Raw genomic sequence first — 56,755 nt, 5'->3', positions numbered from 1 at the left:
AAATGATCGGCACACTGACGTAGCGGTCGTTGTGGCGAATCACCTTGGCCAGTTCGGTGCCGGTACAGGCAGGCATGTACATGTCGAGGATGATCAGGTCGGGCTGGAAATCCGCCAGCTCGGCCATGGCCTGGATCGGTTCGGTCAATGTGCGGGTGACAATGCCGGCACTGTTGAGCAGGCGTTCGGTGTGCAGCGCCTGGGCCCGCGAGTCGTCGATGATCAGCACTTTGTACGGTTCGTACTGGGCCGCGCAGGTTAGCACTTCGATCTTTTCCAGCAGGCTTGAGGCCTCCAGGGTGCCGGTCAGGAACTCTTCGCCGCCGGCGCGTACGGCGGCCAGGCGTGTCGGGGTGTCGGTTTCGTGCAGGCTGAAAAACAACAGCGGCAGCTTTTGCTCCAGGCCCTCCTGGGCCTCTGCCGCGAGCTTCAGGCCCAGGCCGGTGCCGCAGAAGTCCACGTCCATCACGATCGCCGACGGCAAACGCTCGGCCATGGACGCGCGAAAGGCGGCCACGCTGTCCAGGGCGTGGGCGCCCATGCCGAAGAACTCCAACTGCTTGGCCAGGCGTTCGGCGCGGTCATGGTCGGCCAGCATCACATAGATCGGCTTGCGCATCGGCGGCAGGAAGGTTTGCTCAAGCTGATCGCCCTGGCGCAGGCCGGTGCGGGACAGGCGTTGCATCAAGCGGTTGAGCTCGGTGATCAGTTGGCTGCTCAGACGGCCACGGTTCTCGTCCACAGCCTGCAAGGATTGACTGATATGCCGTGCCAGTTGTGTGTGTTCGGGCTGTTCGAAGCGTTCGGCGAAGCGTTGCAGGCGCAGGTTGGCTTCGCTGAGTTCGGAAAAGTCGGCGTTCGACCACTCGCTGCGTTGCAGGCGCTGCCAGATCTCAAGAATTTGACGTGCCTGATGAATTACCCGCTGGGCAAAGTGCTGCTTGAGACGCTCGCGGCTGGGGTCTTCTGACTCGGTCATATCCTGACTACTGTGAGGGTGCATGCTGAGGTCGACTGATGGCTCTATGCTAGCACCTCTTTTCTGATAGATGAGTGTCATACGTCAATTAAGTCTGCGTGCCTGCCATTCAGTTATTGACCAATGGGTCGCGCAGCGTAAATCGCGTGCATCCTTTATAGTCCAAGCGCGCTGGTGCGCCAGTTTCGTGTAAAAGCCCCGCACCGATGGGCACGATGGGGTAGGGTTGTGGTCGGAATGTCTGAACGCACCCGGACAATTGACGTGCATGAACTCAAGTGATTGAAAGGATATCGCCATGCTGGACTGGAAAAACCGCGAAGGCAGTGCCAAAGGCCCCGCCGCTGAGCCCAAGTCGGCCAACCGCAGCTATTTTCGCAACCTGCTGATGAGCCGGGCGTTGCTCAGCATCATCGGCTTGTACCTGCTGGTCACCGGTGGCCTGGGTTGGTACTGGAGCCAAGAGCCGGCGCTGTTTCCGGTGCAGCAAAATGCCCAGCTTGCCGCCGAGAAGGAAGGCAAGCAGATGGTGGTGGGTTACACCACCGTCGAAACCCTCAAGACCGTGGTCGGCACCTTGCTGAACAAGCCAGGCGGCTACATCTCCAACGACCGTTTCCCGCCAGGCTTGTGGATGGACAACATGCCGAGCTGGGAATACGGCGTGCTGGTGCAGGTGCGTGACCTTACCCGCGCCCTGCGTAAAGACTTCGCCCGCTCCCAGTCGCAGTCGGCTGAAGACGCTGACTTGGCCAAGGCCGAGCCGCGCTTCAACTTCGACAACAAGAGTTGGGTGCTGCCATCCAGTGAGTCGGAATACCAGGAAGGCATCAATTCCTTGAGCCGCTACGAAGCGCGCCTGTCTGACCCGAACCAGCGCGGCGCGCTTTTTTATGCGCGTGCCGACAACCTCAACAACTGGCTGGGCGATGTGGCCACACGTTTGGGCTCGCTGTCCCAGCGTCTGTCCGCCAGCGTGGGCCGGGTCAAGTTGAACACTGCGCTGAAAACCGAGACGCTGGCGCCGGGTGAAGTGCCGCAGGTCGATGAAGAAGTGGTGGAAACCCCATGGATGCAGATCGACAACGTGTTCTACGAAGCGCGCGGCCAGGCATGGGCGCTGTCCCATCTGCTGCGTGCCATCGAAGTCGATTTTGCCGACGTACTGGCCAAGAAAAATGCCACCGTCAGCGTGCGCCAGATCATTCGGGAGCTAGAGGCCTCGCAAGAACCGGTATGGAGTCCTATGATTCTTAACGGCAGTGGCTTCGGCGTACTGGCGAACCATTCGCTGGTGATGGCCAACTATATTTCCCGGGCAAACGCTGCAGTGATCGACTTGCGTCAGCTCCTCAACCAGGGTTGATGATGGACGCTACTCAAAAGGAGGCCGCACACCGAGCAGCCTCCGACGCTGAACTGATCTGCTGGGTCGACGAGCAGGACCACCTGCTCGGTCACTTGGTCAGGTCCGACCTGCGCCAGCGCGGCTTGATCGGCCGTTGCACGTTTATCTTCCTGTTCAATTCCAAAGGCGAGCTGTGTGTGCATCGGCGCACGCTGAGCAAAGCCCTGTACCCGGGGTTCTGGGATACGGCGGCGGGCGGGATGGTGGCGGCGGGAGAAAGCTATGCCCTGTCGGCACAGCGGGAATTGGCGGAAGAGCTGGGCGTGAGTGGCGTGGAGTTGGTCGAGCACGATCATTTTTACTTTGAAGATGGCGACAGCCGCCTGTGGTGTACGTCCTACTCTGCTGTATGGGACGGCCCGCTGTGTTTGCAGCCTGAAGAGGTCATGGAAGCGCGTTTTCTATCCATTGAAACGGTGCTTGCAGAGGCCGAGCAAAAGTCTTATTGCCCGGACGCCCAAGAGGGCTTGCGGCGCTATCTCGCCTCACGTCGCTAAAGTTGTATAAATTGGCGCCATTTGGCTCTTAGCAACTTGGCTTTTTGCCGTTACACTGCGCGCCTTTTCACCCGAACCGCTATTGTTTCACCCTGTAGGAGCGAGCTTGCTCGCGAAAAACGCCAAGACACCGCGTGCTGGCTGAATGCCCGCGTTATCGTTGACGATCTTCGCGAGCAAGCTCGCTCCTACAGTGGTGGTGGCCTTGACGGTTCGGTAGCGCTGCCCCTGCCTGAGTGGGGCTTCGCGGTCGGTCACCGCCTTGTGCGGCGCCGATCAGTCTTCATCCTCCCAAGAGGATTGCCGGTGGCCAAAAAAGCCGCATCCTTCGCCGCCCTTGGTGGCCTGGTATTTTCCACCGACGCAGGTCGACACTGCCCGGACTGTCGTCAGCCCGTGGATTCGTGCACCTGCAAACAGACCCTGATCCCCGAAGGCGACGGTATTGCCCGCGTGCGTCGCGAGAGCAAAGGCCGTGGCGGCAAGACGGTGACCACTATCACCGGCGTGCCCCTGGCTGAAGACGCCCTGAAGGAATTGGCCACCTCGCTGAAAAAGCGCTGTGGCACCGGTGGCGCGTTGAAAGACGGGGTTATCGAGATTCAGGGCGATCACGTCGAGTTGCTGTTGGCCGAGCTGATCAAGCTCGGGTACAAGGCCAAGAAGTCCGGCGGCTGAAAGCCTCTTCCCAACCTGTGGCTAAACTCTGTCCTGCCAGTGGGGTCTACTTCCCTTGCAGGCAAATCGTCATTTTCATTCTTTAGACTGCGCCAGCCTCCGCGAGAGGTGGCGCCTTCGCCTTCATTTATAGGGGACTTCGATGTCCGTACGACGCACACGCAAAGACGATGGCAGCCAATGGACAGTTGCGGACAGCCGCAGTGTTTACGGGATTCGCCATTGGGGGGCCGGGTATTTCGCGATCAATGAAGCCGGTCGCGTAGAAGTCCGTCCGAACGGCCCGAACAGCTCGCCCATCGATCTGTACGAGCAAGTCGACGACCTGCGCAAAAGTGGCTTGTCCTTGCCATTGCTGGTGCGTTTTCCAGACATTCTGCAAGACCGTGTACGCCAGTTGACCGGTGCTTTCGATGCCAACATCGAGCGCCTGGAATACCAGAGCCAATACACCGCGCTGTACCCGATCAAGGTGAACCAGCAAGAAGCGGTGATCGAGAACATCATCGCTACCCAGGACGTGTCGATTGGCCTTGAAGCCGGTTCCAAGCCCGAGCTGCTGGCCGTGCTGGCGCTGGCCCCGAAGGGCGGCACCATCGTGTGCAACGGCTACAAGGACCGTGAGTTCATCCGCCTGGCGCTGATGGGCCAGAAGCTGGGCCATAACGTGTTTATCGTCATCGAGAAAGAGTCCGAAGTGGACCTGGTGATCGAAGAGGCCGCCTCGCTCAAGGTCAAGCCACAGGTGGGCTTGCGCGTGCGCCTGTCCTCGCTGGCCTCCAGTAAATGGGCCGACACCGGCGGCGAAAAGTCCAAGTTCGGTTTGTCGGCCGCGCAACTGCTGTCGGTGGTTGAGCGCTTCCGCGACGCCGGCCTGGATCAAGGCATTCGCCTGCTGCACTTTCACATGGGCTCGCAGATCGCCAACCTGGCCGATTACCAGCACGGCTTCAAGGAAGCGATTCGTTACTACGGCGAACTGCGCAACCTTGGCCTGCCAGTCGACCATATCGACGTGGGCGGCGGTCTGGGCGTGGACTACGACGGTACGCACTCGCGCAACGCCAGCTCGATCAACTACGACATGGACGACTACGCCGGTGTCGTGGTGGGCATGCTCAAAGAGTTCTGCGACGCGCAAAGCTTGCCGCACCCGCACATCTTCTCTGAAAGCGGCCGTTCGTTGACCGCCCACCACGCCATGCTGGTGGTGCAAGTCACCGATGTTGAGAAGCACAACGACGACGTGCCCGTGATCGAAAACAAGGAAAGCCTGCCGGAAACCGTGCAGTGGCTGATCGACTTGCTGGGCCCGACCGACATTGAAATGGTCACCGAAACTTACTGGCGTGCCACGCACTACATGAGCGACGTGGCGACCCAGTACGCCGACGGCAAACTCACCCTGGCGGAAAAAGCCTTGGCCGAGCAGTGCTACTTCGCGGTGTGCCGCCGCCTGCACAACTCGTTGAAAGCGCGTCAGCGTTCGCACCGTCAGGTGCTGGACGAACTCAACGACAAGCTGGCCGACAAGTACATCTGCAACTTCTCGGTATTCCAGAGCCTGCCGGACACCTGGGCGATTGGCCAGGTACTGCCGATTCTGCCGTTGCACCGCCTCGACGAAGAGCCGCTGCGTCGTGCCGTGCTGCAAGACCTGACCTGCGACTCCGACGGCAAGATCAAGCAATACGTCGACGAGCAGAGCATCGAGACCAGCCTGCCGGTTCACAGCCTGAACGAAGGCGAAGACTACTTGCTGGGCATCTTCCTGGTGGGTGCGTACCAGGAAATCCTGGGTGACATGCACAACCTGTTCGGTGACACCGACTCGGTGAACATCTACCAGAACCCGGATGGCAGCGTGTACCACGCCGGTATCGAGACCCACGACACCATCGAAGACATGCTGCGTTACGTGCACTTGTCGCCGGAGGAGTTGATGACTCACTACCGCGACAAAGTGGCCAGCGCCAACATCAGCGCCAAAGAACGCACCCAGTATCTGGACGCTTTGCGCCTTGGCCTGACGCGTTCGTCTTACCTGTCGTCGTAAACGGGCCCCCTGTAGGCGCGAGCAATATCGCGCCTACAGGGTTACGGGGTAAACCACTGAATGCGCACTGCAGACAGCCCCAGAACCCCACTGCGCAGCACCATAAACAGTAAAAAACTGATCCACAGCCCATGGTTGCCATAGCCATGTAGGGCCCAGGCCACCGGCAGGGCAATGACCACGCTGATGATCATCGCATTGCGCATCTCCCGGGCGCGGGTGGCTCCGATAAACAGCCCGTCCAACACGTAACTCCACACCGCAATCAATGGCAATACGGCCAAGTACGGCAAGTACTGGAAGGCGGTTTCGCGCACGCTGGGAATGTCGGTTTGCAGGGCGATAAACCCGCGCCCGCCGAACAGAAACAGCAGCGCAAACATCGCACTGGCCAGTAACGACCAACCGCACGCGACCACCATCGAGCGACGCAATGCGGTGCGATCACGGGCACCGATGGCGTGGCCGCACAACGCTTCAACGGCGTGGGCCAGGCCGTCCAGCGCATGAGCGGTCAGCAGCAAGCCGTTCAGCAACAAGGCATTGGCTGCCACGGTGGCATCCCCCAAGCGAGCGCCTTGCAAGGTGATTAAAAAGAACACCGATTGCAGCAGCAGGCTGCGGATAAAAATATCCCGGTTTACCCCCAGCAACGGCTGCCAGTTGTGCCACACCTGCAGCGCGGCCCAGCGCATTTTGCCGGGGTACGCCCGCAGCGCCCCCCGGGTCAGCCACAGCCCCAGCAGGGCACCGCTCCACTCGGCAATCACCGATGCCCGCGCCGAACCCGCGACGCCCCAGTCCAGGCCAAGTACAAACCACAGGTTGAGTACGATATTGACGACGTTGGTGGTCAGCAGTATCGCCAGCGGTGCTCGGGCGTTTTGCGCGCCCAAAAACCAGCCTACCAAGGCGTACGTGGCGAGGGCACCGGGTAACCCGAAGAGCCGGGTATGGAAGAACTCCAGCGTCAGGGCCTGCATGTCGGGAGAAGGCTGCATCACGCTCAAGGCCAAGCCGCTGAACGGGAGCGCAATGGCCCCCAGGCACATCGACAGCAGCAGGCCGAGCAGCAGGCCTTGCAACAGTATTTGACGCAATGCACTGCCGTCGCCGCGCCCGGCAGCCTGGGCCGCAAACCCGGTGGTGCCCATGCGCAAAAAGCCCATTGCCCAGGCCAGGAAGGTGTACAGGCTGCCACCCACCGCCACCGCGCCCAATTGATGGGCGTGGGGCAAATGGCCGATGACGGCGCTGTCCACCAGCGTCACCAGGGGCACCGAAATGTTCGAGAGGATCATGGGGGCCGCCAGCGCCCATACCCGGCGATGGGTCGGGCGGTCGCGCCAGTCGGCTAGCAGAAAAGACATGCAGGCTCCTTTGAAGGGGCGCGATTGTAACCGCACAGGCCGGGTGACGAACCTATCCCTCAATTGTGGGTCAGTCTGACCGGCGAGTCTGTGGTTCTCGCCGTGCTGTTATATAGTCGACCCCTTCAACGCCCTGTTAACGAGCCCATCATGCTTAAAAAAGGATTGTTCCTGGCCTGCACGCTGGCGCTGCTCAGCGCGTGTGACTCCTCAAGCGTCGACGCCCCGGCGGCACCAGCCGTTGCGGCCAGCCAGCCGGCCAAACCGGTTCAGGACGTCAAGGCGCTGGCCGAGCGCTATGCCGGGCGTGAACTCAGCGTGGTGGACGTCTCGGAGGTGCAACTGGACGGGGCCAGCACCTTGTCGGTGAGCTTCTCGGTGCCGCTGGACCCGGAGCAGTCCTTTGCCGATAAAGTGCATGTGGTGGATACCAAAACCGGCAAGGTCGACGGTGCCTGGGAATTGTCCGATAACCTGATGGAACTGCGTCTGCGCCACCTTGAGCCGCAGCGCCAGTTGGTACTGACCGTCGACCCCGGCGTGCGGGCGGTCAATGACGCTCGGCTGGCCGAAGAGTTTGTCAGCCGCCTCGAAACCCGCGACCTGCAACCCACGGTCGGGTTTGCCAGCCGTGGCACGTTGCTGCCCACGCGGTTGGCTCAAGGCCTGCCGGTGATTGCGCTGAACGTCGACAAGGTGGATGTGGAGTTTTTCCGGGTCAAACCCGAGTCGCTGCCCGCCTTTCTCAGCCAATGGGGCCGCAACAGCAGCCTGCAAAGTTATGAAGCCCGCGACCTGCTGGGCATGGCCGACCTGGTGTACGGCGCCCGGTTTGACCTGAACCCGGCGCGCAACACGCGCGAAACCGTGATCCTGCCGACGTCGGGCATCAAGCCTCTGCAAGCGCCGGGCGTATACCTGGCCGTGATGACCGCATCAGGCAGTTACAACTACGCCACGCCGGCCACCCTGTTCACCCTCAGTGACGTGGGTCTATCTGTGCACCGCTATCAGAAACGCCTGGATGTGTTCACCCAAGCGCTGGAAGGTGGCAGCGCGTTGGCCGGTGTGGAGCTGCAAGTGCTTGATGGCAAAGGCCAGGTGCTGACCACTGGCAAGACGGGCAAAGACGGCCACGCTGAGCTGGCGTTGGCACCCAAGGCTGAAGTGCTGGTTGCCCGTGAAGGCGACCAGACCAGCCTGCTGCGTCTGAACACGGCGGCCCTCGACCTGGCTGAGTTTGATGTCGGTGGCCCGCAGGCTCACCCGTTGCAATTCTTTGTGTTTGGCCCTCGCGATTTGTACCGCCCCGGCGAAACGGTGCTGCTCAATGCCTTGCTGCGCGACCGCGATGGCCAGCCGGTCAAAACCCAGCCGGTGAGCGTAGAAGTGCGTCGCCCGGACGAGCAGGTCAGTCGCAAGTTTGTCTGGTCCCCGGACGCTTCCGGCTTCTATCAATACGCGCTGGACCTGGCGGGCGAAGCGCCGACCGGGCGCTGGCAACTGGTGTTCGACCTGGGTGACGGCAAACCGCAGCTCTATGAGTTTCTGGTCGAAGACTTTCTGCCCGAGCGAATGGCGCTGGAACTCAAGGGCAGCGACACACCGCTGAGCCCCGATCAAACCGCCCATATCCAGGTCACGGGCCGCTACTTGTACGGTGCGCCTGCCGTGGGTAACCGCCTCAGTGGCCAAGTGTATGTGCGGCCGCTGCGCGAAGCCGTCAGTACCTTGCCGGGGTATCAGTTCGGTTCGATCACCGAAAGCGACCTGACCCAGGACCTGGAGCTGGATGAAAGCGTGCTCAACGCCCAGGGCACCGAGACGCTGAGCATTGAAAGCCGCTGGAGTGAGGCCCGCTCGCCGTTGCAACTGATCGTTCAGGCCAGCCTGCAAGAGTCGGGCGGGCGCCCGATTACCCGGCGTCTGGTGCAGCCGGTGTGGCCGGCGGAGCGCCTGCCGGGTGTGCGCGGGGTGTTTGACGGCACTGAAACCGAGGGTGACGGCCCGGTCGAGTTCGAGCTGCTGGTGGCCGACAGCCAGGGCAACAAACTGGCCGCCGACGACCTTAAGGTGCGGCTGGTGCGTGAGCGCCGTGACTATTACTGGAACTACTCCGAAAGCGATGGCTGGAGCTATCACTACAACGAGAAGTTTTTAAACCTCAACGAAGAGACCGTCAGCCTCAAGGCCGGTGCCACTGCCAAGGTCAGTTTCCCGGTGGAGTGGGGCCCGTACCGGGTTGAAGTGCAAGACCCGCAAACCGGGCTGGTCAGCAGCCTGCAATTCTGGGCGGGCTACCGCGCGCAGGACAACGCTGAAGGCGGTGCCGTGCGCCCCGATCAGGTCAAGCTGGCGCTGGACAAGGCGGCGTATGCCAATGGCGACACCGCCAGGGTCACCGTCACACCACCGGCGGCGGGTAAGGGCTACTTGCTGGTTGAAGGCAGCGACGGCCCGTTGTGGTGGCAAGAGATCGACGTGCCGGCCGAAGGCAAGGCGTTCGACATCAAGATCGATCCGACGTGGGCTCGCCACGATTTATACATCAGCGCCCTGGTGATTCGCCCCGGTGAGCGCAAAACCGCGATCACCCCCAAGCGCGCGGTGGGGGTGCTGCACTTGCCGCTCGATCGCACCCAGCGCAAGCTGGCGCTGACCCTCGACGCCCCGCAGACCATGCGCCCCAAACAACCGCTAACGGTGAAGCTTCACGTCAAAAACGCCGATGGCAGCGTTCCCGCGCAAGCCCATGTGGTGTTGGCCGCCGTGGACGTCGGCGTGCTGAACATTACCGATTACGTCACCCCGGACCCTTACGCCAGCCTGTTCGGGCGCAAGGCGTATGGCGCGGACCAACTGGATATTTACGGGCAATTGATCGAAGCCGGGCAGGGCCGTCTGGCCAGCCTCGCGTTTGGTGGCGATGCCGCGCTGGCCAAGGGCGGCAAGCGCCCGGCCACCAGTGTGACCATTGTTGCCCTGCAAAGCGCTCCCGTAAGCCTGAACGCACAGGGCGAGGGCGAAGTCAGCGTCAACATTCCGGACTTCAATGGTGAATTGCGCCTGATGGCACAAGCCTGGACCGACGACCGCTACGGCATGGCCGAGGCCAAGACCGTGGTCGCGGCCCCGCTGGTGGCCGAACTGGCTGCCCCGCGCTTTATGGCCGGTGGCGACCAGACTCGGCTGGCGCTGGACCTGTCCAACCTGACCGCTACCGCGCAAACCCTGGATGTGCAGGTGAGCACCGAAGGCCAACTGGAGGTGCTGGGTGCGCCGTCTTCTAACGTCACCCTCAGCCCCGGCCAGCGCAGCACCTTGCAAATCCCGGTCAAGGCGCTGGGCGGGTATGGCACCGGCCAGGTCAAGGTCACCGTCAACGGCCTTGAAGTGCCGGGCGAGACCCTGGCACCGTTCACCCGCGAATGGACATTGGGCGTGCGCCCCGCGTACCCGGCGTTGCTCAAGCATTACCGCGCGGTGCTCAACGAGCAGCCGTGGAGCCTGCCTGAGGGCGAGTTGCAAGCCTTCGAGCCGGCGGGGCGTGAAGCCTTGCTCAGCCTGTCGAGCCGGCCGCCGCTGAACCTCGGCGAGCAAATTCGCGCGCTCAAGGCGTACCCCTATGGCTGTTCCGAACAAACCACCAGCGGCCTGTACCCGGCGCTGTACGCCGACGCGGCTTTGCTCAAGCGTCTGGGCCTTGAAGGTGAACCGGACGTCGACCGCCAGCGCAAGATCGAACTGGGCATCGAGCGCCTGCTGGGCATGCAGCGCTACAACGGCAGCTTTGGCCTGTGGGGCGCAGACGGTCAGGAAGAGTATTGGTTGACGGCCTACGTCACGGACTTCCTGCTGCGCGCTCGCGACCAGGGCTTTGCGGTGCCGCCTGAGGCGCTGAAAAAGGCCAGCGAGCGCCTGTTGCGTTACGTGCAAGAGCGCAACCTGATCGAAGCCGATGCCAGCGACAACCTCGAACACACCCGTTTTGCCGTGCAAGCCTATGCGGGGTTGGTGCTGGCGCGCAGTCAGCAGGCACCCCTGGGGTCGCTGCGCAGCCTTTTTGAACGCCGCAGTGAGGCGCGCTCCGGTTTACCGTTGGTGCAACTGGCTATCGCGCTGCAATTGATGGGCGACGCGCCGCGTGCCGATCAGGCCCTGGTGGCCGGCCTGGCCGTCACGCGCCCTGCCGATGAGTGGCTGGGCGACTATGGCAGCCCGCTGCGCGATCAGGCGTTGATACTGGCCTTGCTTGAAGAAAACAACCTGATGAACGGCCAGCGCGAACAACGTGTGTTTGCGTTGTCGGATCAACTGGCGGCTAGCCAGTGGTTGTCGACCCAGGAACGCAACTCGCTGTTCCTGGCCGGTCGCGGTTTGCTGAGCCAGCCGGCGCAACCCTGGGCGGCGCAACTGGTGAGTGGCGGGCAGACGCGCACGCTGAATAACAGCCAGTCGGGCATCAAACTGCAAGGGCCGTTGCTGGAGTCCCCGTTGACTGTGCACAACGAAGGCAGCGCGCCGGTGTATCAGCAACTGACCATCTCGGGTTACCCGCAGCAGGCCCCCGTGGCCGGTGGCGTAAACATGAGCATTCGCCGTGATTACCTGGGGATGAATGGAGAACCGCTGGACCTGCGGGCACTGAAAAGCGGCGACCTGGTGCTGGTGCATTTGGCTGTGACGGCCAAGCAGCGGGTGCCGGATGCCTTGGTGGTGGACTTGCTACCGGCGGGGCTTGAACTGGAAAACCAGAACCTGGGCCAGAGCGCAGCCAGCCTTGAAAACGCCAGCAGCCAGGTCAAGCAATGGCGCGAGTCGATGCAGAACGCGGCCGTGCAGCATCAGGAATACCGGGATGACCGCTACGTCGCCGCGCTGGACCTCGACGGCTACGGCACCACGCACCTGTTATACCTGGCCCGTGCCGTCACCCCCGGCACATACCGCGTGCCGCCGCCGCAAGTGGAATCGATGTACCGGCCCAACTGGCACGCCGTGGGCGAAACCCCGGGGCAAATGGTGATCAAAGGCCGATAACGCGGCACTGGAATTGGCACCCGTAGGCGCGAGCTTGCTCGCGATCTTTTAAAGATCAAAAGATCGCGAGCAAGCTCGCGCCTACGGCATCGGCATCAGGTACACAGGCGGGTCAGTTGATGAGCCCGCTGATCACCCACAGCCCTAGCAGCAACCAGACCACGCCGCCGATGATGGAGGTGCGCATGAAGGCCCGCACGGCGTTGTACAAACACAACAGGCCGAGCACCAGCAGGGCGATGCTGATGATCGACGCTTGCATGCCCAGGGTCTGGCTCAATCCCTCGATGAAATTGCCGCCCGCGTTGCTCAGGCCACTGAAAATGCCGCTCAACCCTTCAACGATAAAGCGAATGATGGCCCCGAACATTTGCCCCAGGCTCTCGAAAAATCCTTCAACGTGCATGTGTGTGTCCCAATGAATGAGGGCGCCACTGTGCCAGAGAATCGCCGCAGACCGCTACGGTTAGCGGCCGGGCTGCTGACCGGCGTGGGGTGTGTGCTGGCGGTGTTATGGCTGGCGGACCGGATCTGGCCGCTGCCGCTGCCCCAGGATGACTTGGCGCGGGTGGTGTTGGCCGAAGACGGCACGCCACTGTGGCGCTTTGCCGATGCGCAGGGCGTGTGGCGCTACCCGGTGGCCGTCGATGAGGTCTCGCCTTACTACCTTGAGGCGCTGCTGACTTATGAAGACCGCTGGTTTTACCGCCACCCCGGGGTCAACCCGCTGGCGCTGGGCCGCGCCGCCTGGCAAAACCTGAGCGGCGGGCGGGTGCTGTCGGGTGGCAGTACGTTGTCGATGCAGGTGGCACGGCTGCTGGACCCGCATGAGCGCACCTTGCCGGGCAAGCTGCGCCAGTTGTGGCGCACGGCGCAACTGGAATGGCATTTGTCCAAGGACCAGATCCTGGCGCTGTACCTCAATCGCGCGCCGTTTGGCGGCACCTTGCAAGGCGTGGCGGCGGCCAGTTGGGCGTACTTGGGCAAGTCACCACAGCAACTCACGCGTTCCGAAGCCGCCTTGCTGGCGGTATTGCCACAGGCCCCGAGTCGCCTGCGCCCCGACCGTCATCCGCAGAGGGCGCAGGTCGCCCGCGATAAAGTGCTGCGCCGGTTGGCTGAATACGGGGTCTGGCCACTGTCGGCAGTCGATGAAGCACTGGAGGAACCGTTGTTGTTGGCCCCGCGTCAGGAACCCAGCCTCGCTCCGTTGCTGGCCCGGCGCCTGAACCGCCCGCACAGCCCGCCGTTGATTCGCACCACGCTCGATGCCAGCCTGCAACGTCGTCTTGAAGACCTGCTGCTGGGCTGGCGTGCGCGTTTACCCGATTACACCTCGGCCGCGATCATCGTCGTCGAAACGGACACCATGGCCGTGCGCGCCTACCTGGGGTCGGTAGACATCAACGATGCGCGGCGCTTTGGCCATGTGGACATGATCAGCGCCCTGCGCTCGCCGGGCTCCACGCTCAAACCGTTCCTGTACGGCATGGCACTGGACGCGGGGCTGATTCACTCCGAATCGCTGTTGCAGGATGTGCCCCGGCGCTACGGGGATTACCGGCCGGGCAACTTCTCGATGGGCTTCAGCGGGCCGGTGGCGGCCAGCGCGGCCTTGGCCCTGTCGCTCAACTTGCCGGCCGTGCAATTGCTGGAAGCCTACGGGCCCAAGCGCTTTGCCGCCGACTTGCGCAATGGCGGCGTGCCGCTGAGCCTGCCGTCACTGGCCGAGCCCAACTTGGCGTTGATTCTGGGCGGTGCGGGCAGCCGTCTTGAGGATCTGGTCAGCGGTTACAGCGCTCTGGCGCGCGGCGGTAAAAGCGCCAGGCTGCGCCTGCAACCCGAGGATGAACTGCGCGAGCGGCGGCTGTTGTCACCCGGCTCGGCGTGGATCGTGCGGCGTATCCTCAGTGGGCAGGCACGCCCGGACCGTGACCCTACGGCCGAGTTGGTGCAGCGCCCGTTGCTGGCCTGGAAGACCGGCACCAGTTATGGTTTTCGCGATGCGTTGGCGATTGGCGTGGGGCCGCGCTATGTGATTGGCGTGTGGATTGGCCGCCCCGACGGAACCCCGGTGCCGGGGCAATTTGGCCTGGCTTCAGCCGCGCCGCTGATGCTGCAAGTTCACGATGTGTTGAGCAATCGCGACAGCCAACGTGGGCGTGTTGCGCCGCAACAGCCGGTGCCGGACACGGTTGGCGTGGCTGCCATTTGCTGGCCGCTGGGCCAGCCCATTGACAAGAACGACCCCGATTGCCGTCGCCAGCGTTTTGCCTGGACGCTGGATCACACCACGCCGCCCACCTTGCTGGCCGCCGATCAACCCTTGGGGGCGGGCCTGCGTGAAACCGTATGGGTGGATGCGCAGGGCCTGCGTGTCAGCGCCCATTGCCCCGGCGCACACGCACGTCAAATCGCGCTCTGGCCGGCCCCGCTCGCGCCGTGGCTGCCACGGGCTGAACGACGCGAAGCGCGCTTGCCGGCGGCGTCGACCACCTGCCCGCCTGCGGCGCTCAACGCGGTAGCGGGCCTGTCGATTGTTGGCGTGCGCGAGGGCGACCGCTTGCAGCGTCCGGCATCGAGCCAGGGCGCATTGCCACTGGCGCTCTCGGCGCTGGGCGGCGACGGGCGGCGTTGGTGGTTCCTGAACGGAGAACCGCTGGGCGACAGCGGGTTTGAAGACACGCTCAATGTCGCCCTTGACCGTGCCGGGCGCTATGAATTGAGCGTACTCGACGAAAGTGGTGCCACCGCCCGTGTCGAGTTCAGCGTGGTGCAGTGATATTCCCATTGCGCTAATGGGTGATCGGTTGCGTAGCGATCGTAAACCCTGAGTCCCGGATCTATCTGGAACACCGCGCAACCCGGTTTTGCGACGGCTGCGTCGCCGGACGTAGCCTCGCAAGGCTCGTCAATGACTACAAAATAGGACTATCACTTCTTGATAGGGGGTGTTTTTGGGCTGTTGCTCAGGCGGGGTAAATGCCGTTGATTAACAAGGGTTTTACCTTCGTGGGTTCTGCTTGAAAGTACATCGCCAGGTCGGCGCAAAGCCCCGTTATAGAAGGGACTAATACCAAGTTGTGAATTGTTCAGTGGGCCCTGCGGGGTTGTTATGTCTGTAACGGATGAATGTATCGCTGACGCCAGAGCAGTGAACATTCGAACTCAGGCGTAACAGGTGCAAGGAATTTCTCACATGAACACTCAACTGTGGTTAAAAACCAGTACAGCCTTGTTTTTGGTCATGAGCGTCAGCCTGACGGCGGGCTGCCATAGCGGTGGCGGTGGTTCCAAAAATTATATTTCAACCAGTTCATCCGGTGGCAGCACCGACGGTGGAGGCCCCGGCGGGCCTGGTAACCCCGGCAACCCCGGCAACCCCGGCAACCCTGGTAATCCCGGCAACGGCAACGACACTCCGCTGGTGACCGGCCAGGTCGTCGGGCAAGTCGGTACGGCCCTGGGTGGCGTTGGCGGTGTCGTCAGTGGTGTGGGCACCACGCTCAGCACGGTGCCGGTGGTGGGTACGCTGGGCGGCGGCTTGGTGGTCAGCACAGGCAATGCGGTGACATCAGTGACCGATGGCATTGGCCATGGGCTGGGCTCGTTGGGCACCGATAAAGACTCGCTGGGCCTCACGGTCGCCGGTGCGACCAATGCGGTCAGCCATGTTGGCAAGGGCGTATCGTCGGTCGGCACTGGCCTGGCCACGGTGCTGGACAACACGCCGATCAGCCACATTCCGCTGGCGGGCGGCTTGGTCAATAACGTTGCCGATACCGCCGGTGGGCTGGTCAATAAGGTGGGCATCACCGTGACCATGATCGGTAACACCCTCACCACCAACGTCACCAGCGGCCAATTGGGCCAAGTCACGGGTGCCGTGAATGGCAAAGTGCTGGTGCCGGTGATTTCGCTGGTGGAAAACGTCACAGGCAAAGTGGGCACCGCAACCGGTTTGGGCGCGCCGGTGGACGGCTTGCTGAATCAGGTGGGCGGCGTGGTCACCGGGCTTGGCAATAAAGTGACCACCACGGGCGACAAAAACCCGGTCACGGGCCTGGTCGGTGGGTTGCTGATCGGTGTCGGCGGTGTGGCTGACAAGGCCGGTGGTTACCTGAACCCAGCCGCCGGAACAAACACCGGCGCGGGCCTGGGGTTGGGCGGCTTGCTCGGTGGCGGGGCGACCTCAGGCGGCACGCCGGCCAATGGTCTGGGCGGCTTGGGCAGTTTGGGCGGCTTGTTGGGCGGGGGCGCAGCAGGCGGCTCGGCGGGCGGCGGCCTGGGTCTGGGCGGCTTGTTGGGTGGCGGTGCCAGCGGTGGCAGCGCAGGTGCAGGCCAGGGTGGCTTGTTAGGTTTGGGCGGTGGCGGTTTGTTGGGCCTTAATGTCAATGCGGGCGGCACCGGTTCGGTCGGTACGACAGTAGGCGCGGCTGGAAGTGGTAACCAGGGTGGCTTGGGTGGCGTTCTTGGCGGAGTGCTCGGTGGGCTGGGCAACGTGGGCAAGAAAAACTAACGAGAAATGCACCTGGCCGGTTCGACGGCCGTACCTACAGCGCCTACGCTTGGTTGGGACGAGGGGTTCGGATGAACCTCTCGTCTTTTTTCATGTGTCAGTTGTAGGAGTGCTGCTGGGGTAGCGTGGTTTTTGCGTATTGCCCCTGCCTCGTGATGCCGCTGTTGTTGACCATGGAGTGTCCTATGCGCAATTACGTCCCGCTTTTATTCGTGGCGTTGGTGCCCTATGCCAGTGCCGACCCCCTGCCGCGTTTTCTGAACAGTAACGATGCCCTGCAAAGCCTGCCCACCCCTAACCTGCCGGTAGACGCCTATCGGCCGCAACCGCCGGCACTGCAATTGCCCCAGCCCGGCGCTGCCGAGACACAGCCGCTGGAAATGGGCATGAAGTTTACCATTCGTAAATTGCAGATCGAAGGCGGCACGGTGTACCCGCTTGAAGAACTGGGGGCGGCCTACAAACCATTGCTGGGGCATGAGATCACGCTCGGTGAGTTGATCGAGGCCACCCGCACGCTTACGGCACGTTATCAAACTGACGGCTACCTGTTGTCCTACGCATTTTTACCCCCACAAACCTTTGATCAGGGCTTGGTGCGCGTGGTGCTGGTTGAAGGCTACGTCAGCGGCTATCAGGTCGAGGGCGACGTGGGCCGGGTCAGGGGTTTTATTGATGAGCTGGTGGATAAAATCAAAGGCGAGCGGCCGTTGACCCGCAAAACCTTTGACCGTTATGCCACGCTGATGGGCCGCTTGCCGGGGGTGACCCTGGAGGCGCACGTGCCGCCGCCGGGCACCACCGACGGCGCCTCGACGATGCTGATCAGCGCCAGCCGTCAACCGTTTACCACCAGCATGAGCCTTGTCGAGGGCAGCCGTGACAGCACCCAAGCGCTGCTTGGAGCCAGCAGTAACTCGCAGACGGCCATGGCCGAGCAGTTAACCCTCAGCGGGCTGTTTCCACCGGGGCGCGACAAGGAGCATTACTACCGGCTTGATTACAGCCAGTACCTGAATGCCGAAGGCACGCAACTGAACCTGTATGGCGCAAGCTATCGCAGTGACCCCAGCGTCAATCTGGTCACCAGTGACGGCTTTCAACTCAAGCCCCGCCGTGAAAATGACCGCTTCTCGATCGGGGTCAGCCACCCGCTGATCGTTGCGCCGGATGAGTGGCTGAGCGTGGCTGGCCGCTTGTACGGGGTCAACGACAACACCGACTACGACGTGGTCGGTTACGCGCAAACCCTGCGCGAAAGAACCAACGTGCGTGCCCTGGCGGTCGAAGGTGACTGGCGCAAGTCCGATGCCGGGCAATTGCGCATCCTCAGTGCCGGCGTGTACCAGGGCATCAATGGCCTGGGGGCTAAAAGCGAAACCAACCTGACCCGCAATCACTACGACCTGGACTTCTTTCGGATGCGGCTGTCGGGGGTGCAAAGCGACGGTTTCTTCGACAACTGGCAGGGCGTGATGTCTGGCGCGTTGTATTGGACTGGCGACAGCTTGCCCGACAGTGAACGGGCGGTGTTTGGCGGGCAGAATTTCGGTCGGGGCTACCCCGACGACCAGGCATCGGGCGATAAGGGCTGGGGTGTGGCGTACGAGTTGAACTACAGCTTTAACCGCGACGGTGAATGGGTGAAGTTATTGCAACCCTATGCCGTCGTCGATAAAGCCAGAACCTGGTTTAACGACATTCCGCTTAAAGGCTCGGACATGTCCTCGGCAGCACTTGGTATGCGCTTTGGAGATAAACGTTATTACAACATAGCGCTGGAAGTGGCCAAGCCCATGTCGGATATCGCACTGGACAGTTTCAATCGTCGGCCCCGCTATACCCTCAGTTTTAGTTATCAGCTGTAATCGTTATAACCCCTCTTCCAAAGGAAGAGGGGTTATAACGATGGGGGTTCGCGAAAGGGCTTGAAGTTGACACGAGTGTCAGGATTACAGAGGGATTAGTTAAGGGGTTTATTGAGAATGAGGCAGTGTTATTGGCTCGCGATGGTCGTGTGTACAAAGTTGAACGCAAGTGATGTTTGCACAGTGGGCTGCTAATAGCGTGAGCCCTGAAGGGCATCCGGTTTTGGGAAAAGATGATCAAGGGTGCCGAGTAACCGCACGTGATAAATCGGTTTGCGGAACAAGTCCAGCACTTGCAGGCGCAGCAAATCGCTGACATCCGCCATATCGGCGTGCCCGGAAATGACAATCACCGGTAAGTGTTGGCGCGCCGTATGTTCGCGCAATCGTTTGATCAGGGCGATGCCGCTTTCTTCGGGCATGCGCAGGTCCGTGATGACCAGCGCAATGTCGGGATGGCGGCTTAACTGCTCAAGGGCGAGGGTGACAGAGGTTGCCGTAAAGCAGCAAAAGCCCTCGCCCTCCAGCAGTTCGGCCAGCTCCAGCAGGGCCTCCTCTTCGTCATCCACTAGCAGCAGTTGTTGGCGTTGTGAGGAGGGGTGCATACCAGTAACCCGCTTCTAAGTTTAAGTATTAACTTTTACCAGACCATCTTTGATACTGGTGAACACGGTACTGACCTCGTCTCTGATATCTGCCGAGAACCCGACAATCACCACCGCAACCATGGCCGCAATAATGGCGTACTCAATACCCGACGCGCCGTCCGTGCGTTTCAGAAATAGCTTGGCCTGACGCGTCACGAATACCTGAGCCGGTATATACACTTTCAGAACAGTATTTAAAAACATTTTACTTCTCCTGGTGCGCCGGGAGGGAGCACGGTGTTGCGTTGTTGTGGCGTAGTTATGATTTGCCACTACAGAATTGGCAGGAATTAATGATTGTGCAACTGTAATAACTGACTAATGACAAAGTATTAATACGATGGTGTGTTTTTAAGAAAGGCGTGATAAATCAAACTATTTAAAATTACTTGCGCTTTTTTGGATTCGATAATGGCATTTTGGTTCAACTGCGCTACGTTCAAATAGCGAAACGGTTGAAACGGCATTGGGTATTAAGCCTTTATGGCCATGTCCTTATGTGAGTGTTCTTTCGTGTGCAGTCCGCGAGTAGAAAGGGAGTGGGGGTAAATGAATAATCGACGCAGTTTATTACTGGCGGCTGTCTTGTTTGTTGGCGCTATTGCAACAGGTTATTGGGGGTTGGTCGTTAGCCGGCAGCAACCGGTTGCTGCCGTGCCGGTCACGCAAGTGGTAGAGCAAGGCGTGGCCACGGTGGAAGACAAAACGCGTCAATCGGTGCTGGTGCTGGCCCGCGATGTGCCGCCGCATGTGGCATTGACCGCTGACGACCTGACGCTCGAGAAGGTGCGCACCGCCCCCGCTGGCAGCTTTACCACCCTTGAGCAGGCGGTCGGGCGTACCCCTTGGCGGCCGCTGACGGCAGGCACCTGGGTGAATGAACAAAGCTTTGAGATCGGTGGGCCGCTGGCCCGCATGATTCGCCCCGATGAACGTGCGCTGGCGGTGGCCATTGATGAAGTGACCGGTGCAGGCGGGCAACTGGCACCGGGTGATTACGTCGACATTCTGCTGTTTTTGCGCCAGGACACCGGCAACCCGCAGCAATCGGCGCAAGTGGTGTTGCCCGCCGTGCGGGTGCTGAGTGTGGGCGAAGAGCTGGGCCTGACCAGCGACGGTCGTCTGGCCAGCCAACCCCTCAACGCCGAAGAAGCCCTCAAACAAGCGCAGCGCCGAGTGGCGGCACGCACAGCGGTGTTGGCGGTGCCCGAACCGTTGCTCAACCAGTTAATGCTCGCCACCCAGGCCGGTACCTTGCGCCTGGCGGTGCGCAGTGCGGACGAACAACGCTTGAACAAGTACTGGGCGGGTGAGCAAGACACCTCGGGCACCGTCGAGAACGCCAAGCGCAACCTCTATCAGTTCAACCAACTGGCGCTGGCTGGCCCGGTCAAGGCTGCGGTGGCCGGCAACCCCGCTGGCGTACCGCGTGCGCGTGGCATTGAAATTATTCGCGGCAATCAAGCGGTGCAACAGCCCGCTCAATAAAAATCCTGATCTACAAGGAAGACCCGCATGAGCCACTATTGCCTTGCGTTGCAGACACGCGTTGTTTTGGCGCTGATCTTGACCAGCCTCCCTTTTGAAATGGCTTTGGCCGCGCCGTCCAGTTGTGCTGCTCTCGAACCGCTGCCGGGCGTTCTGGAGGTGTCCCAGGGGGCACAGCGCGCCCTGAATTCGTCGGCCAGTATTACGCGCATCGCGGTGGGGGATCCGACCGTTGCCGACGTGCATGCCAATGGCAGCAACGCCTTTTTACTCACCGGCGTGTCGGCGGGTACCACCAGCCTGATGGTCTGGACGGCTTGCTCGACAGCGCCGCGCCAAAGCATGGTGTTCGTCAAGGGCAAGGCCACCGAGGGGTTTACCGCCTCACGCGGGTTGCCGTCGGGCGATGAAGCGCTGCCGGTTCAGGTGCAGACCGATATTCGCTTTGTTGAAGTCAGCCGCTCCAAGTTGCAGGAAGCCAGTACCAATATCTTTGGTCAAGGCAGCAACTTCCTGTTTGGTTCGCCGGGCTCTTTCCTCACCTCCGCGCAAGGGCTTATCACCGGTGGGCCAGTGGCCGACAGCAAGTTCTTCAATATCGGTTTTGGCGGCGGGCGGGTCAGGGCCATGATCAATGCCCTGGAAGGCAGCGGGTTTGCCTATACCTTGGCGCGGCCTAGCCTGGTGGCCATGAGCGGGCAGAGCGCAAGCTTCCTGGCCGGTGGCGAGGTGCCGATTCCGGTGCCGAGCAGCGGCAGCGATAACGTGTCGATCGAGTACAAGGAATTCGGCATCCGCCTCACGCTGACGCCCACTATCGTGGGGCGTGACCGCATCATCTTGAAGGTGGCACCGGAAGTCAGCGAGCTGGACTACACCAAGGCCGTGACCATTGCCGGCACGCAAGTGCCAGGCCTGACCGTGCGCCGTACCGACACCAGCATTTCCCTGGCCGATGGTGAGAGCTTCGTGATCAGTGGCTTGATCAGCACCACCAATAATTCGAAGGTGAACAAATTCCCGGGGCTGGGTGATATCCCGATTCTGGGGGCCTTTTTCCGCGAGTCCAATATCAGCAGTGAAGAGCGCGAACTGCTGATGATCGTAACCCCGCACCTGGTGCAGCCATTGGCCGCCAACGCGGCATTGCCCACGTTGCCGGGTGAACAATTGCGCAACTATCAGCCCAATTGGTATCGCCAATATTTCCTGGAAAACGGCAATTTTGATCGCCGTAGCGGGTTATCCCAATGAGCCAAAGCCTGAGCCAGACCTTTCTCGCGCTGACGCGCAACAACACGGACCTTGAGTGGCTGCAAGGTGCGCTGGCCCCGCTGGGGCAAGTGGTCGGGGCGGGCTCCAGCAGCCTGGACGAACTGCTGGCCCTGGTGGATGTGACCTTTGCCGGGTTGATTTTTGTGGGGCTGGACCGGGAAAAAGTGGTCGCCCAGTGCGCGCTGATCGAAGGTGCCCTGGAAGCCAAACCCATGCTGGCGATTGTGGCGTTGGGCGATGGCATGGACAACCAGTTGGTACTTAACGCCATGCGGGCCGGGGCCCGGGATTTTGTCGCTTACGGCTCGCGCTCCAGTGAAGTGGCCGGGCTGGTGCGCCGCCTCAGCAAACGCCTGCCGCCCGTGGTGCCAAACACCCAACTGGGTGGCCTTAGCGTGTTGTTCAGCGCCCAATGCAATGCCGACGGTGCCTTGCTCGCCAGCCACTTGGGGCTGGTGGTGCAAAAGAGCAATCAGAAAACCCTGCTGCTGGACCTGGGCATTCCCCGTGGTGACGGCCTGGCCTTATTGGGCCTTGAAAGCACGTTCTTCTTTGGCGATGCCTTGCGCCATTTGCGGCGCCTGGACAGCACGTTGATCGACAGTGCCTTTACCACCGCGCCGGGCGGCCTGCGGGTGCTGGCCGCTAGCCCCACGGATGAGCCCGTGGAACACACCAGCGCCGCCGAGCTGTACATGTTGCTCAGTGCCTTGCGCCAACACTTTCAGCACATTGTGGTGAACCTCACGGGCCAGCCCGACAGCGAAGCCTTGCGCACCTTTGTCAGCCACTGCGACACGCTGCTGGTGTACACCGACCAGAATGTGCTCGATTGCCGCCGCAACCTGGAAGTGCTCAGCCTGTGGCGTGCCAAGGGCATGAAACTGGAACACGCGGGGTTGCTGGTCGACCGTTACCAGCGCGGCATTGCGCCGGATGCCGATGCGCTGGCCAAGACGTTCGGCTTTGCGGTGCTGGCCACTTTGGTATTGAGCCCGGAGTTGCGCATCAACGCGAAAAATCAGGCCGCGACGCTGTTCGACCTGCAACCGCGTGACGCCCTGAGCCTGGGCGTGAAAAAGCTTGGCGAGCGGCTGGCCAGGCGCTCACAAGAATCAGGCTCTTCACCCGTGCAACCCACTTCATGGCTAAACCGCCTCTGGGGGGCTAAATGAACCATGAACAGTTGTTTGGCTCGGGCCTCAACAAGGACGGGCGTGCTGACCACGACGGCCTGAAGCTGGTGTTGCACCGCTACATCATCGATGCCATTGAAGAAAGCGGCAAAAACCTGCTGGAAGATTCGCGCCTGGCCTTGTCGCAGTTCGTCACTGAGCGCGTGGCCGAGTATGTGTCGCGCCTGCACTTGGCCATTTCGCGTTATGAAATGGAACGGCTGGGCGAAGAGATCGTCGATGAACTCACCGGGTTCGGCCCCCTTGAGGTGTTGCTGCGCGACCCGGGCGTGACCGAGATTCTGGTCAACGGCCCGCACCATGTCTTCGTGGAACGCGAGGGTCTGTTGAGCCAGAGCGACCTGCGCTTTATTGATGACCACCATGTCGAGCGGGTAATGCAGCGCATTCTCGCGCCGCTGGGGCGGCGGCTGGACGAGTCCTCGCCGATGGTGGATGCGCGCCTGCCCGATGGCAGCCGGGTCAACGCCATCATCCCGCCGATTGCGCTGGACGGCCCGTGCCTGTCGATTCGGAAATTTCGCAAGGACATGCTCAGAAGCAGCGACCTGGTGGCGATGCAAACCATCGATCAGTCGATCTATGAGTTTTTTCAGACGTGTGTGGGCAAGCGCTGCAACATCTTGATCAGCGGCGGCACGGGCACGGGGAAAACCACGTTGTTGAACATCCTGAGCCAGTTGATCGACCCTCATCAGCGCCTGGTCACTATCGAAGACGTGGCCGAATTGCAGTTGGGCCACCCTCACGTGGTGCGCCTTGAAACCCGCCCGCCGAATGCCGAAGGGCATGGTGAAGTGAAGTCCAGCGATCTGATTCGCAACGCCCTGCGGATGCGTCCGGACCGCATCATCCTCGGCGAGATTCGCGGCGTGGAAGTACTCGACGTGCTTACGGCCATGAACACCGGCCACGACGGTTCCATGAGCACCGTGCACGCCAACACCGCGCAGGATGCCTTGCTGCGCCTGGAAACCCTGGTGGGGCTGACAGGCCGTAGCGTGGCAGAGAAAACCCTGCGGCAAATGATCTGCACGGCACTGGACGTGATCATTCAACTGACGCGCATGCCCGATGGCCGTCGGTGCGTCAGTGAGGTGCTGGAAGTGGTAGGCGTGCGTGACGATGTGTACGTGACCAACACCCTGTTCCGGCTGGACAAGCGCACGGGCTTTGGTTTTCTGCGCGAAGCCCAGAACCCGGCGGGCGACAAGTTGCGTCGCGACCCGATTCTCAACGCCAACGGCTGAGGTGCTGACGATGATCCCGGCCCTGTTGCTTTTTATGATCAGCGTGTTGATGTTTTTGATGTCGATGCGGCTGGCCTACGGTGCCTTGCGTGACCCGACCACGAGCCGGGTGCTGGACCGTCTGGGCGAAGGTCAGCCGCAACGGACGGACAAAACCCTGAGCGTGGCGTGGCTGGACCGCGCCTTTTTGCAGGCCGGCCTGGGCCGACCTTCGGAACGGCTAGGGCTGTGGCTGTCATTGTGGGCGGCCGCAGTGGTGCTGGCCGGGTTGATCGGCGGCTGGTTCTTTCTGCTTGCACTGGTGGTGTTGCCGCCGGTGGGTGTGAAGGTGTTTGTCAGTTGGCGCTACCACAGCCGTGTGCGGCGCATGGTTGAGCAATTGCCGCAGATGCTCGATTCCTGTGTGCGCAGCCTGAAGGCAGGGCGCACCTTGTCTGACGCGGTGCTGCACGCGATCGAATCGTCCAGTGACCCGCTGAAAAGCAGTATCAGCCGGGTGACCCGCAACGTGCAGTTAGGCGTGAGCCTGCCCGATGCGGTGCAGGACTTTGCCGAACTGTATGAGCGCGACGAGTTTCGCATGTTCGCCCTCGGCCTGAAGGTCAACCATCGCTATGGCGGCAACGCCAGCGAGTTGCTGGAGAACTTGATTGTGCTGATTCGTGAGCGCGATCAAGGGGCGCGAAAACTGCGGGCCATGACCGGTGAAACCCGTATGACGGCCGTCGTGTTGGCCGTGTTGCCGCTGCTGGTGGGTGCGTACTTTTTAATCACCAACCCGCTGTACCTGGTCAACATGTGGGATGACGGCAGTGGTCAACGCATGCTGCTCATGGCGTTGGCGCTGCAAACGGTGGGTTGCCTGGCGTTGTGGCGCATGGTGCGGAGCGTATGACATGGCCTTTGTAATTTGCGCAGTTTTAATGTTCGCGGCGCTGGGGTTGTTGATCAACAACATGGTCCAGGACCGCTTGCGCCAACAGCGGGTGATGCAGCGCCTGGAAGGCGATCAGACCGGGCCGGGCAAATTCACGCTGTGGATGCGGGCCTTGGGCAACAGCAAGTTTGGTCAGCGCTCGGTCTCGCTGGACAACGAAACCCAAGTATTGCTCAACCGCGTGGGCTGGCGCACGGCGACCCAACGGTCGCTGTTTGCCGCCTTTCAGGTGGGCACGCCGGTGGCGTTCGCCGGGTTGGTGTTTTTGGGCCATGAACTGTTTTTCCCGCGCGGCGGCAACTTGTTGGTGGTGCTGCTGTGTGCGTTGGCGGTGGGGTATCTGATCCCTAAACGCCTGCTGGCGTATGCCGCGAAAAAGCGTCAGCAAGAGGCGGCCATTGAGGTCTCTACCTTTATTCCGCTGCTGCGCATCCTATTCGAGTCCGGCATGGCGGTGGAGCAGGCGTTGCGGGTGTTGAGCGTGGAAGGGCGGCAATTATTGCCCGTGCTGACCGGTGAGTTGCGCCTGGTACTGGCCCGTGTGGACTCCGGCCTGGACTTGAGCCAGGAACTGAGCAAGGCCGCGAGCCTGCTGTCGGTGGATGAGTTTGATGACACCTGCGTGATTCTTCAGCAATTGATTCAGCAGGGCGGCGGCGCGATGAAATCGTTGCAGTCGCTCAAAAGCCTGCTGGATGACCGCCGCTTGACCCGCATGGAGGAGTACATCTCGAAGATGTCCGCGAAGATGTCAGTGGTGATGATGACATTCCTGTTTCCGGCCCTGCTGATTGTGTTGGCCGGGCCGAGTTTTATCGCAGTTGCTCGCGCGTTTACCTCTTGAATCGGAGTACGACCATGAAAGTAGCTCTCGCCGTCTGTGTGCTGTTGATGCTGGGAGGTTGTGCGACCGGGGGCCAAAGCAACCCGCCGTGGGCCGGGCTGACGGACAGCAGCTGCACCAAGTTGAGTGGTGATCAGGAGCTGTCAATGAACCTGGCCGATGACATGGCCAAGGAAGGCAAGTTGCACGCCAGCCTGGCCAACCTGCAAAGCCTGCCGCAGCGTTATGCCCCGGTGCAACTGCGCCAGGCGCGGATCTATCGCCAGTTGGGCCGCAGTGAAGCCGAGCCGTTATACCGCGGGTTGCTGGGTACCTGCCTGGCCGCCGAGGGCGAGCATGGTTTGGGGCAGCTGGCGGCAGGGCGCGGCGATAACGCCCAGGCGTTGACCCACTTGGAACGCGCCGCGAAATTGGCCCCGACCGACGACAAAATCCGCAACGACCTGGGGGTGGTCTACCTCAGCCAGTTGCGCCTGGAGGACGCGCGCTTTGAGTTTCTGACGGCACTGGAACTTAAACAGGCGGACTCGCTGGCGGCATCGAACCTGGTGACGCTGCTGATCTATCAGGACAACTGGCAACAGGCTGCCGAGTTGGCGGGCCGTGCCGGTTTGAGCCCGGAACAAGTGAGCGATGCGCAGGCCCGTGCGCAAGCCCTGAAAACCCGCCCTGTGAAAACCCGTGATCCGGTGGCGGCCATTAATTAATGCGTTGGAGGTGTGCCATGAAATTCCCTGTTCAAGTGGGCGTGTTGTTAGCCGTGTTGCCGTTGGCCGCCAGCGCTATCGAACCCGGGCCTTCGTCCTACAACCAGAAAGAAACGGAAAACTGGTTGCAATTGCAGGTCAGCGGCAGTGTTCGCTCGCCGGTGGACCAAGTGGCCACGGCACCCGAGCGTGAGCGCAGCCTGCAGCGCTGGCTGGACAGCTACAGCCACCCCGTGCCGGAGTTCTACGGGCAGGATGAAGGCGGCAAAACCAAGACGAATTGATGTTTACCCCCTCTCCTTGTGGGTGAGGGGGCGCGATCCTGAAGGGTGTTCGGATCAAACGGCGTTGGCCCTCATCCGCACGACGAGGGCCCAAAGGCGATCAGTGTGCGCTCTGCCGCTGTTTGGCCGATGCGCTGGGTGAAAGGGCAAGGGCCAGTTGGGTGCGGTTGTTCATGTGGGTCAGGCGCAGTACTTGCGACACGTACAGCTTGACCGTGTTTTCAGTGATGCCCAGGTCACAGGCAATCTGGTAGTTGGTCTGGCCTTTGCTCACCAGCCGGGCGACAGCCAGTTGGCGCGGCGAAAGCTGTTTGAAGACGGCCGGTAGTTCGCCTTCATTTACGGCCTGATCGCTGGGGGGCTGTTCGTCGACATGGGAGGGGTGCAGCACTGACTCCATGTCTTGATAAAGACCATCAATGGACTGCGCAATGCCTTGCAATTTTTTGTTCAAGTGACCCAGGTTTTCATTGGCGTGTCGTTCGCGCAGGACCACTTCCTGGCGCTGAATGCCTTCCAGCAATTCATTGAGGTCCACCGGTTTTTGGTAGTAGTCGGCGATGCCGATGCGCAGGGCTTTGATCACATCCTGCTTGTCGGCGCGACCCGTCAGCAAAATGCTTTCAAACAGGCGGCCTTTGCCGGCGATTTTCTGCAGGTGTTGGGTCAGTTCGATGCCGTTCATGTCGGGCATGTGCAGGTCGCACAGCACCAGGCCTATGTCGGGATCGGCGACGAAGGCCTCAATGGCTTCGCGACTGGACGTACACGGAACACAAGGGTAGTGGCTGCTTTCCAGAAATTCGCTGAGTTCTTCGACAATCAGAGGTTGATCATCGACCACAAGTATTTTTATGAGGGGGGTGAGCTTGTTCACGCGCTACTCCATGCCTGGCAAGCCATCTAAGGAAACCCTGAACATTCAAATGAATGCAGAGGACTCCTAAAACATAGTCGCACTTTCCTACGCTGTACAACGATGAAGTCCTACTTTTTCACTCGGGTATGCACAGCACGGTGAGGCTCAAGCCACACAAGAGAAAAGGCGCAAAGGCTTTTTTGCCAGGCACGGGTGCAACACTTTTCAATGCAAGAGGGGTAAGCCGTTGATTAACCAAAAGAAGCACTTTTGGCATGAGCCACCACCACACCGCCGCGCAGAGGCCGGCCCCGATAAAAGTGCCCAGCAGTATCAGGCGGTTGCTGGCCAGCGCGAGGGCAATCAGCAGCTTTACATCGCCAGCGCCCAGCTTGTTCAGGGCATACCCGGGCAGCGTGAGCACCAACGCAATCACCAGCGCCCAGCCCCCTTCGGCGGCGCTGGCTCCCAGCCAGGTGTGGCCGGTCCAGAGCAAATACCCCAGTGCCAGCGCCGCTGCGCCCAGGGTCAGGGTGTTGGCGATATGACGTTGGCGTGCGTCCTGCACCGCGCAGGCGGCAAGCCACAGCAATAAAACCGATAAGTGAATCACGTAATAAACGTCCATTTTTTACGAATGATTCTATGATGATATTACGTTTGATGGGCAGGGAGACGCGGTCATGACAATAGGCATTCCCAACAAGCAAAAAGGCGCTGCGGCCATAGAGTTCGGGCTGGTCTTCGTGATTTTTTTTATGGTGCTGTACGGCGTCCTCAGTTACAGCTTGCCCCTGCTGTTAATGCAATCCTTCAACCATTCGGCCACTGAAGCGGCACGGCGCAGTGTGGCGGTGGACCCGGCGGCGGGCAGCGAACTTGCTTACCAAAAGGCGGTGCAAGACACCGCCCAAAGTGTACTGACTGAACAACTCAAATGGGTGCCTACGGCGCTCAGCGACGAAATCGTTAAAGAAGCCGAGTACAGCCTGGACACCCGCGTGTTGACGGTCAGGGTCAGTGTGCCAGCCGTGGCACTGGCTACCATCCTGCCGGTGCTCAAGTTAGGAACGATCACGGTGCCTGACTTGCCGGAGAGCTTAGAGGCTGTCTCGACACTGCAAATGCAACCCTTGCCGAGTCCGAAGTCTTGAGCCTGCCTGACGGTGTATTCGGGGGTGGGACGGGCCGTGCAAACGTCAGCTTGCCGGTGTTTGCGCCCGCGCAATCGCGCAACGATGCCGGCATTCAACTGGTGCTTAACGCCCAGGGGTATGTTCTGGAAATGCACGGCCTGCAGCGTTATGGCCTGGTGCGAGGCTCTCGCGATGGCACCCCGCGCCGCGTGATCGATTACTTGGTGCCGGGCAGCACCCTGGCACTTGAAGGTGTGCCGGCGGATTGGGTCGGGCACAGCCTGGACCTGGACTTCCAATGTGTAGGCCTGCGCGTGGTGCACACCCGTGGCTGGGTCCAGCCGCAGGCCGAAGGCTGGTTGTTGCAATTGCTGGATATCAGCGACTTGCGCCTGGGCAGTCAACAGGCCCGCAGCCGTGAGCAGTGCACGCAACTGACCTTGCGCCTGGGTGAGCAACTGCGTCAGTGCGGTTTTGCGCGCCTGCCTGAGGTCATGGCCGAAGCGGTGCAAAGCGTGGCCCAACACGGGCGCGTGCCTTGCATGGCCCTGGCCCTGCGGGATGATGGCCACACGGGTTGGTACATCCACAGCGCTTACAACGCCTACGATGCGCCGCAACTCTGGCGGCCGGGCCAGCGCGTAAATGGCCTGCTTGAACCGCTCACCGGGCCCGTGCCCCAGCGCGTGGAGCGCGACGACAACCCTCGGCTCAATGACCTGTTCGGTAATGCCGACGGCGTGCTGGTGCCCTACACCGATCAAGAAGGCGTGTCCGCCTGGTGGCTGCTGGGCTTTTACCCGGCCTCCCTGCATGGGCCGCAGATGAGTGACAGTGACTGGTTGCAGGTGGGCGGTGCCTTGGCCGGGCCCTTGCTGGACCGTCTGCGCGATCAGCAGCACGCGCAGCAGCGCGAACGCAGCGAAGCCCTGCAAGGGCTGTTGGGTGCCGGTTGGTGGGAGTGGTCCGTCACCGCGCAACAGCTGGAGCTGGCCCCGGCGTTGGCCCAGCCACTGGGGCTGTTGCCTGAGGCTGCCCCCATACTCAGCCGTGATGCCTGGCTGTCGTTGTTCCACCCGGCGGACCGGGGCGAGATCAACTTCCGTTTCGATGACCTGGTGAACAACGGCAAAACCTTGCACCTGTGTGCCCGTCTCCATCAACCCCAGGGCTCACCGCACTGGTATCGCCTGCAGGGGCAGGCGCTGGGCACCGGTGACAGCCGGCGCATCGTGGGCTTTATGCTCGACATCAGCGACATTAAAGACCAGCAGACGCAGACAGCGGCGGCCCATGCCCGGCTGGACAACCTGATCGCCAGCTCCCCGGCAGTGATCTACGTGCAGGGCTATGAGGAGGGCGCATTGGTGCCAGCCTTTTTCAGTGACAGCCTGGGGCCCTTGTTGGGCTGGTCGCTGGCAGACTGCACCGGCAGCGCGTTGCTCGAGAAAATCCACCCGGATGACCGTGAACTGTACGTTGAGCGCACCCGCCAGTTGCTGCGTGAAGGCAGCGCCCGCAGCCGTTACCGCTTGCGTGACCAGCGCGGCGTTTACCACTGGTTGTTGGACGAAGCCAAATTACTGCGTGACGACCTGGGGTTGCCCGTTGAAGCCGTCGGGCTGTGGCTGGACATCACCGAAGCCACCGAGGCCGCAGAGCGCGTGCGGCGCAGCGAAGAGCGCTACCGCATTCTGGTGGAAGACTCGCCGGCCATGATTTGCCGGTACCGGCCTGACCTGACCCTGACCTTCGGCAACCAGCCGCTGGCGGCTTACCTGGAATGCACGCCCGATCAACTGCCGGGCATTCACTTGGGCAGTTGGTTGTCGAATGAGCAGCGCGAAGCCTTTGCGCAGCGCATCGCGCGCTTGAGCCCGGATGACCCGGTCAGCACTGCCGAAATCAGCCTGCAACTGCCGGGGCGCGAGCATGCCTGGTGGGTGTGGGCGGACCGGGGTGTGTTTGATGCCCAAGGGCAATTGATTGAAGTGCAGGCCGTGGGCCGTGACAACACCGACGTGCGCCGTGCTCAACAGCAACTGACCCATAGCGCGAAAATGGCCACCCTCGGGGAGATGGCCACAGGCTTGGCCCATGAAATCAACCAGCCGTTGAACGTCATGCGCATGGCCATCGTCAACGTGCTCAAGCGCTTGAGCAACGGCGATGTGCAGATCGAGTACCTGCATGAAAAGCTCGGCCGCATCGACGCCCAAATCCAACGGGCAGCAGGCATTGTTGACCACATGCGAGTGTTTGGTCGCCGTTCGGAAATCGAACAGCATGTGTTCAACCCGGCGCAAGCACTGGAAGGCACGCTGGGCTTATTGAGCGAAGGGCTGCGCGGCAAAGGCATCGACATTCGCAGCGAAGGCTTGCCGTGCCGCGTGCAGGTGCGCGGCCATGCTGACCAGCTTGAGCAAGTGCTGATCAACCTGATGATCAACGCCCGTGACGCGCTGATGAGCAAGCGCGAAACCGACCGCGACTTCCAGCCCTGGATCGGCATCGGTGCCGAATCCCACGCCCGGTGCGTGCGGCTGTGGGTACATGACAACGCCGGCGGCATCGACCCGCGCCTGCTGGAACGGATCTTCGAACCCTTCTTCACCACCAAACCCATTGGCCTGGGCACGGGCCTGGGTTTGTCTGTGAGTTACGGCATCATCGACAACATGGGCGGGCGGCTGACCGTTAGCAACACCGGGTACGGAGCCAGGTTTTGCGTGGAGTTGCCGGTAGTGGAAGACGCGGCCCTGTCAAAGCACTAACTGCGCGCGCCCGCCTTGATTGCAGGAAAGATTGGCGCCGACCTCAGCGACCGCGAGGTTAACGCCCAGGGCTTTGAGCAGGGTTCCGATAATGGGATTGACGAGCGAGGTGAACACCGAATTCAGTGCGGTGATCAGATCGGTGGTCAGTGTCTCCAGTAGCTCAGCAATATTTTTCAACAAGTCACTGGTGACCGATTTACCTGAGGGCGGGGTGTAGGTCGTGGAGATGATGCTGCCAGACGCCGTGCCGATTTTCAGGACGTTATCGTTGGAGCCAAAGCTTTGGTAATCGGTCGCTTGATTGATATTTTTCAATCGGGGTGAGGCGTAGTAAAGGGCTTTGGTTGTGGGTGCCAGCTCGGTTTGAACCTTCAAGTTGAAACTGCCGCCATCTCCGTGACCGTCCTTGCAGAAAATCCCTGCGACGTTGCAGGTTCTCAGGTTGACATCAATCAGCCTGATGGGGTTGATGATAAAACGGTTGGTCATAGGATCAATCGATGGAAATATGCCGTTTGTGGGCGCGCTACCAATGCTCACATTCGCCAATGAGGTGTTGGCCTGTGCTGTCAGGGTTTTCGAGTCTTCAGTCGCGCAACTGTAGTCTTTGACATAACTATTGGCACTGGCAGCTTCTATATAGACATCTACGGCGGACACGAGCGTGAGATTAGCCACAGATTGGCAAGTCAGTACGCATTTCACAGCCCCTAGCAGATCTAGCTTTAACAGTTTTCCTACGATTTCTGCGACAGTGGACACCACGCTCGAGAGCAAGTTGATCAATGGTTGCAGCTTCTCAAGCACTGGAACACCGATATGTATGCGTGTCTTGACTTGCGCCGTGCGCACCGAAATCTGGTCAGGGCCTGTGTAATTGCCTTTTATCAACGCCGGATTGCCAATGGCTGACAGTTGAGGCGGCTCAATGACTTTGGTGTAAATATCGATATTAATCAGATTGAGCGGAGCAAACGGGTTGATTTCAATATGGGCGGTTGCTGCGCTGTTACCATTTGAAAGCTGAACCAGGCCTTGCAAGAGATCGAAGACCTTCATGTCGGTATTGAGACCCGCGCTGGGTGTTCCATTTTTAATACTAAGCAAGTCGCCCAGTTTTAGGACTTGGGTATTTTTTTTAAGCACGTCCATATCTAAAACTGAGCCAAGCGCTTTGGCAGCAACGTTGGCAGCTGAGCCGTTTTTTTCTAATACCATGATGGCGGCTTGTATCAGTTGGGTGAGCTTTAAGTCGGTCTTTAAGAGTTCGTCGTAACTGCCAATGGTTGTATTGAGTTGGATGAGTTGGTCCAGATAACTGAGCAAGTTGATATCGGTAGTCACCAATCCATTCCAGGACACTGCGGTAAGGTTTAGAGAACCCCCCAGCAACCCGCCAATCAGTTGATTGAGAATGGCTGATTGAGCGCTGTCGACGTTGACCAGTGCCGTACGAATTGTCAGTTGCGCCAAAGGCGAACCCGCAGTGGCCCCCACGGCGCTCGCGGTCAACAGGGTGTTCAGGTCAAATTCGCCCTTTGAAAAAGTGGCCCAAAACGCCCCGGCCACGCTGGTGGGAACAACGGTGGTGGCGATCACACGGATGGCTTCGGCTTTATCGGTATCCGCCTTGAAGGTGCGCAGGAAGCTGGGCGCGGGCGCTGTTTCCAGCACGCCGCAGGTCGCAGCCAGGGTGTTTGTCGTGCTCAACACAAACCCGTTGCGCCCGGCGCTGGTAGTGGCGTAGGTCTGGGCGGTGCCATTGGCGCAGGAGCCGTAAAGCGTCGCCGCTTCCAGTGCGGCCATATCCGCGACACGCTGTAACTTGCGTTGCTCAAAGTAGAGCCGGCCGCTGTCGACCACCAGCAACATAAACAGCACCACCAGGGCGAGGGTACCGGCGGCGATTAAGCCGATGGCCCCCCGTTGCTGTTGCGGGCCATTAAACCGAATACTGCGTAAGGTGGCAGGCATCGAGCACTCCTGATGCTGGAACAGTGCCCAGCGCTAACACGCCAAAGTTTAAGCGAGTGTAGTCAATAAGTGTTGGAAGTGCTGAGGGGTTAATGTTTTTGTAAGTGGCTTTTTAAACATGGGTACAGACGTGTTATCAAAACCTCGTTAAGGGGCGCGACTACTAACAAAAGCATTAACACTTTAGGTGTTAATGCCTGAGTTAGTAACCGGAGTTAATAAAAAAGTTGGCGATTTAATGGGGTGGGTAGTTGCTGAGTATCTGGGTGACTGCTTCACGAATCGCTTGGCTGCGCTCGGCGGGTGTGGGGGTGTTATTGACGATTTTTTCGCCACTGCCGCGCCAGACCAGGCGGCCATCTTTGGCATCGATCAGGTCAATTTGCAGCGTGCCTACCTGATACACCACGTTGCGGGTTTCGTTGTACACCGGTGCACCCCAATACGGGTCCCACGGGCCACCCCAGTAACCGGCCCAAGGCCCGCCCCACGGCCCGCCGTAACCATAGTTCGTCACCACCTGTTCCTGACGGTTGGCCACGATCAGGTAGGTTTGCACCCACAGGTCCGGTTTGCTGCCAGTGGCCGCCGGGCGCAAGCCACGCTGATCCAGTTGCTCACTCACCGCCTGCAGAATGCGCTGTTCGGTCAGGTCACTTTTCAGCATCGGGCTATCGGGCTGGTATTGCAGGGCCGGGTCTTTCCAGGCCCAGGTCTTGAACGCGGCGAAATCCACGGAAGGGTTGTAGTCGTGAGTGACCTGCAGGGTTTCGCAGGCGCTCAGTAGTAGGGCCAAGCTCAATAGTGCGATGCGTCGTAGCATGATGACCTCTGCGCTTCACAGTCCATCTCAATGAGGAGGGTACGCCTGCACGGCCTTGCTCAGTGATTCGCGCAGGGCGTCACTGCGTTCGCTCAAGCTGCCGGTGCTGCTGGTGTCGGCACTTGAACTCCATACCGGCGCGCCGGTTTTTGCGTCGTACAGGTTAAGCCGCACCACCATGACTTCAACCTCATAGGTGCGCACCACCGGAACGCTGTTGTACATCCCGTATTGGTTGCCGTAGCGGCCGTAACCGTTGCCATACCCGGCCCCGTAACCATAGTCGTCCTGCACCTGGCGCAAGCGTTTTTCGGTGTGCAGGTCGGCGCTGACCCACAGGTCTGCCGGGTGGCCAGGCTGCGCCGGCCGCAAGCCACGCTGGTCGAGTGCCCCGCTGACCGCCTCAGCGATTTGCGCCGAATCGGCCCACGCGGTGCCCACGGGCAGGCGATTATTGCGCCAGGCCCAACTCTGGTAGCGGCCGTAATCACGGGGCGGTGCCGGGTAGGCGCTCAGGTCCACTGCCGTAGCCGCTTGCGCCGGTGCGGGCGGCATGGGCATGGACGTGGCGGTGTAAGGGTTGGGGCTTTGGCAAGCGCCCAGCCCCAAGGTCATGACGAGCAGGGCAACGCGGCGGTACATGATGTTCTCCTCGACAGGCAATTACACCGGGCGGCACACCCAATGCAGATAACGGCCCAGCCCGGCGAAGGCCGGGTGGCGACGGTGGGCCAGTTCCATTTCGACCAGCGCCTCGAGTTCGGCGCGGGCCTGGAACTCGACAGGCATGTAGTCGTGAAACACCCGCACGCCGCTCTGTGTTTCGACCTGCCAAAGGCCTTCAAGTGCCGTCGCCAACTCGCGGGGATCGAGCGGTTGTTGCGGGGTCAGGCTCTGCTTCTCACCGGCCATGTCGTTCTTGCGCATTTTGCGGAAGTGGCCTTTGAGCAGATTTCGGTAGATCAGCGCGTCGCGGTTGTAAAACGCCAGCGACAACCAGCCGCCCGGTGCCGTCAACTGATGCAGCACCGGCAAAATGGCGTGGGGCTCGGCCAGCCACTCCAGCACCGCGTGGCACAGCACCAGGTCATAGGGCTCGGTCAGTTGCCCCAGCAGCTCTTGCCACGGCGCATGAATAAACGTGGCACTTTGGCCTGCGTCGGCAAAGCGCTGGCGCGCGCCATCCAGCATGGGCGCAGCCGGTTCGGCCAACGTCACGTCGTGGCCCTGTTCGGCCAGCCACAGGGACATATGGCCAAGGCCTGCGCCTATATCCAGCACGCGCAACCGGCGCTGGGGCAGGGCGTCCTTCAGGTCGGCCTGCAACACGGCCAGACGAATGGCTCCCTTGGCCCCCCCGTAAATCTTTTCGGCGAAACGGGTGGCCAGTTGATCGAAGTGACGGTCACTCATTGGCTGAAACGCCTTTCATTGTCGGCCAACTTGTTGCGCACCACCTCATCCATATCCAGCCCCAACTCGGCACACAGCAACACCAGGTACAGCACGACATCGCCCACCTCCTGGCCGACGTGGGCGAGTGTGTCCGCGGGGAGCTGGCGGGATTGGTCTTCGTTGAGCCACTGAAAGATTTCCACCAGCTCGGCCATTTCGACACTGGCGGCCATCGCCAGGTTTTTGGGGCTGTGGTACTGCTTCCAGTCGTTGTTATCGCGGATGCGATGCATGCGTTGCGTGAGTTCGTCGAGGTTCATCGGGGGTGTGCTCTCCTGAAGGCGCAAAGCTTGCGGCGGAACACACATTGACGCAAGTGAAACCCCCCTCACGCTTGACGCTAGGAGGGGGGCGGTGGGTGCCGCCAAGCGTTATTGGGCAGGCACGGTCGCGGCTGTTTTCGCGCCAGCTTCCTCTCGATGACGCGCGGCGTAGTTTTCAGCCATGACCGAGCAGACGATCAGTTGCAGCGGGTGGTAGATCATGATCGGCAGCAAAATCAGACCCAGCCCCGGGTTGGCCCCGAAAATCAGCGCGGCCATCGGTGCGCCCGCCGCCAGGGATTTTTTGCTGGCGCAGAACACTGCTGCGATTTCATCGGCGGTACTGAACTTCAGGGCACGGGCGCTGCGGGTGGTCAGCCACAGAATGATCGCCAACAGAAGGGCACTGCCCACCAGCGCGGTAACAATCACCGAACTGCCTTGCTGTTGCCACATGCCCGAGACCATCGAGTTACAGAATGCGGCGTACACCAACAACAGAATCACCAGTTTGTCGGCGATGTTGGTGTAGCGCTTATGGCGAGCAAAAAAGCGGCCAAACAGTGGGCGCAGCAATTGGCCCAGCACCAGTGGCAACAGCAGCATGGCGCACAGATCCAGCAGGGTTGAGCCCAGGTCGATACCGCCCGCGCCGCTGCCCACCACGAAGCTCACCAGCAGCGGCGTGAGGAAAATCCCCAGCACACTGGACAGGCTGGCGTTGAGAATGGCCGCTGGCACGTTGCCCCCCGCGCTGCCGGTCAGGGCCACCGAAGACGAAATGGTCGAGGGCAGTGCGCACAAGTAGAGGAAACCCAGCATCAACAACGGCGGAATGTGCGCGCCCAGGGTTTTATCCGCCACCAGCCAGATCAGCGGAAACACGATAAACGTGAACCCCTGAACCATGAAGTGCAGGCGAATATTTCTCAGGCCGTGCTTGATCTGTTCGCTGGACAGGTTGACCCCGTGCAGGAAAAACACCACAAACACGCCAATATTGATGACCCATTCGGCATGCATTGCCCCACCGGTGCTGCCGAAACCCGGGAATAGATACGCCAGAAACGTCGCCAGCAACATGCCGCATAGAAACCAGTCCGTGAACAGGCGTTTGAGATGTTTGAACACAGGCATGACGGCACCGAAGATTGTAAGAATTGATGACTTAGCCTAACGTCGACTGTATTTGACGTCTTGCGACATAAGGCCAACCCATGCCGCCAAATGGACAACGTGGTGCCCAGCGGGCCATTCCGGTACTCGCTGCGTTGCCTCGGCCACTGTACGCCCGGGCTGAGAGCCTGGGCGCGGGGTCGTGGACGCCGCGCCATCGGCATGACTGGGTGCAGTTTTCTTATGCCATCAGCGGCGTATTGGGCGTGCACACCGCCGAAGGCAGCTTTTTCGCCCCGCCGCAGTGGGGCATCTGGATACCGGCCGGGCTGGAGCATGAGGTCGTGACCTCCATGCGTGCTGAGATGCGCAGCTTGTATGTGCGCCGCGAAGACTGCCAGTGGGCTCCTGGGCACTGTCGCGTGCTGGAAGTCACGGCGCTGGCCCGTGAGCTGATCAAGCGCTTTTGTGAGTTGCCAGTGGACTACCCCGAAGGCGGGAGCCCGGAGCAGCGCCTGGTGCAGGTGTTACTGGATGAGTTGGCGCAACTGGGCGAGGTCGGCTTTTCATTGCCGCTGCCGCGTCATGCGCGCCTGTTGGTGCTGTGCAATGAGCTGATCGAGCAACCGGACGCCGACGTGAGCCTGGGGCTGTGGGCCGAGCGCTTGGGCATGTCCGAGAAAACCCTGATGCGCCTGTTTGACCGTGAGACGGGCTTGAGCTTTGGCCGCTGGCGTCAGCGCATGCGCTTGCTGTCGTCGTTGCGGGGGCTGGAGGAGGGCGTGAGCGTGACCAGCGCGGCGCTATCCAGCGGGTACGACTCGACATCGGCCTTTATTGCGGCCTTTAAAAAAATGTTCGGGTTTACCCCCGGTGAGCTGTTTCGGCGCAGTTAGCCGATGCTGGCTTCGCTGATGTCCCTGGACGGGCGGTCGTCTATCATTCAGGGTGTTTCAGGATTTATCCGCACAAACTGTGCGCACAAGTGCCTCTTGATGCGGTCGCCCTCTCCCCGTGGTGGGTGGATTGACGTATAACGAGTGACATTCGCGTGCTTGGTAATAAAGGACCCACAATAAAAGCTGATGAAGACTCCAAAACGCTTAGAACCCCTGATCGAGGATGGTCTGATCGACGAGGTGCTGCGCCCACTCATGAGTGGCAAAGAAGCAGCCGTCTACGTAGTGCGTTGCGGCAATGAGCTGCGATGCGCCAAGGTTTACAAGGAGGCTAATAAACGAAGTTTCCGCCAGGCCGCCGAATATCAGGAGGGTCGCAAGGTTCGCAACAGCCGCCAGGCCCGAGCGATGGCCAAGGGCTCCAAGTTCGGTCGCAAAGAAACCGAGGACGCTTGGCAAAACGCCGAAGTGGCGGCGCTGTTTCGGTTGGCGGGTGCCGGTGTGCGAGTGCCTAAACCGTTCGACTTCCTCGAAGGCGTGTTGTTGATGGAACTGGTGGCCGATGAATACGGCGATGCCGCACCGCGCCTCAATGACGTGGTGCTGGAGCCCGATCAAGCCCGTGAGTACCACGCGTTTCTGATTCAGCAAATCGTGCTGATGTTGTGTACGGGGCTGGTGCACGGTGACTTGTCCGAGTTCAACGTGCTGTTGACGCCCACGGGGCCGGTGATTATTGACCTGCCGCAAGCCGTCGATGCGGCGGGCAACAACCATGCATTCAGCATGCTGGAGCGGGATGTGGGCAACATGGCGTCCTACTTCGGCCGCTTTGCCCCAGAGCTGAAGAAAACCCGCTATGCCAAGGAAATGTGGGCGCTGTACGAGGCGGGTTCGCTGCACCCGGGCAGCGTGCTGACGGGCGAGTTTGCCGAAACCGACGAGTTGGCCGATGTCGGCGGCATCATGCGCGAGATCGAAGCCGCGCGTCTGGACGAAGAGCGCCGTCAGGCGGTACGTGCAGCAGACGATGCTCCACCGGGCAAGACCGAAGAGCCGCCTCCGCCCTGGATGCAGTGATTCGCTGAGCCCCTTGTGGCACCCAAAACCGGCTGCGCCTGTGCGCCGCCGGTTTTTTATGGCCACGGTGAAAGTGTTAGAACCGATTCAACGGAATTTTCAGGCTGCACACGCCGCGCTCGTCGGCGGGGGGCAGGTTGCCGGCGCGGATGTTGATCTGGATGGCCGGGATCAATAGCTGTGGCACCGACAGGGTGGCGTCGCGGGCGGTGCGCATGGCCACAAAACCGTCCAGGTCGATACTGTCGTTGACGTGAATATTGTGGGCGCGCTGTTCGGCCACGGTGGTGGTCCAGGCCACTTCACGCCCGGCAGGCGGGTAGTCGTGGCACAGGTACAGGCGGGTGTCGGGCGCAAAGGCCAGCAGGCGCTTGATTGAGTGGAACAGCTGCGTGGCATCGCCCCCCGGAAAGTCGCAGCGCGCGGTGCCTACATCCGGCATAAACAGGGTGTCGCCCACGAACAGGCTGTGGTCTTGCACCAGATACGCCGTGTCGGCGGGGGTGTGCCCCGGTACGTGCAAGGCGCGCACCTTCAGTTGGCCGATCTGGAACACCTCGTCAGGGGCGAACAGGTGATCGAACTGCGAGCCATCCTGCCTGAACGCCGGCTCAAGGTTGTAGAGGTTGCGGAACACGCCTTGCACTTGGGTGATCGCGGCGCCAATGCCAATACGGCCACCCAGTTGGTGCTTCAGGTAAGCGCTGGCCGAGAGATGGTCTGCGTGGGCGTGGGTTTCGAGCAGCCATTGCACGTCAAGGGCCTGCTCGTTGACGAACGCCTCGATGCGGTCTGCGTTATGGGTGCTGATGCGCCCGGCGGCGGCGTCATAGTCGAGCACCGGGTCAATGATCGCGCAGGCTTGGCCTGGCGCTTCGTACACCACGTAGCTGACAGTCGACGTCGCGGGGTCGTAGAAACCTTGAATCTGTGGGCGCATGGTGGGCCTCGGTTGAGCCTGATACGAGTCAATATATTGAAAGATATATTATCGAATCGTAGACTGTCGACCCTCGGGACACGGAGCCTTACATGTCGACTCAATTAACCCACGAAGAAATCGCCCTGCTGCGTCACTCGGTGTCAAAGGCCTGCGTGCTGCTCAAAGTGCTGGCCAACGAGGACCGCTTACTGCTGCTGTGCCAGCTCACCCAAGGCGAGCGCAATGTGGGGGAACTGGAGGCGCTGACCGGCATCCGTCAGCCCACACTCTCTCAGCAATTGGGGGTATTGCGCGACGAGGGGCTGGTGAACACCCGGCGCATGGGCAAGTTCATTTATTACTCGCTGGCCAGTTTCGAAGTGGTGTCGGTGATGCAAACCCTGTCGGGTCTGTATTGCGGCCAAGCGCTTAAAAAATGACAGGTGGTTCGATCTGATCCCTTTATTAGTGGTGTGTGTGGAGTGTTCAATGGCGTCAAACATCAAGCGATTTGGCCCGCCCCGCCCGGTGGCGGGTCACTTCGCTCAATGGGCTCTGCACGCGTTAACCCCGCGAGTGAGGCGAGCATGTTGACGATCGCGCTTGGCCTGTTGGTGGGCGTGGTGCTGGGGCTGACCGGTGCGGGGGGCGGTATCCTGGCCATTCCGGCGCTCACTCTGGGCCTGGGCTGGACCTTGGCGCAAGCTACGCCGGTGGCCTTGCTGGCGGTGGGCACCGCCGCTGCCGTGGGAGCTCTGGATGGTTTGCGCAAGGGGATGGTGCGTTACAAAGCGGCGGCACTGATGGCCACGATTGGCTCGCTCACGTCCCCCATCGGCCTGCATCTGGCCGGGTTGCTGCCCGCCACCGCTCTGACGTTGATGTTTGGCGGCCTGATGGTGTTTGTGGCGGGGCGGATGTTCTTGCAGGCACGGGCTGACAGCCGCGAAGGCGCGGGGGTGGGGGCGCTGGAAAAAAACTGCATGCTCAACCCGGCGACCGGGCGTTTGACCTGGAATGCCCGGTGCGGGCTGACGCTGGTGTCGATTGGGGCCACCTCGGGGTTGCTCACCGGGCTTTTAAGCGTGGGCGGCGGTTTTTTGATTGTGCCCGCGTTTCGCAAATTCAGTGACGTGCGCATCCATGCCGTGGTGTCCACGTCACTGATGGTGGTGGCGCTGGTGTCGCTCGGCACCTTGGGCAACCTGATGCGTCAGGGCGTGAGCCTGTCGGGAGAGGGCGTGATGTTTATTGCGGGCACGCTGGGCGGGATGGTTGCCGGGCGCTTGATTGCGCCCAGGTTGTCGGCCCAGTGGTTGCAGCAAGGGTTTGCCGCGTTATGTGCCGCCGTCGCCCTCCTGATGTTCGCCAAAGCGGCAATGACCCTTTAAGCGCTGCTCGCGCAGCAATGCCCCGACTCCAGGTCCTTGAGAATCGGGCAGTCGGGGCGGTGGTCGCCCTGACAGCTTTCGACCAGTACCTGCAGTGTGTCGCGCAAGCTGCTCAGCTCACGGATTTTCTGATTGAGGGCCTCAATGTGCTGGCGTGCGAGTGCTTTGACATCGCCGCTGGCGCGCTGGCGGTCTTGCCACAAGGTCAGCAGCTTGCCGACTTCATCCAAAGAAAACCCCAGGTCACGCGAGCGTTTGATAAACGCCAGCGTGTGCAGGTCGTCGTCGCTGTACACGCGGTAGCCACTGTCAGTGCGGTGCGCGGGCTTGAGCAGGCCGGTGGACTCGTAATAGCGAATCATCTTGGCGCTCAAGCCGCTGTGTTTAGCGGCCTGACCAATGTTCATGAACGGTGCCTCCTTTACTCAAGATCCTTGGGTTTCCAGCCTTTGAGCAGCAGCGCATTGCTCACCACGCTGACGCTGGAGAAGGCCATCGCGGCCCCGGCCAACACCGGGTTCAAGAAGCCAAATGCGGCCAGCGGAATCCCGATGACGTTGTAGATAAATGCCCAGAACAGGTTTTGCCGGATCTTGGCGTAGGTCTTGCGGCTGATCTCCAACGCCGCGGGCACCAGGCGCGGGTCTGCGCGCATCAAGGTGATACCGGCCGCTTGCATGGCCACATCGGTGCCGCCGCCCATGGCTATGCCGATATCGGCGGCGGCCAGCGCCGGGGCGTCGTTGATGCCATCACCGACCATGGCCACCACGCCGGTTTTTTTCAGTTCGGCCACGGTTGCAGCCTTGTCGGCGGGCAGTACTTCGGCGTGTACATCGCGGATACCCAAGGCTTGCGCCACCACGCGGGCGCTGCCCTTGTTATCGCCGGTCAACAGATGGCTGCTGATATGCCGCGCCGTGAGTTGTTGAATGGCGGCATGAGCACCGGTTTTGAGGGTGTCGCCAAAGGCGAACAGGCCCAGAACCTGCGGCGCGGGGCTTTGCTCGATCAGCCATGACAAGGTGCGCCCTTCGTTTTCCCAGGCGGCGGCAGACTCGGCCAGCGAGCCTTGGGTGAGGCCGGTTTCGTCCAGCAGGCGGCGATTGCCCAAGGCCAGGCGGCGGCCCTGCAACGTGCCGGCAATGCCGCGCCCGGTCAACGATTGGCTATCGGTGACAGCGGGCACATTCAGGCCGCGGGCCGCGCAGGCATCGAGCACCGCTTTGGCCAGCGGGTGCTCACTGCCGCGTTGCAGGGCACCTGCGGCTTGCAGCAGCGCCGACTCATCGCCGTGCAGTGCGCTGAAATGTGCAATCTGCGGGGTGCCGGAGGTCAGGGTGCCGGTTTTGTCGAACACCACCGCACTGACTTCGTGGGCGCGCTCCAGCGCCTCGGCGTCTTTGATCAAAATGCCATGGCGGGCGGCCACGCCGGTACCGGCCATGATCGCCGTGGGGGTGGCCAGGCCCAGTGCGCAGGGGCACGCGATCACCAGCACGGCCACAGCATTGATCAGCGCTGTTTCGAGGGGGGCACCGTACAGCCACCAGCCCAGCAAGGTGGCGAGGGCGATCAGCAGCACCACCGGCACAAAGACCTGGCTGACTTTATCCACCAGCTTCTGGATGGGTGCCTTGCCCGCTTGGGCGTCTTCGACCAGGCGAATAATGCGTGCCAGTACCGTTTCGGTGCCCAGCGCCAGGGTTTTGATAATGAGGCGGCCTTCACCGTTGATCGCTCCACCGGTCACGCTGTCGCCAGGCTGTTTGGGTACGGGCAGGCTTTCGCCGCTGATCAGGGCTTCGTCGGCATGGCTTTGGCCTTCGACTACCTCGCCGTCCACCGGGAAACGCTCGCCAGGCTTGACCAGCACAAGGTCGTTAAGGCGCAAGTCATTGATGGCAACGTCCTGTTCCTGACCGTCGAGGATGCGCAAGGCGCGCTCGGGGCGCAACGCTTCAAGGGCGCGGATGGCGCTGGCTGTCTGGCGTTTGGCGCGGCTTTCGAGGTACTTGCCCAGCAGCACCAGCGCAATCACCACCGCCGAAGCTTCGAAGTACAGGTGCGGCATGCTGCCGGGGGCGGCGATGGCCCATTCATACAGGCTCAGCCCATAACCTGCGCTGGTGCCGAGGGCGACGAGCAAATCCATATTGCCCGCACCAGCCTTGACGGCTTTCCAGGCGGCGACATAGAAACGCGCCCCGAGAATAAACTGCACCGGCGTGGCGAGCGCAAATTGCGCCCACGCCGGCAGCATCCAGTGCAAACCAAACGGCTCGACCAGCATGGGCAATACCAGCGGCAGCGCCAGAAGAATTGCCAGGGCCAACGCCCAGCGCTCGCGTTGCAAGCGGGTGTGTTGGTCATCTGCCGTGGCCTGTTCGTTTTGCGGCAGGCTGGCGCTATATCCGGCCTGGCTAACGGCGTTGATCAGCCGCGCCGGGTCCGCCTGGCCCAGCACCTCGACATGAGCACGCTCGCTGGCCAGGTTGACGCTGACACGGTTGACGCCCGGCACCTTGGCCAGCGCTTTTTCGACGCGCCCGGCGCACGAAGCGCAGGTCATGCCGCGAATATCCAGTTCCAGGCTGTGAGTGGGCACGCTGTACCCGGCCTTTTGCACCGCCTCGACCAGCGCCGGCAAGCTCTCGGCCGCCGCTTCGACACGGGCACGCTCGGTGGCCAGGTTGACGCTGACCGAGCTGACGCCGGGGACGTTGGCCAGGGCTTTTTCAACACGCCCCGCGCAGCTGGCGCAGGTCATGCCGGCAATCGGCAGATCGAATGGAATGGGCACGCGCAATCCTCCTCAACAATTATCTGTCCATAGCATCGACCTTGACCCCATAGGAAGGTCAAGGCCCTTGAGGCGGGCTCAGTAGCCCAGTGAGGCAGGCTTGAGGTAAAGGCCCTCTTTTCCTTGCGCAATGCGGTATTTGCGTATGTCACCGGCCTTAAGGGTGAACTGTTGCGCCGGGGGCACCAGCATGCCGGCCAAGCAACCGGGGGCTTGGCCGGGCAAGAGTTGCAGGCGGATACCAAGGGTACCGGGCGGTAAATTGAACGACAGGGTTTGCTCCTGAAACAGACGGCCGGCCAACTGGTCATCCAGGTACACACCGATTTCGCAATGGGTCGGTACTTCAAGGCGCTCGCGGGAAATGATCAGTACACCGTAGTCCTGAGCGGCATTGAGCCACAGCGGAACACTGGCAAGGCCCAAAAGGGTAGCTAGGCTCAAGGCTGACCCGCGCATGGCTAAGTGTCCTGTTTCCAATAAAGAGGTATTGAGCTTGGCCGAGCCAACAGCGGATTGCCAGTGGTTGATGGCAATCAAGGGCTTGACCTTGCCATGATGGCAAGGTGAACACTCTCTTCATCTCAACCCCAGGAGCAATGACCATGCACGTATTTGAAGTCAAAAACATGACCTGTGGTGGCTGCGTAAGCGGCGTCACCAAGGCGATATTGGCCGTCGACCCCAAGGCCCGTGTAGAAGTCGATCTGCCCGACAAAAAGGTCAAGGTCGAGAGTGCACACTTATCCACAGAGTTTATTGACGCACTCGTCGCGGCCGAATATGACGCTCGCAGCGCTCATTAACAGCGGGGTAGTGGCTGGATTTATTAGCTAGCTCGCTAACTTAATGTTCAAGGGATCCAACCGAAGCTAGACTACGGGGCTGCACTCAATGCAGTTACATTTGGATACTCAATGAACTTAAGAACAATCCTGATTTTGGGTGCGCTCAGCGCGTTTGGCCCGTTGGCCATCGATTTTTATCTGCCCGGCTTTCCGGCCATGGCCCAGACGTTTGCGACCGATGAGCAGCATATTCAGCTGACGTTGGCCGTGTACTTCCTGGGCCTGTCCATGGGGCAACTGATCTATGGCCCGATTGCCGACCGTTATGGTCGCCGGATACCGTTGTTGGTGGGTGTCGGGCTTTTCACCGTGGCTTCCTTGGCCTGCGCCTTTGCCCCCTCCTTGGAAGGGTTGATCGCTGCGCGCTTTGTGCAGGCGCTGGGCGGGTGTGCAGGCATGGTGATCTCCAGGGCAGTGGTCAGTGACAAATGCGATGCCGTCGGGTCCGCCAAGGTCTTTTCCCAACTGATGTTGGTGATGGGCCTTGCGCCGATTCTGGCCCCGATGCTCGGTGGCCTGATGGTGAACCTGTATGGTTGGCAATCCATTTTTCTGGCACTGACAGGCTTTAGCGCCTTGGCCGCGCTGGCGGTGGCTTTGGGCTTGCCTGAAAGCCTGCCGGCCAACGCGCCGCGCCAGCCTCTGAGCGGTGCCTTGCGCCAGTACGGGCGTCTGCTCAAGGACTTCGAGTTCTTGGGGCACGCCCTGACCGGGGGGATCGCAATGGCCGGTATGTTTGCCTACATTGCGGGCTCGCCTTTCGTCTTTATCAACCTTTACGGCGTACCGGCCGAGCATTACGGCTGGTTGTTCGGCAGCAACGCCGCCGGCTTTATTCTGGTGGCTCAGTTGAACTCACGGCTGCTGGCTTCGCGCGGGCCCGCGTTTCTGCTCGCGCGAACGGTATGGGTTTACCTGGGCGCAGCGGTGGTCATGCTGGGTATCAGCCTGTTGCACACCGAGCAACTCTGGCCGTTGCTGGTTCCGTTGTTTGTCTGCATCGCCAGCCTGGGCTGCATTATTCCCAATGCGTCGGCCTGTGCGATGAGCGGGCAGGGCGCGCGAGCTGGCAGCGCATCGGCCATGTTGGGCTTTTTGCAGTTCAGTGTGGCGGCAGCGGCGGCGTCAATGGTGGGGGTGTTGCACGATGGCAGCGCAATGCCGATGGCGCTGGTGATCACCTTGTGCGGCGTGCTCGCCGTCGCCGTTGCGCTGGCGACCCGGCGTTTGTACACCGCACGGATCGCCGCCGAACGCTCGGTGTGAGTTATCCGGCCAGGCGCTCAGGCAAGTGGTGGGGTGCTTGCAGACGTGATTGCAGCGTGTTGACAAAGGCTCGCGCCTCCGACTCGCTGCGAAAGTTGACGGCTTGCTGGTCGAGTTGAACTTGCCATTGGCCTTTATGGGATCTTGCTAACGCCTTGATCAGGATTTTCATTTCTGGCCTCCTCCGGTTCGCAAAGGAGGCCAGTGTAAGCCTGAAAACGTCGCTGAATATGACGTGTATCAAGTCTCTGACTGACGGTCATAAATTGGCCGTATCGATCCTTTTCCCGGCCGCGCTCAGAACCCTTCCAGCACAATCTTGCCCTTGGCCTTACCGCTTTCCAGCAGGGCGTGGGCGCGGCGCAGGTTGGCTGCGTTGATGGTGCCGAAGTGTTCGCCCACGGTGGTGCGCAAGGTGCCGGCATCCATCAGCGCCGCGACCCGGTTCAGCAGGTGATGCTGCTCGATCATGTCCGGTGTTTCAAACAGCGACCGGGTGTACATGAACTCCCAGTGTAGCGACAGGCTCTTGCGCTTGAGCTTGGTGATGTCCAGCGCCTTGGGGTCGTCGATCAAGGCCAGCTTGCCCTGGGGAGCCAAGGCCTCAACCAGTTGGTCCAGGTGCTGGTCGGTTTGCGTCAGGCTGGCGACGTGGGTGACGGCCGAGATGCCTTGGCGCTTGAGCTCTTCATTTAAAGGCTGGCGATGGTCGACGATCACATCAGCCCCCAGCTCACGCACCCAGGCCTGAGTGTCGGGGCGTGAGGCGCTGCCAATCACCTTGAGCGCCGTGAGTTGATGGGCCAGTTGCGTCAGCATTGAACCCACGCCACCGGCCGCACCGACAATCAACAGGCTCTGCTGCTCATCAACGCTGCCTTGCGCCACGGCCAAGCGTTCAAACAACAGTTCCCAGGCGGTAATAGCCGTCAGCGGTAGCGCCGCCGCTTCGGCAAACCCCAGGCTGACGGGCATATGACCGACGATGCGCTCATCCACCACATGGCGTTCACTGTTGGCCCCGGTGCGGGCGATGGACCCGGCATAGAACACCCGATCGCCCACCTTGAACAGGCTTACCTCGCTGCCCACGGCTTTGACCACTCCCGCGACATCCCAGCCCAGCACCTTGGCGGTTCCGGTATCGGGTTGCACGTTCTGGCGCACCTTGGTGTCGACGGGGTTAACGGAAATCGCCTTGACCTCGATCAGCAGGTCCCGAGGGCCGGCGACGGGTTCAGGCAACTCAATGTCCTGGAGCGCGAGTGGGTCCTGGATGGGCAATGAGTGGTAATAGGCAACCGCTTTCATGGGAAACGTCCTGAAGGTGTAGACGAAAGTGACCGGATGATTCGCTATTTCCGTTAATGATAAAACCGGCTAAAACAGCAGTCTCTTTCAATTTATTTTTGATAATGGCGGGATAAATACACGATGTTGCGCTTCGACGACCTGCAAGTGTTTGTACGTGCCGCTGACCTGGGCAGTTTGTCGGCGGCGGCACGGGTGATGGACATGTCGCCGGCGGTGGCCAGTGCGGCCTTGAAACGCATTGAGACGCTACTTGGCGTGCGCTTACTGGCGCGCTCGACCCGCAGCTTGCGCCTGACGGCGGAGGGTGAAGGTTTTTTGGATTACGCCCGTACGGCTTTAAGCAGCCTTGATGAAGGCCGTCGGGTGTTGGCCCGTGGGCAGGACCAGGTCAGCGGCGTATTGCAACTGTCGGCACCGTCGGATTTCGGGCGCAATGTGCTGTTGCCCTGGCTGGATGAGTTTCAGCGCGAACACCCGCAACTCACGGTGCGCCTGCTGTTGGGGGACCGTATTGCCGACCTGTTTCGCCAGCCCGTGGATATCGCCCTGCGCTACGGAGAGCCAGAAGACTCCAGCCTGGTGGCGTTACCGGTCGCCGGCGATAACCGCCGAGTGCTGTGTGCTTCGCCCGACTACCTGGCGCGGCGCGGGGAACCGCATCAGCTTGAGCAATTACTGCAACACACTTGTTTGTTGTACATGCTCGGCACGCGGGTACACGACCATTGGCACTTCAATGATGGCAAGCGCGAGTTGGGCCTGACGGTCAGCGGCGATCGTTTCAGTGATGACGCCGATGTGGTGCGACGCTGGGCTGTGGCTGGGGCGGGGATCGCGTACAAGTCCTGGCTGGATGTGGCACAGGATGTAACGGCGGGGCGGCTCAAGGTGTTATTGCCTGAGCTTGAGTGTGAGCGCGCGCCCCTGAATATGCTGTGCAGCCACCGTGCGCAATTGAGCCAACCGGTGCGCTTATTGCGCGACCGGTTGAGCGCACGGTGCAAGGTGCTCACGGCGGCCAGGCCGAAACGTCGGTAGGCGCGTGGTGTAAACCTTAAGGTTTGACCAGCCGTGCATCCAGGCCGTTTTGCGCCAGGCGCGTGGCCTGATCCTGGGTCATGCCCAAGTCGGTGTGCAACGCGTGGAAGTTCTCGGTCATATAACCGCCGAAATACGCCGGGTCATCGGAGTTGACGGTTACTTTTACGCCGCGCTCCAGCATGTCGAGAATGTTGTGTTGCGACATATGGTCGAACACACACAGCTTGGTGTTGGACAGTGGGCAGACGGTCAGCGGAATTTGCTCGTCAATGATGCGTTGCATCAAACGCTCATCTTCAATGGCCCGTACACCGTGGTCAATGCGCTGGATTTTCAGCAGGTCGATGGCTTCCCAGATGTACTCGGGCGGGCCTTCTTCCCCAGCGTGGGCAACCGTCAGGAACCCTTCGTGACGGGCGCGATCGAACACGCGCTGGAACTTGCTGGGCGGGTGGCCCATTTCTGAACTGTCCAGGCCTACGGCGACAAACGCATCGCGAAATGGCAACGCCTGGTTGAGGGTTTTTTCAGCCTCTTCTTCGCTCAAGTGGCGCAGGAAGCTCAGGATCAGGCCACTGGTGATGCCCAGTTGCTGTTCGCCATCCTTAAGCGCGCTGGCAATGCCGTTGAGTACCACTTCAAACGGTACGCCACGGTCGGTGTGGGTTTGCGGGTCGAAAAACGGTTCGGTGTGAATCACGTTCTGCGCCTTGCAGCGCAACAGGTAGGCCCAGGTCAGGTCGTAGAAATCCTGAGACGTGCGCAGCACATCGGCACCCTTGTAATACAGGTCGAGGAACTCTTGCAGGTTGTTGAAGGCGTAGGCCTTGCGCAAGGTTTCAACGTCATTCCAAGGTAAAGCGATCTTGTTGCGCTCAGCCAGGGCGAACAGCAACTCGGGCTCCAGAGAACCTTCAAGGTGCATGTGCAGTTCGGCTTTCGGCAGGGCGTTCAACCAGTCATACATAACAATATTTCTCATCAAATCAGGTACAGATGCCGGCATTCTACAGGTGAGTTGCGACATGTTTTGTAAAACCCGACCGAAGCCGGGTTACCAGGGAAGGGTTTTACCCGTGTAATCAATAAAGAAGTGCCCGGGTTTTCCTGCGTACGCATTGACTTGATCGACCAAACCGCGGGTGCTGGTGGCGACGTCAATCTCGGCGTGATCGCCGCCCATTTCAGTTTTGACCCACCCCGGGTGCAGAGTCAGGACCGTGGGACTGTTCCCGGCCAATTGGCTGACGAAGGTGTTGGTCATGGAGTTGAGGGCTGCCTTGCTGGCCTTGTACAACGCCAGTTCTGGCGCATCGGCTGCGGTAACACTGCCCAGGCCAGAGCTCATGAAGGCCAGTACGCCGGTGTCTTTGCGAATCTTGCTGACAAAGGCTTTCGCCAGGTTGATGGGTGCCACGCTGTTGGTCAAAAACAGTTGGCCTATGTCGGCCAGGCTGGCAGTGCCGCAGGTCTGATCCTTGGGGCCGATGATGCCCGCGTTTACAAACACCAGGTCAAACACTTCGCCGTCCAGTTTCAGGCTCAGGGCCTTGATAGCCTCATGGTCATCCATGTCCAGGGGTTCAATGCGAACCGGGCCCAGCGCGGCGAGTGCCTGCGCCTTTAGCGGCTGGCGAACAGTTGCGGTGACCTTCCAGCCATCACGCAGCAACTGTTCGACCAGGCCCAGGCCCAGCCCGCGTGAGGCACCGATGATGAGTGCGTGTTTTGCCGTCATGAATCGTCTCCTGTCACTACAGAAAATAGTTACCGGGCACGGTTGTACTGCAATGGCCGCCCGCTGCCCAGCGTCGGATGAAGGGGGCTGTTGATTACAGGGGGTAGGGTTGCGGGCCAAGTGTACGGTCTGGTCAAAAAACGTACAGTATTAAGCGGGCGTTACTGGGGCTGAATCAGGGCAGGGTTTGCACGGGTTATCCACAGGTTATTCCACAGGAACTGTGCGCAACTTCAACGGGCGGCTATAAGCACCGAGGTACTTTGTTCTAACCGCGATAACACTTATTAACTGTTTGTATTTAATAAGGTTTTATTTTTTTTACAGTGATTGCTTGAAAAAAACCGGCAAAGCCGTGTAATGCCCGTTCTACACGGGCTACAGAGGGATATGCTCAGGTTATCCACAGTGTGTTGCGCGGTGATTGCATATGCGCTGTATCTGGAGATCAGGCTTTCTTATTCGTCAGAAACGAGGGTGGTTCTATGAAGAATAATCCGGCCTCGGCTGAGGTCAGCCAACTGTTGTTGTGCTGTAGCAATGTGGTCTTCGGTCAATGCCAGTTGTAGGTCAACACCGTTTGCGTTGAATGACTCAGAGATCAGTACGCCACCCAATTCGGCGACTCTTAATTTCGCTAACACCAGTTCGCTGAAGTTGCAGGTGCAATGCAGTGCCACGCGGCGGATCAACGGTTGTTTCTCTGCGTTTTGCAGGCACTTGTTCGCCCCGCCGCCGTAGGCGCGGGCAAGCCCGCCGGTTCCCAACTGAATGCCGCCGTACCAGCGGATGACCAGTACCACGACCTGGTCGCAGTCTTGCGCTTCGATGGCTGACAGGATCGGACGCCCGGCCGTGCCACCGGGCTCGCCATCATCGCTGCTGCGGTACTGATCGCCCAGTTTCCAGGCCCAACAATTATGCGTGGCAGCCAGATCACTGTGTTGCTGGATAAAGTCGTGGGCCTCTTGGGCGCTGGTGATGGGCGCGGCGAGCGTAATAAAACGGCTCTTGCGAATTTCTTCGCGGTATTCACAAAGGTCTATAAGGGTTGAAGGCATGTCGATTCCTGACTCAGGCAGTGGGCGTCAGGCCGCAGCCTTTGAGGATGATACGGGTCAAGTTGTCGCTGGCGGTTTGCATGTCTTCCTTGGTGAGGCGGGAGCGGCCAGATACACGGCAGATTTGCGTCGCGAAATCGGCGTAGTGTTGGGTGCTGCCCCACAGCAGGAAAATCAGATGAACAGGGTCGACGGCATCCATCTTGCCCGCATCGATCCACGCCTGAAATACGGCGGCGCGGCCTTGAAACCAGGCGCGGTAGTCTTGGGTAAAGTACTCGGTCAGGCACGGGCCGCCGCTGATGATTTCCATTGCAAACACCCGTGAGGCCTGGGGGTGCTGGCGTGAGAATTCCATTTTGGTGCGAATATACTGCGTCAGCGCCTGAGCGGGGTCGTCCTCGGCCTTCAGGTGATTGAAGGTGCTGTCCCATAACTCCAGGATATTGCTGAGCACCGCGATATAAAGCCCCAGTTTGTTGGTGAAGTAATAATGCAGGTTAGCCTTGGGCAGCCCGGCATTGACGGCGATAGTGTTCATGCTGGTGCCTTTGAACCCGTGGCGAGCAAACTCACGCTCGGCGGCCTTGAGAATGGTTTCTTCGTTCTTTTGACGAATACGGCCGGCGGGTTTGCCTTCGTGGGACGGGACTTCAAAGGTCATCGGTTTTCCAAGTCTATCTCTGTAGGGGGATTCGATGCGGTCACGCAACTTTTTACGTTAACGTGTCGCTTCCAGGCTCTCAAGGAAACTTTCCAGCACCAGGTGTGCACGTCGGCCTTTGCGTGTGACGGAGGCCAGGCTCAGGTCATAAAACCGCGTTTTGGCTTTCAAAGCCCGAAGGCGCCCTTGCTGTACCCAAAAAGCGGCGTAGTGATCGGGCAAATAGCCGATGTAACGCCCCGCCAAAATCAAAAAGGCCATGCCTTCGCGGTCTGACGCGCTAGCGGTGCAGTTAAGCGCCTGGTAATGCGCTTGAATCTCGGCAGGCAGGCGAAAGGTGGGGGCAATGGCGTCTTGGGCATTGAGCCGCTGATCGTCCAGTTGTTTGTCATCGACATAAAACAAGGGGTGGCCCACCGCGCAGTAAAGCAGCGAGCGCTCGCTGTACAGCGGTTTGTATTCCAGGCCCGACAAGGCGCTGGCCTGGGGAACGACGCCGACATGCAGGCGCCCATCCAGTACACCTTGCTCGACTTCATTGGGTGCAATCATGCGAATGTGGATTTGAACATCCGGCCCGCGCTCCTTGAGCTTGGCCAGTGCATGAGTGATGTGCATGTGGGGCAGGGTGACAAGGTTATCGGTCAGCCCAATGGTCAACTCCCCGCGAAGGTGTTGATGCAGGCCATTGACCTCGGTGCGAAAGCTTTCTAAAGCCCCGAGCAATTGCAGCGATGACTGATAAACCTCGCGGCCTTCTTCTGTCAGTGAAAACCCGGCTCTCCCACGTTGGCACAGGCGCAAACCCAAGCGTTGCTCCAGGTCGCTCATCTGCTGGCTGATGGCTGAGCGACCAATGCCGAGTACCGTTTCAGCCGCCGAAAAGCCGCCGCATTCCACCACGCTGCGAAAGATGCGCAGTAATCGAATATCAAAGTCGCTGACCTGGGCCAGTGCATCAGAGCGGCGGATACTCATAGTTTAGTCATCACCTAACTAAAGGTTAGAAGAGTTGGATTTCATCGACTTTATAGCCGTGGCAATTTAGGTGCAACAACGCTTTAGACCCCACGTCGCTTTCCACCTTGCGAGGTTTTGCTGATGAACATGCCTGAAAAAGCCGAATTGAACGTGAGCAGCCAGCTTAAGTTGGACGCTCACTGGATGCCTTACACCGCAAACCGTAACTTCCACCGTGATCCACGCTTTATCGTGGGGGCTAAAGGCAGTTACCTGACGGATGATAAAGGTCGCCAAATTTACGATTCGCTGTCAGGCCTTTGGACATGTGGCGCTGGGCATACGCGTACCGAAATTCAGGAAGCGGTGGCCAAACAACTGGGCACGCTGGACTATTCGCCAGCCTTCCAATACGGGCACCCCTTGTCGTTCCAGTTGGCCGAGAAAATTACCGACCTGACCCCGGGTACTCTCAACCACGTGTTTTTCACCGATTCGGGTTCGGAGTGCGCGGACACGGCGGTGAAAATGGTGCGTGCGTACTGGCGCCTAAAAGGCCAGTCGAGCAAAACCAAGATGATTGGCCGGGCACGGGGTTACCACGGTGTGAACATCGCGGGTACCAGCCTGGGGGGAGTCAACGGTAACCGTAAGTTTTTTGGCCAGGCCATGCAGGATGTTGACCATTTGCCGCATACGTTGCTGGCCAGCAATGCGTTCTCGCGTGGGATGCCGGAGCAGGGCGGAATCGCCTTGGCCGATGAACTGCTGAAATTGATTGAGTTGCACGACGCGTCGAATATTGCGGCCGTCTTCGTAGAGCCCATGGCCGGCTCAGCCGGTGTACTGGTTCCTCCTCAGGGTTATCTGAAACGCCTGCGCGAAATCTGCGACCAGCACAACATTCTGCTGGTGTTCGATGAGGTTATTACCGGTTTTGGTCGTACAGGTTCCATGTTTGGCGCTGACAGCTTTGGCGTCACGCCTGACTTGATGTGTATTGCCAAACAGGTCACCAACGGTGCAATCCCGATGGGCGCAGTGATTGCGACCAGCGAGATCTATCACACGTTCATGAATCAGCCGACGCCTGAGTACGCCGTTGAATTCCCACACGGTTACACCTACTCGGCTCACCCGGTGGCGTGCGCTGCTGGCCTTGCGGCGTTGGACCTGTTGCAGAAAGAGAACCTGGTGCAGAGCGTGGCTGAAATTGCACCGTACTTTGAGAACGCCTTGCATGGTTTGAAAGGCGTGAAGAACGTGATCGATATTCGTAACTATGGCCTGGCCGGTGCCATCCAGATCGCGCCGCGTGATGGCGATGCGATCGTGCGCCCATTCGACGCAGCCATGAAGCTGTGGAAGGCTGGCTTCTACGTGCGCTTTGGCGGGGACACCCTGCAATTTGGCCCAACCTTCAACAGCAAGCCGCAAGAGTTGGATCGCTTGTTTGACGCGGTCGGCGAAGCACTGAACCAAATCGACTGATTCCTTCTATATAGAAGGGCATTTTTTGAATTCACACAGGCGCGCAGCGTTCGCGCCTGTGGACAACCTTTGTGGAGCCGTAATGAGCACAATTCAACATTTGATCAATGGCGAGCTGGTAAGTGATTCAGGTCGCACCGCTGATGTGTTTAACCCTTCCACCGGTAAAGTCATTCGCCAAGTGCCATTGGCCAGTCGCGAGACCATCCAAAAAGCCATCGATGCGGCCAAGGCGGCATTCCCGGCATGGCGCAACACGCCTGCCGCCAAACGCGCTCAAGTGATGTTCCGTTTCAAGCAATTGCTGGAGCAGAACGAAGCCCGTATCACGCAACTCATCAGCGAAGAGCATGGCAAAACGCTGGAAGATGCGTCCGGTGAACTCAAGCGTGGTATTGAAAACGTCGAGTACGCCTGTTCTGCCCCCGAAATTCTGAAAGGCGAATACAGCCGCAACGTAGGCCCAAACATTGATGCATGGTCAGATTTCCAGCCGCTGGGGATAGTAGCCGGTATTACGCCGTTCAACTTTCCAGCGATGGTTCCACTGTGGATGTACCCGCTGGCAATCGTCTGCGGCAACTGTTTCATCCTCAAGCCTTCTGAGCGCGACCCAAGCTCTACACTGCTGATCGCTCAGCTGCTGGAAGAAGCAGGTCTGCCGAAAGGCGTAATCAGTGTTGTTCACGGTGACAAAGGCGCTGTGGATGCTCTGATCGAAGCGCCTGAAGTCAAGGCGCTGAGCTTTGTAGGCTCGACGCCTATTGCTGAGTACATCTATGCCGAAGGCACCAAGCGCGGCAAACGTGTGCAAGCATTGGGCGGCGCGAAGAACCATGCGGTGCTGATGCCGGATGCGGACCTGGACAACGCGGTGAATGCTTTGATGGGGGCGGCCTACGGATCGTGCGGTGAGCGTTGCATGGCGATATCGGTTGCGGTGTGTGTCGGTGATCAGGTGGCCGATGCATTGGTGGCCAAACTGGCTCCGCAAATCAAGGCACTTAAAATCGGCGCAGGTACGTCGTGTGGTCTGGACATGGGGCCGCTGGTATCGGGCCAGGCGCGGGACAAGGTCAGCGGCTATGTTGAAGACGGCGTGGCAGCAGGTGCGGAACTGGTAGTGGATGGCCGCGGGCTGAGCGTTAAGGACCACGAAGAAGGCTTCTTCCTGGGAGGTTGCCTGTTCGATCGTGTGACGCCAGACATGCGCATCTATAAAGAAGAGATCTTTGGCCCGGTGCTGTGCATCGTGCGGGTGAATAGCCTGGAAGCAGCCATGAAGCTCATCAACGATCACGAGTATGGCAATGGCACCTGCATCTTCACGCGTGATGGTGAAGCGGCGCGCCTGTTCTGCGACGAGATCGAAGTGGGTATGGTCGGGGTTAACGTTCCGCTGCCTGTGCCTGTGGCTTACCACAGCTTTGGCGGCTGGAAGCGCTCGTTGTTTGGTGACCTGCATGCTTATGGCCCGGACGGTGTGCGTTTTTACACGCGTCGCAAAGCTATCACCCAGCGCTGGCCGCAACGTGCGACTCACGAAGCGTCGCAGTTTGCGTTCCCAAGCCTCTAAGCCCCAATCAGGCTTTCTATAGATGAAGAGAGGCCAGCCGCCAGGCTGGCCTCTGCTTTTGGAGGCTTTTAAGGGTTTATGACAAAAATATGAAAACAGCCCTTGACTCAGAATTCCAACGGCCTATAATTCGCCCCACTTCCGGCGCAGTCGAAACGGAAAACTCCTTGATTATCAACGAGTTGGATTGGTTTTCGGCGGTGCCAGCTTCAAGTCATCGAAGCAGGAAATGAGGTGTTGACAGCAGCGTGTAAC

51 protein-coding genes (1 of these 51 cut by a window edge) are annotated in these 56,755 nt (G+C 60.3%); 27 read left to right on the top strand and 24 right to left on the bottom strand.

The features are described 5' to 3' along the window. Positions 1-979, bottom strand: the 5' portion of a protein-coding gene (locus Q1W15_RS19725; protein ID WP_034126420.1) for a PleD family two-component system response regulator. 692 nt of this gene lie to the left of the window's left edge; only the first 979 of its 1,671 coding nucleotides appear in the window; its start codon is at positions 977-979; its stop codon lies beyond the left edge, outside the window. A gap of 298 nt (positions 980-1,277) precedes the next feature. Here Q1W15_RS19725 and Q1W15_RS19720 point away from each other — a divergent pair, with 298 nt between their 5' ends. The 4 genes from Q1W15_RS19720 to speA all read left to right on the top strand — a co-directional run bounded on the left by Q1W15_RS19720 (position 1,278) and on the right by speA (position 5,618). Then, entirely contained in the window at positions 1,278-2,345 is a 1,068-nt protein-coding gene (locus Q1W15_RS19720) for a DUF2333 family protein (RefSeq protein ID WP_034126421.1), read from the top strand. Positions 2,346-2,347: 2 nt separating this feature from the next. Beyond that, positions 2,348-2,884, top strand: coding sequence for an NUDIX hydrolase (locus tag Q1W15_RS19715; protein WP_034126422.1), 537 nt, complete (start codon positions 2,348-2,350; stop codon positions 2,882-2,884). A 306-nt stretch (positions 2,885-3,190) separates the two neighbouring features. Then, on the top strand, positions 3,191-3,562 hold the full coding sequence (locus Q1W15_RS19710) for a translation initiation factor Sui1 (protein WP_032893757.1): 372 nt from the start codon (positions 3,191-3,193) through the stop codon (positions 3,560-3,562). Positions 3,563-3,704: 142 nt separating this feature from the next. Continuing rightward, positions 3,705-5,618 carry an arginine decarboxylase gene (speA, locus tag Q1W15_RS19705; protein ID WP_300731158.1) on the top strand — a complete coding sequence of 638 codons (1,914 nt, stop codon included), beginning with the start codon at positions 3,705-3,707 and terminating at the stop codon, positions 5,616-5,618. A gap of 41 nt (positions 5,619-5,659) precedes the next feature. On the opposite strand, the gene Q1W15_RS19700 is transcribed toward speA, so the two are convergent. Next, positions 5,660-6,988 (bottom strand): MATE family efflux transporter, encoded by a 1,329-nt coding sequence (locus Q1W15_RS19700; RefSeq protein WP_300731156.1) that lies wholly within the window; start codon positions 6,986-6,988, stop codon positions 5,660-5,662. Positions 6,989-7,138: 150 nt separating this feature from the next. Here Q1W15_RS19700 and Q1W15_RS19695 point away from each other — a divergent pair, with 150 nt between their 5' ends. After that, positions 7,139-12,028, top strand: a complete 4,890-nt coding sequence (locus Q1W15_RS19695; RefSeq protein WP_300731155.1) for an alpha-2-macroglobulin — start codon at positions 7,139-7,141, stop codon at positions 12,026-12,028. A 112-nt stretch (positions 12,029-12,140) separates the two neighbouring features. Here Q1W15_RS19695 and Q1W15_RS19690 read toward each other — a convergent pair whose 3' ends face one another. Continuing rightward, entirely contained in the window at positions 12,141-12,434 is a 294-nt protein-coding gene (locus Q1W15_RS19690) for a hypothetical protein (RefSeq protein ID WP_300731154.1), read from the bottom strand. Positions 12,435-12,518: 84 nt separating this feature from the next. Here Q1W15_RS19690 and pbpC point away from each other — a divergent pair, with 84 nt between their 5' ends. From pbpC to Q1W15_RS19675, 3 genes are all read left to right on the top strand, one after another. Further along, a complete protein-coding gene (gene pbpC / locus Q1W15_RS19685; RefSeq protein WP_300731172.1) occupies positions 12,519-14,810 on the top strand; it encodes a peptidoglycan glycosyltransferase PbpC in 2,292 nt (763 codons plus the stop codon). Positions 14,811-15,227: 417 nt separating this feature from the next. Beyond that, entirely contained in the window at positions 15,228-16,547 is a 1,320-nt protein-coding gene (locus tag Q1W15_RS19680; RefSeq protein WP_300731153.1) for a collagen-like triple helix repeat-containing protein, read from the top strand. Positions 16,548-16,732: 185 nt separating this feature from the next. Next, positions 16,733-18,415 (top strand): ShlB/FhaC/HecB family hemolysin secretion/activation protein, encoded by a 1,683-nt coding sequence (locus Q1W15_RS19675; RefSeq protein ID WP_300731151.1) that lies wholly within the window; start codon positions 16,733-16,735, stop codon positions 18,413-18,415. A 191-nt stretch (positions 18,416-18,606) separates the two neighbouring features. Here Q1W15_RS19675 and Q1W15_RS19670 read toward each other — a convergent pair whose 3' ends face one another. Both Q1W15_RS19670 and Q1W15_RS19665 read right to left on the bottom strand, forming a co-directional pair. Beyond that, on the bottom strand, positions 18,607-19,020 hold the full coding sequence (locus Q1W15_RS19670; RefSeq protein ID WP_300731150.1) for a response regulator: 414 nt from the start codon (positions 19,018-19,020) through the stop codon (positions 18,607-18,609). 21 nt (positions 19,021-19,041) lie between these two features. Continuing rightward, positions 19,042-19,266 carry a Flp family type IVb pilin gene (locus Q1W15_RS19665; protein ID WP_300731149.1) on the bottom strand — a complete coding sequence of 75 codons (225 nt, stop codon included), beginning with the start codon at positions 19,264-19,266 and terminating at the stop codon, positions 19,042-19,044. Between the two features lie 345 nt (positions 19,267-19,611). Here Q1W15_RS19665 and cpaB point away from each other — a divergent pair, with 345 nt between their 5' ends. Genes cpaB through Q1W15_RS19625 form a run of 8 tightly spaced genes read left to right on the top strand, consistent with a single transcriptional unit; the run spans position 19,612 to position 27,043 of the window. Next, positions 19,612-20,550: a Flp pilus assembly protein CpaB gene (cpaB, locus tag Q1W15_RS19660; protein WP_300731148.1), complete on the top strand. Its 939-nt coding sequence runs from the start codon at positions 19,612-19,614 to the stop codon at positions 20,548-20,550. Between the two features lie 27 nt (positions 20,551-20,577). Continuing rightward, complete coding sequence (locus Q1W15_RS19655; protein WP_300731147.1) at positions 20,578-21,804, top strand: type II and III secretion system protein family protein; 1,227 nt, start codon at positions 20,578-20,580, stop codon at positions 21,802-21,804. Next, entirely contained in the window at positions 21,801-23,000 is a 1,200-nt protein-coding gene (locus Q1W15_RS19650; protein WP_300731146.1) for a pilus assembly protein, read from the top strand. Before Q1W15_RS19655 ends, Q1W15_RS19650 begins: the two co-directional genes overlap by 4 nt. Beyond that, complete coding sequence (locus Q1W15_RS19645) at positions 22,997-24,271, top strand: CpaF family protein (RefSeq protein WP_300731145.1); 1,275 nt, start codon at positions 22,997-22,999, stop codon at positions 24,269-24,271. The genes Q1W15_RS19650 and Q1W15_RS19645 overlap by 4 nt, the downstream gene beginning before the upstream one ends. 10 nt (positions 24,272-24,281) lie before the next feature. After that, the gene (locus tag Q1W15_RS19640; RefSeq protein ID WP_300731144.1) at positions 24,282-25,166 is read left to right on the top strand and encodes a type II secretion system F family protein; all 885 of its coding nucleotides are present in this window, start codon (positions 24,282-24,284) and stop codon (positions 25,164-25,166) included. A gap of 1 nt (position 25,167) precedes the next feature. Further along, positions 25,168-26,052 carry a type II secretion system F family protein gene (locus Q1W15_RS19635; RefSeq protein WP_300731143.1) on the top strand — a complete coding sequence of 295 codons (885 nt, stop codon included), beginning with the start codon at positions 25,168-25,170 and terminating at the stop codon, positions 26,050-26,052. Positions 26,053-26,066: 14 nt separating this feature from the next. Next, positions 26,067-26,759, top strand: a complete 693-nt coding sequence (locus Q1W15_RS19630) for a tetratricopeptide repeat protein (protein WP_300731141.1) — start codon at positions 26,067-26,069, stop codon at positions 26,757-26,759. A 17-nt stretch (positions 26,760-26,776) separates the two neighbouring features. Next, on the top strand, positions 26,777-27,043 hold the full coding sequence (locus Q1W15_RS19625) for a DUF3613 domain-containing protein (RefSeq protein WP_300731140.1): 267 nt from the start codon (positions 26,777-26,779) through the stop codon (positions 27,041-27,043). Positions 27,044-27,143: 100 nt separating this feature from the next. On the opposite strand, the gene Q1W15_RS19620 is transcribed toward Q1W15_RS19625, so the two are convergent. Together Q1W15_RS19620 and Q1W15_RS19615 are read right to left on the bottom strand one after the other, a co-directional pair. Then, positions 27,144-27,920 (bottom strand): response regulator transcription factor, encoded by a 777-nt coding sequence (locus Q1W15_RS19620; RefSeq protein ID WP_300731139.1) that lies wholly within the window; start codon positions 27,918-27,920, stop codon positions 27,144-27,146. A gap of 118 nt (positions 27,921-28,038) precedes the next feature. Beyond that, entirely contained in the window at positions 28,039-28,515 is a 477-nt protein-coding gene (locus tag Q1W15_RS19615; protein ID WP_300731138.1) for a prepilin peptidase, read from the bottom strand. A gap of 70 nt (positions 28,516-28,585) precedes the next feature. On the opposite strand from Q1W15_RS19615, the gene Q1W15_RS19610 reads away from it, so the two are divergent. Then, a complete protein-coding gene (locus Q1W15_RS19610; RefSeq protein WP_300731137.1) occupies positions 28,586-29,056 on the top strand; it encodes a TadE family protein in 471 nt (156 codons plus the stop codon). A 131-nt stretch (positions 29,057-29,187) separates the two neighbouring features. Then, positions 29,188-31,812: a PAS domain-containing sensor histidine kinase gene (locus Q1W15_RS19605; RefSeq protein ID WP_300731170.1), complete on the top strand. Its 2,625-nt coding sequence runs from the start codon at positions 29,188-29,190 to the stop codon at positions 31,810-31,812. Here Q1W15_RS19605 and Q1W15_RS19600 read toward each other — a convergent pair. From Q1W15_RS19600 to Q1W15_RS19575, 6 genes are all read right to left on the bottom strand, one after another. Next, on the bottom strand, positions 31,801-33,789 hold the full coding sequence (locus Q1W15_RS19600; protein WP_300731136.1) for a pilus assembly protein TadG-related protein: 1,989 nt from the start codon (positions 33,787-33,789) through the stop codon (positions 31,801-31,803). The two genes, Q1W15_RS19605 and Q1W15_RS19600, sit on opposite strands and share 12 nt — an antisense overlap. 235 nt (positions 33,790-34,024) lie before the next feature. Then, positions 34,025-34,612: a DUF4136 domain-containing protein gene (locus Q1W15_RS19595; protein ID WP_300731134.1), complete on the bottom strand. Its 588-nt coding sequence runs from the start codon at positions 34,610-34,612 to the stop codon at positions 34,025-34,027. Positions 34,613-34,639: 27 nt separating this feature from the next. Then, a complete protein-coding gene (locus Q1W15_RS19590; RefSeq protein ID WP_300731133.1) occupies positions 34,640-35,254 on the bottom strand; it encodes a DUF4136 domain-containing protein in 615 nt (204 codons plus the stop codon). 21 nt (positions 35,255-35,275) lie between these two features. Continuing rightward, positions 35,276-36,025 (bottom strand): methyltransferase domain-containing protein, encoded by a 750-nt coding sequence (locus tag Q1W15_RS19585; RefSeq protein ID WP_300731132.1) that lies wholly within the window; start codon positions 36,023-36,025, stop codon positions 35,276-35,278. Beyond that, positions 36,022-36,327, bottom strand: a complete 306-nt coding sequence (locus Q1W15_RS19580; RefSeq protein WP_300731131.1) for a nucleotide pyrophosphohydrolase — start codon at positions 36,325-36,327, stop codon at positions 36,022-36,024. Before Q1W15_RS19580 ends, Q1W15_RS19585 begins: the two co-directional genes overlap by 4 nt. A gap of 111 nt (positions 36,328-36,438) precedes the next feature. Next, a complete protein-coding gene (locus tag Q1W15_RS19575; protein WP_300731130.1) occupies positions 36,439-37,467 on the bottom strand; it encodes a bile acid:sodium symporter family protein in 1,029 nt (342 codons plus the stop codon). A gap of 80 nt (positions 37,468-37,547) precedes the next feature. Here Q1W15_RS19575 and Q1W15_RS19570 point away from each other — a divergent pair, with 80 nt between their 5' ends. Beyond that, a complete protein-coding gene (locus Q1W15_RS19570; protein ID WP_300731129.1) occupies positions 37,548-38,342 on the top strand; it encodes a helix-turn-helix domain-containing protein in 795 nt (264 codons plus the stop codon). 189 nt (positions 38,343-38,531) lie between these two features. Then, positions 38,532-39,425 carry a PA4780 family RIO1-like protein kinase gene (locus Q1W15_RS19565; protein ID WP_300731128.1) on the top strand — a complete coding sequence of 298 codons (894 nt, stop codon included), beginning with the start codon at positions 38,532-38,534 and terminating at the stop codon, positions 39,423-39,425. A 76-nt stretch (positions 39,426-39,501) separates the two neighbouring features. Here Q1W15_RS19565 and Q1W15_RS19560 read toward each other — a convergent pair whose 3' ends face one another. Next, positions 39,502-40,365 (bottom strand): MBL fold metallo-hydrolase, encoded by an 864-nt coding sequence (locus Q1W15_RS19560; protein ID WP_300731127.1) that lies wholly within the window; start codon positions 40,363-40,365, stop codon positions 39,502-39,504. A 92-nt stretch (positions 40,366-40,457) separates the two neighbouring features. Here Q1W15_RS19560 and Q1W15_RS19555 point away from each other — a divergent pair, with 92 nt between their 5' ends. Both Q1W15_RS19555 and Q1W15_RS19550 read left to right on the top strand, forming a co-directional pair. Continuing rightward, entirely contained in the window at positions 40,458-40,787 is a 330-nt protein-coding gene (locus tag Q1W15_RS19555; RefSeq protein ID WP_300731125.1) for a helix-turn-helix transcriptional regulator, read from the top strand. A gap of 147 nt (positions 40,788-40,934) precedes the next feature. Then, on the top strand, positions 40,935-41,738 hold the full coding sequence (locus Q1W15_RS19550; RefSeq protein ID WP_300731123.1) for a sulfite exporter TauE/SafE family protein: 804 nt from the start codon (positions 40,935-40,937) through the stop codon (positions 41,736-41,738). Here the strand turns inward: Q1W15_RS19550 and cueR are convergent. The 3 genes from cueR to Q1W15_RS19535 all read right to left on the bottom strand — a co-directional run bounded on the left by cueR (position 41,735) and on the right by Q1W15_RS19535 (position 45,000). After that, positions 41,735-42,145, bottom strand: coding sequence for a Cu(I)-responsive transcriptional regulator (gene cueR / locus Q1W15_RS19545; RefSeq protein WP_300731122.1), 411 nt, complete (start codon positions 42,143-42,145; stop codon positions 41,735-41,737). The genes Q1W15_RS19550 and cueR overlap by 4 nt on opposite strands. A 14-nt stretch (positions 42,146-42,159) precedes the next feature. Continuing rightward, positions 42,160-44,547, bottom strand: coding sequence for a heavy metal translocating P-type ATPase (locus tag Q1W15_RS19540; protein ID WP_300731121.1), 2,388 nt, complete (start codon positions 44,545-44,547; stop codon positions 42,160-42,162). Between the two features lie 72 nt (positions 44,548-44,619). Continuing rightward, on the bottom strand, positions 44,620-45,000 hold the full coding sequence (locus Q1W15_RS19535) for a hypothetical protein (protein ID WP_300731120.1): 381 nt from the start codon (positions 44,998-45,000) through the stop codon (positions 44,620-44,622). Between the two features lie 146 nt (positions 45,001-45,146). On the opposite strand from Q1W15_RS19535, the gene Q1W15_RS19530 reads away from it, so the two are divergent. After that, on the top strand, positions 45,147-45,347 hold the full coding sequence (locus Q1W15_RS19530) for a heavy-metal-associated domain-containing protein (protein WP_300731118.1): 201 nt from the start codon (positions 45,147-45,149) through the stop codon (positions 45,345-45,347). A 111-nt stretch (positions 45,348-45,458) separates the two neighbouring features. Next, the gene (locus Q1W15_RS19525; RefSeq protein WP_300731117.1) at positions 45,459-46,655 is read left to right on the top strand and encodes a multidrug effflux MFS transporter; all 1,197 of its coding nucleotides are present in this window, start codon (positions 45,459-45,461) and stop codon (positions 46,653-46,655) included. Between the two features lies 1 nt (position 46,656). On the opposite strand, the gene Q1W15_RS19520 is transcribed toward Q1W15_RS19525, so the two are convergent. Together Q1W15_RS19520 and Q1W15_RS19515 are read right to left on the bottom strand one after the other, a co-directional pair. After that, positions 46,657-46,827 carry a hypothetical protein gene (locus Q1W15_RS19520; protein WP_300731116.1) on the bottom strand — a complete coding sequence of 57 codons (171 nt, stop codon included), beginning with the start codon at positions 46,825-46,827 and terminating at the stop codon, positions 46,657-46,659. A gap of 125 nt (positions 46,828-46,952) precedes the next feature. After that, positions 46,953-47,966 (bottom strand): zinc-binding alcohol dehydrogenase family protein, encoded by a 1,014-nt coding sequence (locus Q1W15_RS19515; RefSeq protein WP_300731115.1) that lies wholly within the window; start codon positions 47,964-47,966, stop codon positions 46,953-46,955. A gap of 123 nt (positions 47,967-48,089) precedes the next feature. Between Q1W15_RS19515 and Q1W15_RS19510 the strand changes: the two genes are divergently transcribed. Next, positions 48,090-49,007 carry a LysR family transcriptional regulator gene (locus tag Q1W15_RS19510; protein ID WP_300731114.1) on the top strand — a complete coding sequence of 306 codons (918 nt, stop codon included), beginning with the start codon at positions 48,090-48,092 and terminating at the stop codon, positions 49,005-49,007. Between the two features lie 16 nt (positions 49,008-49,023). Here Q1W15_RS19510 and Q1W15_RS19505 read toward each other — a convergent pair whose 3' ends face one another. The 5 genes from Q1W15_RS19505 to Q1W15_RS19485 all read right to left on the bottom strand — a co-directional run bounded on the left by Q1W15_RS19505 (position 49,024) and on the right by Q1W15_RS19485 (position 53,451). Further along, positions 49,024-49,977: an adenosine deaminase gene (locus Q1W15_RS19505; protein ID WP_300731113.1), complete on the bottom strand. Its 954-nt coding sequence runs from the start codon at positions 49,975-49,977 to the stop codon at positions 49,024-49,026. A gap of 87 nt (positions 49,978-50,064) precedes the next feature. Further along, positions 50,065-50,748 (bottom strand): SDR family oxidoreductase, encoded by a 684-nt coding sequence (locus tag Q1W15_RS19500; RefSeq protein WP_300731112.1) that lies wholly within the window; start codon positions 50,746-50,748, stop codon positions 50,065-50,067. A 458-nt stretch (positions 50,749-51,206) separates the two neighbouring features. Beyond that, a complete protein-coding gene (locus Q1W15_RS19495; RefSeq protein WP_300731111.1) occupies positions 51,207-51,809 on the bottom strand; it encodes a YigZ family protein in 603 nt (200 codons plus the stop codon). Positions 51,810-51,822: 13 nt separating this feature from the next. Beyond that, positions 51,823-52,473 (bottom strand): TetR/AcrR family transcriptional regulator, encoded by a 651-nt coding sequence (locus Q1W15_RS19490; protein WP_300731109.1) that lies wholly within the window; start codon positions 52,471-52,473, stop codon positions 51,823-51,825. Positions 52,474-52,530: 57 nt separating this feature from the next. Next, complete coding sequence (locus tag Q1W15_RS19485; RefSeq protein ID WP_300731107.1) at positions 52,531-53,451, bottom strand: LysR family transcriptional regulator; 921 nt, start codon at positions 53,449-53,451, stop codon at positions 52,531-52,533. A gap of 123 nt (positions 53,452-53,574) precedes the next feature. Between Q1W15_RS19485 and Q1W15_RS19480 the strand changes: the two genes are divergently transcribed. Further along, complete coding sequence (locus Q1W15_RS19480; protein WP_300731105.1) at positions 53,575-54,924, top strand: aspartate aminotransferase family protein; 1,350 nt, start codon at positions 53,575-53,577, stop codon at positions 54,922-54,924. Between the two features lie 82 nt (positions 54,925-55,006). Beyond that, positions 55,007-56,500, top strand: a complete 1,494-nt coding sequence (locus Q1W15_RS19475) for a CoA-acylating methylmalonate-semialdehyde dehydrogenase (protein ID WP_300731103.1) — start codon at positions 55,007-55,009, stop codon at positions 56,498-56,500. The last annotated feature ends 255 nt before the right edge of the window (positions 56,501-56,755 follow it).

The sequence above is a fragment of the Pseudomonas sp. genome, assembly GCF_030150285.1.
Lineage (GTDB): Bacteria > Pseudomonadota > Gammaproteobacteria > Pseudomonadales > Pseudomonadaceae > Aquipseudomonas.
The sequence above is the reverse complement of the archived record's forward strand: the minus strand, read 5'-3'. Positions and strand labels throughout refer to the sequence as shown.

Excerpts from the sequence above, each read along its gene's own strand:
- cpaB (WP_300731148.1), top strand. The coding sequence starts at position 19,612 with ATGAATAATCGACGCAGTTTATTACTGGCGGCTGTCTTGTTTGTTGGC.
- Q1W15_RS19630 (WP_300731141.1), top strand. The coding sequence starts at position 26,067 with ATGAAAGTAGCTCTCGCCGTCTGTGTGCTGTTGATGCTGGGAGGTTGT.
- Q1W15_RS19680 (WP_300731153.1), top strand. The coding sequence starts at position 15,228 with ATGAACACTCAACTGTGGTTAAAAACCAGTACAGCCTTGTTTTTGGTC.
- Q1W15_RS19695 (WP_300731155.1), top strand. The coding sequence starts at position 7,139 with ATGCTTAAAAAAGGATTGTTCCTGGCCTGCACGCTGGCGCTGCTCAGC.
- Q1W15_RS19480 (WP_300731105.1), top strand. The coding sequence starts at position 53,575 with ATGAACATGCCTGAAAAAGCCGAATTGAACGTGAGCAGCCAGCTTAAG.
- Q1W15_RS19520 (WP_300731116.1), bottom strand. The coding sequence starts at position 46,827 with ATGAAAATCCTGATCAAGGCGTTAGCAAGATCCCATAAAGGCCAATGG.
- Q1W15_RS19565 (WP_300731128.1), top strand. The coding sequence starts at position 38,532 with ATGAAGACTCCAAAACGCTTAGAACCCCTGATCGAGGATGGTCTGATC.
- Q1W15_RS19495 (WP_300731111.1), bottom strand. The coding sequence starts at position 51,809 with ATGCCTTCAACCCTTATAGACCTTTGTGAATACCGCGAAGAAATTCGC.
- Q1W15_RS19690 (WP_300731154.1), bottom strand. The coding sequence starts at position 12,434 with ATGCACGTTGAAGGATTTTTCGAGAGCCTGGGGCAAATGTTCGGGGCC.
- Q1W15_RS19720 (WP_034126421.1), top strand. The coding sequence starts at position 1,278 with ATGCTGGACTGGAAAAACCGCGAAGGCAGTGCCAAAGGCCCCGCCGCT.
- Q1W15_RS19505 (WP_300731113.1), bottom strand. The coding sequence starts at position 49,977 with ATGTATGACTGGTTGAACGCCCTGCCGAAAGCCGAACTGCACATGCAC.
- Q1W15_RS19485 (WP_300731107.1), bottom strand. The coding sequence starts at position 53,451 with ATGAGTATCCGCCGCTCTGATGCACTGGCCCAGGTCAGCGACTTTGAT.
- Q1W15_RS19525 (WP_300731117.1), top strand. The coding sequence starts at position 45,459 with ATGAACTTAAGAACAATCCTGATTTTGGGTGCGCTCAGCGCGTTTGGC.
- Q1W15_RS19490 (WP_300731109.1), bottom strand. The coding sequence starts at position 52,473 with ATGACCTTTGAAGTCCCGTCCCACGAAGGCAAACCCGCCGGCCGTATT.
- cueR (WP_300731122.1), bottom strand. The coding sequence starts at position 42,145 with ATGAACATTGGTCAGGCCGCTAAACACAGCGGCTTGAGCGCCAAGATG.
- Q1W15_RS19640 (WP_300731144.1), top strand. The coding sequence starts at position 24,282 with ATGATCCCGGCCCTGTTGCTTTTTATGATCAGCGTGTTGATGTTTTTG.
- Q1W15_RS19610 (WP_300731137.1), top strand. The coding sequence starts at position 28,586 with ATGACAATAGGCATTCCCAACAAGCAAAAAGGCGCTGCGGCCATAGAG.
- Q1W15_RS19570 (WP_300731129.1), top strand. The coding sequence starts at position 37,548 with ATGCCGCCAAATGGACAACGTGGTGCCCAGCGGGCCATTCCGGTACTC.
- Q1W15_RS19560 (WP_300731127.1), bottom strand. The coding sequence starts at position 40,365 with ATGCGCCCACAGATTCAAGGTTTCTACGACCCCGCGACGTCGACTGTC.
- Q1W15_RS19645 (WP_300731145.1), top strand. The coding sequence starts at position 22,997 with ATGAACCATGAACAGTTGTTTGGCTCGGGCCTCAACAAGGACGGGCGT.
- Q1W15_RS19605 (WP_300731170.1), top strand. The coding sequence starts at position 29,188 with ATGCACGGCCTGCAGCGTTATGGCCTGGTGCGAGGCTCTCGCGATGGC.
- Q1W15_RS19500 (WP_300731112.1), bottom strand. The coding sequence starts at position 50,748 with ATGACGGCAAAACACGCACTCATCATCGGTGCCTCACGCGGGCTGGGC.
- Q1W15_RS19670 (WP_300731150.1), bottom strand. The coding sequence starts at position 19,020 with ATGCACCCCTCCTCACAACGCCAACAACTGCTGCTAGTGGATGACGAA.
- Q1W15_RS19535 (WP_300731120.1), bottom strand. The coding sequence starts at position 45,000 with ATGCGCGGGTCAGCCTTGAGCCTAGCTACCCTTTTGGGCCTTGCCAGT.
- Q1W15_RS19600 (WP_300731136.1), bottom strand. The coding sequence starts at position 33,789 with ATGCCTGCCACCTTACGCAGTATTCGGTTTAATGGCCCGCAACAGCAA.
- Q1W15_RS19555 (WP_300731125.1), top strand. The coding sequence starts at position 40,458 with ATGTCGACTCAATTAACCCACGAAGAAATCGCCCTGCTGCGTCACTCG.
- Q1W15_RS19475 (WP_300731103.1), top strand. The coding sequence starts at position 55,007 with ATGAGCACAATTCAACATTTGATCAATGGCGAGCTGGTAAGTGATTCA.
- Q1W15_RS19655 (WP_300731147.1), top strand. The coding sequence starts at position 20,578 with ATGAGCCACTATTGCCTTGCGTTGCAGACACGCGTTGTTTTGGCGCTG.
- Q1W15_RS19625 (WP_300731140.1), top strand. The coding sequence starts at position 26,777 with ATGAAATTCCCTGTTCAAGTGGGCGTGTTGTTAGCCGTGTTGCCGTTG.
- Q1W15_RS19715 (WP_034126422.1), top strand. The coding sequence starts at position 2,348 with ATGGACGCTACTCAAAAGGAGGCCGCACACCGAGCAGCCTCCGACGCT.
- Q1W15_RS19530 (WP_300731118.1), top strand. The coding sequence starts at position 45,147 with ATGCACGTATTTGAAGTCAAAAACATGACCTGTGGTGGCTGCGTAAGC.
- Q1W15_RS19580 (WP_300731131.1), bottom strand. The coding sequence starts at position 36,327 with ATGAACCTCGACGAACTCACGCAACGCATGCATCGCATCCGCGATAAC.
- Q1W15_RS19665 (WP_300731149.1), bottom strand. The coding sequence starts at position 19,266 with ATGTTTTTAAATACTGTTCTGAAAGTGTATATACCGGCTCAGGTATTC.
- Q1W15_RS19575 (WP_300731130.1), bottom strand. The coding sequence starts at position 37,467 with ATGCCTGTGTTCAAACATCTCAAACGCCTGTTCACGGACTGGTTTCTA.
- Q1W15_RS19550 (WP_300731123.1), top strand. The coding sequence starts at position 40,935 with ATGTTGACGATCGCGCTTGGCCTGTTGGTGGGCGTGGTGCTGGGGCTG.
- Q1W15_RS19635 (WP_300731143.1), top strand. The coding sequence starts at position 25,168 with ATGGCCTTTGTAATTTGCGCAGTTTTAATGTTCGCGGCGCTGGGGTTG.
- Q1W15_RS19515 (WP_300731115.1), bottom strand. The coding sequence starts at position 47,966 with ATGAAAGCGGTTGCCTATTACCACTCATTGCCCATCCAGGACCCACTC.
- Q1W15_RS19590 (WP_300731133.1), bottom strand. The coding sequence starts at position 35,254 with ATGTACCGCCGCGTTGCCCTGCTCGTCATGACCTTGGGGCTGGGCGCT.
- Q1W15_RS19510 (WP_300731114.1), top strand. The coding sequence starts at position 48,090 with ATGTTGCGCTTCGACGACCTGCAAGTGTTTGTACGTGCCGCTGACCTG.
- speA (WP_300731158.1), top strand. The coding sequence starts at position 3,705 with ATGTCCGTACGACGCACACGCAAAGACGATGGCAGCCAATGGACAGTT.
- Q1W15_RS19595 (WP_300731134.1), bottom strand. The coding sequence starts at position 34,612 with ATGCTACGACGCATCGCACTATTGAGCTTGGCCCTACTACTGAGCGCC.
- Q1W15_RS19650 (WP_300731146.1), top strand. The coding sequence starts at position 21,801 with ATGAGCCAAAGCCTGAGCCAGACCTTTCTCGCGCTGACGCGCAACAAC.
- Q1W15_RS19585 (WP_300731132.1), bottom strand. The coding sequence starts at position 36,025 with ATGAGTGACCGTCACTTCGATCAACTGGCCACCCGTTTCGCCGAAAAG.
- Q1W15_RS19700 (WP_300731156.1), bottom strand. The coding sequence starts at position 6,988 with ATGTCTTTTCTGCTAGCCGACTGGCGCGACCGCCCGACCCATCGCCGG.
- Q1W15_RS19675 (WP_300731151.1), top strand. The coding sequence starts at position 16,733 with ATGCGCAATTACGTCCCGCTTTTATTCGTGGCGTTGGTGCCCTATGCC.